At 59.1% G+C, this 57196-nt stretch carries 51 protein-coding genes and 3 tRNA genes (1 of these 54 cut by a window edge); 22 read left to right on the top strand and 32 right to left on the bottom strand.

Features of this window, described 5'->3' with window-relative positions:
* Nucleotides 1–208: the 3' portion of a hypothetical protein gene (locus HMPREF2692_RS00265; protein WP_061924188.1), read on the top strand. The gene continues 494 nt to the left of window position 1, outside the view; the window shows 208 of its 702 coding nt (coding positions 495–702); its start codon lies off the left edge, out of view; it ends in the stop codon at nt 206–208.
* A 20-nt stretch (nt 209–228) separates the two neighbouring features.
* Here HMPREF2692_RS00265 and HMPREF2692_RS00260 read toward each other — a convergent pair whose 3' ends face one another.
* Complete coding sequence (locus HMPREF2692_RS00260; protein ID WP_061924191.1) at nt 229–852, bottom strand: mycothiol-dependent nitroreductase Rv2466c family protein; 624 nt, start codon at nt 850–852, stop codon at nt 229–231.
* A gap of 107 nt (nt 853–959) precedes the next feature.
* Here HMPREF2692_RS00260 and pepN point away from each other — a divergent pair, with 107 nt between their 5' ends.
* A complete protein-coding gene (pepN, locus tag HMPREF2692_RS00255; RefSeq protein ID WP_062043525.1) occupies nt 960–3515 on the top strand; it encodes an aminopeptidase N in 2556 nt (851 codons plus the stop codon).
* Nucleotides 3516–3527: 12 nt separating this feature from the next.
* On the opposite strand, the gene HMPREF2692_RS00250 is transcribed toward pepN, so the two are convergent.
* The 7 genes from HMPREF2692_RS00250 to HMPREF2692_RS00220 all read right to left on the bottom strand — a co-directional run bounded on the left by HMPREF2692_RS00250 (nt 3528) and on the right by HMPREF2692_RS00220 (nt 11658).
* Nucleotides 3528–4283, bottom strand: coding sequence for a GntR family transcriptional regulator (locus tag HMPREF2692_RS00250; RefSeq protein WP_235591074.1), 756 nt, complete (start codon nt 4281–4283; stop codon nt 3528–3530).
* Between the two features lie 154 nt (nt 4284–4437).
* Complete coding sequence (locus HMPREF2692_RS00245; protein WP_061924200.1) at nt 4438–5139, bottom strand: SDR family oxidoreductase; 702 nt, start codon at nt 5137–5139, stop codon at nt 4438–4440.
* Nucleotides 5140–5189: 50 nt separating this feature from the next.
* Nucleotides 5190–6416, bottom strand: coding sequence for an alkylhydroperoxidase domain protein (locus tag HMPREF2692_RS00240; protein ID WP_061924203.1), 1227 nt, complete (start codon nt 6414–6416; stop codon nt 5190–5192).
* 79 nt (nt 6417–6495) lie between these two features.
* Nucleotides 6496–8166 carry a dipeptide ABC transporter ATP-binding protein gene (locus HMPREF2692_RS00235; RefSeq protein ID WP_061924205.1) on the bottom strand — a complete coding sequence of 557 codons (1671 nt, stop codon included), beginning with the start codon at nt 8164–8166 and terminating at the stop codon, nt 6496–6498.
* A gap of 7 nt (nt 8167–8173) precedes the next feature.
* Nucleotides 8174–9049 carry an ABC transporter permease gene (locus tag HMPREF2692_RS00230; protein ID WP_062043519.1) on the bottom strand — a complete coding sequence of 292 codons (876 nt, stop codon included), beginning with the start codon at nt 9047–9049 and terminating at the stop codon, nt 8174–8176.
* Nucleotides 9046–10026, bottom strand: a complete 981-nt coding sequence (locus HMPREF2692_RS00225; RefSeq protein WP_061924211.1) for an ABC transporter permease — start codon at nt 10024–10026, stop codon at nt 9046–9048. The genes HMPREF2692_RS00230 and HMPREF2692_RS00225 overlap by 4 nt, the downstream gene beginning before the upstream one ends.
* A complete protein-coding gene (locus tag HMPREF2692_RS00220) occupies nt 10027–11658 on the bottom strand; it encodes a TIGR04028 family ABC transporter substrate-binding protein (protein WP_070822375.1) in 1632 nt (543 codons plus the stop codon). It abuts the gene before it with no gap.
* 149 nt (nt 11659–11807) lie between these two features.
* Between HMPREF2692_RS00220 and HMPREF2692_RS00215 the strand changes: the two genes are divergently transcribed.
* The gene (locus HMPREF2692_RS00215; protein ID WP_062043511.1) at nt 11808–13715 is read left to right on the top strand and encodes an FAD/NAD(P)-binding protein; all 1908 of its coding nucleotides are present in this window, start codon (nt 11808–11810) and stop codon (nt 13713–13715) included.
* A gap of 164 nt (nt 13716–13879) precedes the next feature.
* On the opposite strand, the gene HMPREF2692_RS00210 is transcribed toward HMPREF2692_RS00215, so the two are convergent.
* Nucleotides 13880–15031: a cystathionine gamma-synthase gene (locus HMPREF2692_RS00210; protein WP_062043506.1), complete on the bottom strand. Its 1152-nt coding sequence runs from the start codon at nt 15029–15031 to the stop codon at nt 13880–13882.
* A gap of 238 nt (nt 15032–15269) precedes the next feature.
* Between HMPREF2692_RS00210 and HMPREF2692_RS00205 the strand changes: the two genes are divergently transcribed.
* Together HMPREF2692_RS00205 and HMPREF2692_RS00200 are read left to right on the top strand one after the other, a co-directional pair.
* Nucleotides 15270–16310 carry a mechanosensitive ion channel family protein gene (locus HMPREF2692_RS00205; RefSeq protein ID WP_070822372.1) on the top strand — a complete coding sequence of 347 codons (1041 nt, stop codon included), beginning with the start codon at nt 15270–15272 and terminating at the stop codon, nt 16308–16310.
* Nucleotides 16311–16313: 3 nt separating this feature from the next.
* A complete protein-coding gene (locus HMPREF2692_RS00200) occupies nt 16314–16709 on the top strand; it encodes a globin (RefSeq protein ID WP_061924226.1) in 396 nt (131 codons plus the stop codon).
* A 3-nt stretch (nt 16710–16712) separates the two neighbouring features.
* On the opposite strand, the gene ald is transcribed toward HMPREF2692_RS00200, so the two are convergent.
* The 6 genes from ald to HMPREF2692_RS00170 all read right to left on the bottom strand — a co-directional run bounded on the left by ald (nt 16713) and on the right by HMPREF2692_RS00170 (nt 23892).
* A complete protein-coding gene (gene ald, locus HMPREF2692_RS00195; protein ID WP_061924230.1) occupies nt 16713–17804 on the bottom strand; it encodes an alanine dehydrogenase in 1092 nt (363 codons plus the stop codon).
* A gap of 116 nt (nt 17805–17920) precedes the next feature.
* Entirely contained in the window at nt 17921–18565 is a 645-nt protein-coding gene (locus HMPREF2692_RS00190; protein ID WP_061924233.1) for a DUF8185 domain-containing protein, read from the bottom strand.
* A 56-nt stretch (nt 18566–18621) separates the two neighbouring features.
* Nucleotides 18622–19050, bottom strand: a complete 429-nt coding sequence (locus HMPREF2692_RS00185; protein ID WP_061924236.1) for an acyl-CoA thioesterase — start codon at nt 19048–19050, stop codon at nt 18622–18624.
* 29 nt (nt 19051–19079) lie between these two features.
* Nucleotides 19080–20750 (bottom strand): energy-dependent translational throttle protein EttA, encoded by a 1671-nt coding sequence (gene ettA / locus HMPREF2692_RS00180; protein ID WP_061924239.1) that lies wholly within the window; start codon nt 20748–20750, stop codon nt 19080–19082.
* Between the two features lie 159 nt (nt 20751–20909).
* Complete coding sequence (locus HMPREF2692_RS00175; RefSeq protein WP_062043503.1) at nt 20910–21509, bottom strand: single-stranded DNA-binding protein; 600 nt, start codon at nt 21507–21509, stop codon at nt 20910–20912.
* 262 nt (nt 21510–21771) lie between these two features.
* Complete coding sequence (locus HMPREF2692_RS00170; RefSeq protein ID WP_070822370.1) at nt 21772–23892, bottom strand: bifunctional copper resistance protein CopD/cytochrome c oxidase assembly protein; 2121 nt, start codon at nt 23890–23892, stop codon at nt 21772–21774.
* Nucleotides 23893–23967: 75 nt separating this feature from the next.
* On the opposite strand from HMPREF2692_RS00170, the gene HMPREF2692_RS00165 reads away from it, so the two are divergent.
* From HMPREF2692_RS00165 to HMPREF2692_RS00155, 3 genes are all read left to right on the top strand, one after another.
* Nucleotides 23968–24933 carry a LysR family transcriptional regulator gene (locus tag HMPREF2692_RS00165; RefSeq protein WP_062043497.1) on the top strand — a complete coding sequence of 322 codons (966 nt, stop codon included), beginning with the start codon at nt 23968–23970 and terminating at the stop codon, nt 24931–24933.
* 56 nt (nt 24934–24989) lie between these two features.
* Nucleotides 24990–25063 (top strand) — tRNA-Arg (locus HMPREF2692_RS00160).
* Between the two features lie 102 nt (nt 25064–25165).
* The gene (locus HMPREF2692_RS00155; RefSeq protein WP_061924293.1) at nt 25166–25828 is read left to right on the top strand and encodes a hypothetical protein; all 663 of its coding nucleotides are present in this window, start codon (nt 25166–25168) and stop codon (nt 25826–25828) included.
* A gap of 3 nt (nt 25829–25831) precedes the next feature.
* On the opposite strand, the gene HMPREF2692_RS00150 is transcribed toward HMPREF2692_RS00155, so the two are convergent.
* Entirely contained in the window at nt 25832–26017 is a 186-nt protein-coding gene (locus HMPREF2692_RS00150; RefSeq protein WP_062043494.1) for a PspC domain-containing protein, read from the bottom strand.
* Nucleotides 26018–26163: 146 nt separating this feature from the next.
* On the opposite strand from HMPREF2692_RS00150, the gene cmrA reads away from it, so the two are divergent.
* A complete protein-coding gene (cmrA, locus tag HMPREF2692_RS00145) occupies nt 26164–26976 on the top strand; it encodes a mycolate reductase (RefSeq protein WP_062043491.1) in 813 nt (270 codons plus the stop codon).
* Nucleotides 26977–27016: 40 nt separating this feature from the next.
* Here the strand turns inward: cmrA and HMPREF2692_RS00140 are convergent, their stop codons facing one another.
* The gene (locus HMPREF2692_RS00140) at nt 27017–28528 is read right to left on the bottom strand and encodes an alanine/glycine:cation symporter family protein (RefSeq protein WP_070822368.1); all 1512 of its coding nucleotides are present in this window, start codon (nt 28526–28528) and stop codon (nt 27017–27019) included.
* A gap of 332 nt (nt 28529–28860) precedes the next feature.
* Between HMPREF2692_RS00140 and orn the strand changes: the two genes are divergently transcribed.
* From orn to crtI, 4 genes are all read left to right on the top strand, one after another.
* Nucleotides 28861–29493, top strand: coding sequence for an oligoribonuclease (orn, locus tag HMPREF2692_RS00135; RefSeq protein ID WP_062043487.1), 633 nt, complete (start codon nt 28861–28863; stop codon nt 29491–29493).
* A 50-nt stretch (nt 29494–29543) separates the two neighbouring features.
* Nucleotides 29544–29616 (top strand) — tRNA-His (locus tag HMPREF2692_RS00130).
* A gap of 92 nt (nt 29617–29708) precedes the next feature.
* A complete protein-coding gene (locus HMPREF2692_RS00125) occupies nt 29709–30605 on the top strand; it encodes a phytoene/squalene synthase family protein (protein WP_235591076.1) in 897 nt (298 codons plus the stop codon).
* Nucleotides 30605–32212: a phytoene desaturase family protein gene (gene crtI, locus HMPREF2692_RS00120; RefSeq protein WP_070822366.1), complete on the top strand. Its 1608-nt coding sequence runs from the start codon at nt 30605–30607 to the stop codon at nt 32210–32212. The genes HMPREF2692_RS00125 and crtI overlap by 1 nt, the downstream gene beginning before the upstream one ends.
* A 9-nt stretch (nt 32213–32221) precedes the next feature.
* Here crtI and HMPREF2692_RS00115 read toward each other — a convergent pair whose 3' ends face one another.
* Nucleotides 32222–33442 (bottom strand): L,D-transpeptidase, encoded by a 1221-nt coding sequence (locus HMPREF2692_RS00115; protein ID WP_070822364.1) that lies wholly within the window; start codon nt 33440–33442, stop codon nt 32222–32224.
* A gap of 285 nt (nt 33443–33727) precedes the next feature.
* On the opposite strand from HMPREF2692_RS00115, the gene HMPREF2692_RS00110 reads away from it, so the two are divergent.
* A tRNA-Lys gene (locus tag HMPREF2692_RS00110) sits at nt 33728–33800 on the top strand.
* Between the two features lie 369 nt (nt 33801–34169).
* Here HMPREF2692_RS00110 and HMPREF2692_RS00105 read toward each other — a convergent pair.
* On the bottom strand, nt 34170–35447 hold the full coding sequence (locus HMPREF2692_RS00105) for a glutaminase (RefSeq protein WP_061924324.1): 1278 nt from the start codon (nt 35445–35447) through the stop codon (nt 34170–34172).
* A gap of 35 nt (nt 35448–35482) precedes the next feature.
* On the opposite strand from HMPREF2692_RS00105, the gene HMPREF2692_RS00100 reads away from it, so the two are divergent.
* A complete protein-coding gene (locus tag HMPREF2692_RS00100) occupies nt 35483–36046 on the top strand; it encodes an isochorismatase family protein (RefSeq protein WP_070822397.1) in 564 nt (187 codons plus the stop codon).
* A 21-nt stretch (nt 36047–36067) separates the two neighbouring features.
* Here HMPREF2692_RS00100 and HMPREF2692_RS00095 read toward each other — a convergent pair whose 3' ends face one another.
* Nucleotides 36068–36346 (bottom strand): DUF3618 domain-containing protein, encoded by a 279-nt coding sequence (locus HMPREF2692_RS00095; protein WP_061924326.1) that lies wholly within the window; start codon nt 36344–36346, stop codon nt 36068–36070.
* Between the two features lie 118 nt (nt 36347–36464).
* On the opposite strand from HMPREF2692_RS00095, the gene bcp reads away from it, so the two are divergent.
* Both bcp and HMPREF2692_RS00085 read left to right on the top strand, forming a co-directional pair.
* Nucleotides 36465–36935: a thioredoxin-dependent thiol peroxidase gene (gene bcp, locus HMPREF2692_RS00090; RefSeq protein ID WP_070822395.1), complete on the top strand. Its 471-nt coding sequence runs from the start codon at nt 36465–36467 to the stop codon at nt 36933–36935.
* An 8-nt stretch (nt 36936–36943) separates the two neighbouring features.
* Nucleotides 36944–37576: a TetR/AcrR family transcriptional regulator gene (locus HMPREF2692_RS00085; RefSeq protein ID WP_062043479.1), complete on the top strand. Its 633-nt coding sequence runs from the start codon at nt 36944–36946 to the stop codon at nt 37574–37576.
* On the opposite strand, the gene HMPREF2692_RS00080 is transcribed toward HMPREF2692_RS00085, so the two are convergent.
* The 6 genes from HMPREF2692_RS00080 to HMPREF2692_RS00060 all read right to left on the bottom strand — a co-directional run bounded on the left by HMPREF2692_RS00080 (nt 37573) and on the right by HMPREF2692_RS00060 (nt 41439).
* A complete protein-coding gene (locus HMPREF2692_RS00080; protein WP_061924333.1) occupies nt 37573–38004 on the bottom strand; it encodes a holo-ACP synthase AcpS in 432 nt (143 codons plus the stop codon). The genes HMPREF2692_RS00085 and HMPREF2692_RS00080 overlap by 4 nt on opposite strands.
* 11 nt (nt 38005–38015) lie before the next feature.
* On the bottom strand, nt 38016–38780 hold the full coding sequence (locus HMPREF2692_RS00075) for an ATP-binding cassette domain-containing protein (RefSeq protein WP_061924336.1): 765 nt from the start codon (nt 38778–38780) through the stop codon (nt 38016–38018).
* 11 nt (nt 38781–38791) lie between these two features.
* Nucleotides 38792–39763: an ABC transporter permease gene (locus HMPREF2692_RS00070; RefSeq protein ID WP_201040752.1), complete on the bottom strand. Its 972-nt coding sequence runs from the start codon at nt 39761–39763 to the stop codon at nt 38792–38794.
* Between the two features lie 119 nt (nt 39764–39882).
* Nucleotides 39883–40875, bottom strand: a complete 993-nt coding sequence (locus HMPREF2692_RS00065) for a substrate-binding domain-containing protein (protein ID WP_061924340.1) — start codon at nt 40873–40875, stop codon at nt 39883–39885.
* A gap of 183 nt (nt 40876–41058) precedes the next feature.
* Nucleotides 41059–41214, bottom strand: coding sequence for a hypothetical protein (locus HMPREF2692_RS13055; RefSeq protein WP_158510293.1), 156 nt, complete (start codon nt 41212–41214; stop codon nt 41059–41061).
* A gap of 21 nt (nt 41215–41235) precedes the next feature.
* Nucleotides 41236–41439, bottom strand: coding sequence for a hypothetical protein (locus HMPREF2692_RS00060; protein ID WP_141741026.1), 204 nt, complete (start codon nt 41437–41439; stop codon nt 41236–41238).
* A gap of 37 nt (nt 41440–41476) precedes the next feature.
* On the opposite strand from HMPREF2692_RS00060, the gene HMPREF2692_RS00055 reads away from it, so the two are divergent.
* From HMPREF2692_RS00055 to HMPREF2692_RS00035, 5 genes are all read left to right on the top strand, one after another.
* Nucleotides 41477–42289 (top strand): HNH endonuclease family protein, encoded by an 813-nt coding sequence (locus tag HMPREF2692_RS00055; RefSeq protein WP_061924348.1) that lies wholly within the window; start codon nt 41477–41479, stop codon nt 42287–42289.
* Nucleotides 42290–42628: 339 nt separating this feature from the next.
* The gene (locus HMPREF2692_RS00050) at nt 42629–43612 is read left to right on the top strand and encodes an ABC transporter permease (RefSeq protein WP_070822362.1); all 984 of its coding nucleotides are present in this window, start codon (nt 42629–42631) and stop codon (nt 43610–43612) included.
* Entirely contained in the window at nt 43613–44719 is a 1107-nt protein-coding gene (locus HMPREF2692_RS00045; protein WP_070822360.1) for an ABC transporter permease, read from the top strand.
* Nucleotides 44716–46620 (top strand): ABC transporter ATP-binding protein, encoded by a 1905-nt coding sequence (locus HMPREF2692_RS00040; RefSeq protein WP_070822358.1) that lies wholly within the window; start codon nt 44716–44718, stop codon nt 46618–46620. Before HMPREF2692_RS00045 ends, HMPREF2692_RS00040 begins: the two co-directional genes overlap by 4 nt.
* Nucleotides 46621–46697: 77 nt before the next feature.
* A complete protein-coding gene (locus tag HMPREF2692_RS00035; RefSeq protein ID WP_061924361.1) occupies nt 46698–48371 on the top strand; it encodes an ABC transporter family substrate-binding protein in 1674 nt (557 codons plus the stop codon).
* A gap of 82 nt (nt 48372–48453) precedes the next feature.
* Here the strand turns inward: HMPREF2692_RS00035 and HMPREF2692_RS00030 are convergent, their stop codons facing one another.
* The 6 genes from HMPREF2692_RS00030 to HMPREF2692_RS00005 form a co-directional block, all read right to left on the bottom strand.
* On the bottom strand, nt 48454–49575 hold the full coding sequence (locus tag HMPREF2692_RS00030) for an SPFH domain-containing protein (protein WP_061924365.1): 1122 nt from the start codon (nt 49573–49575) through the stop codon (nt 48454–48456).
* A 252-nt stretch (nt 49576–49827) separates the two neighbouring features.
* Nucleotides 49828–51072, bottom strand: a complete 1245-nt coding sequence (locus HMPREF2692_RS00025; protein WP_061924368.1) for an alpha/beta fold hydrolase — start codon at nt 51070–51072, stop codon at nt 49828–49830.
* 68 nt (nt 51073–51140) lie between these two features.
* Complete coding sequence (gene pflA / locus HMPREF2692_RS00020; RefSeq protein ID WP_061924371.1) at nt 51141–52010, bottom strand: pyruvate formate-lyase-activating protein; 870 nt, start codon at nt 52008–52010, stop codon at nt 51141–51143.
* A gap of 3 nt (nt 52011–52013) precedes the next feature.
* Nucleotides 52014–52265 carry an autonomous glycyl radical cofactor GrcA2 gene (gene grcA2 / locus HMPREF2692_RS13465; RefSeq protein WP_061924374.1) on the bottom strand — a complete coding sequence of 84 codons (252 nt, stop codon included), beginning with the start codon at nt 52263–52265 and terminating at the stop codon, nt 52014–52016.
* Nucleotides 52266–52324: 59 nt separating this feature from the next.
* The gene (gene pflB / locus HMPREF2692_RS00010) at nt 52325–54415 is read right to left on the bottom strand and encodes a formate C-acetyltransferase (RefSeq protein WP_062043470.1); all 2091 of its coding nucleotides are present in this window, start codon (nt 54413–54415) and stop codon (nt 52325–52327) included.
* 500 nt (nt 54416–54915) lie between these two features.
* Nucleotides 54916–57078, bottom strand: a complete 2163-nt coding sequence (locus HMPREF2692_RS00005) for a LamG-like jellyroll fold domain-containing protein (protein WP_070822356.1) — start codon at nt 57076–57078, stop codon at nt 54916–54918.
* Nucleotides 57079–57196: the final 118 nt, after the last annotated feature.

The following is a 57196-nucleotide window of genomic DNA, read 5'->3' as shown; positions in this document are numbered from 1 at the left end:
GGTAACGGTCATCATCCTGCGCGCCGCACCAGTCATTCTCACCGTGGTTACCTGGGCCATCGCGCTTTCCACCCAAGACAAAAAGCCCCGGCGCCTGCTGATTGGCGCCGGAGCTTTGGCCCTGCTGAGCTTTTTCATCCCGTTTGTCACGGCATTTTCAGCAGTATTTGCTTTCGCGGCATGGGCTAACACCCGCGTCAAGCATTAAGTTCGGGGTGCTAGCCCAAGTTACTTCTGGCTCACCTGCGGCATTTCGGTGCGGGTGCGCTTTAGTTCAAAAAAGTATGGGTACTGCGCAAGGCGGACGGAAGCATCAAAGATTTCGCCGGCTTCCTCACCTTCTGGCACGCGGGTGATTACCGGGCCGAAGAATGCGGTATCGCCGAGCTTGACCACTGGGGTTCCTACTTCATCGCCGACCTCGTTGATGGCGGCATTGTGGAACTCGCGCAGCTTATCGTCAACGTCCTCTGTGTTTGCCACCTCGGCGTAATCTGCCGGCAAGCCGACCTCTTCCAGCGCCTGCGCAATGATTTCATCATAAGCGCCGAAGCCTTTCTTGCCGCCCTGCTCCTGGCCGTGGATGAAATTGCCCATCGCGGTGTAATAGGCATCGACCTTTTCAGGGGCCGCGACGGCGATCTTCGTGGCGACGCGGGCCGGGCCCCAATTTGCCTTCATCATTTCCATGTAATCCGGGTCCAAATCGCGGCCGTCGTTAAGCACGGAAAGCGACATTGGCACGAAGGTGACCTCGATATCGCGGACCTTTTCTACTTCCTTGATCCAACGGGAGGTGGCCCAAGCAAACGGGCAGCTGCAATCGAACCAAAACTTCACAGACTCAGCCATGTGGACTCCTTTTATACAAATTCATTGCTAACTGGCCCTTCCCACCCTACGGGCACGACTAGGGTGGATGCAGAAACTCAATTGCTACAAGGAGGAGTAATTAGCCTATGACCTCGATTAACCTCACTCGCGAAGAGGCCACGCGCCGCTCACAGATGATCGACGTTTCCCACTACGACGTCCACCTAGACCTTGTTGGTTCCAAAGTTAATTCCGAAACGCATTTCATCTCCACGACTACCGTGACCTTCCGCGCCAAGCAGGCTGGCTCCACGTTCATCGATCTGCGCGGCGAGGAACTGCTAGAGGTTCGCTTGAACGGCGCTCCCCTGCCCGCCAAGGCTTATGAGGCCGAGTACGGAATCCCGCTGTCCGGGCTGCAGGTAGCAGATTATGAGCTCAAGGTTGTAGCCAAGATTCCTTATTCTCACACCGGTGAGGGCCTGCACCGCTTCGTCGATCCAGCAGACAGCAAGGTTTACCTCTACACCCAGTTTGAAACTGCCGATGCCAAGCGCGTCTTCGCTTGCTTCGACCAGCCAAACATGAAGGCCACTTATTCGCTGGCTTTCGACGCCCCGGCAGACTGGACAATCATCACCAATGGCCCCACCACCGTCGCGCCAATCGAGGGCAAGGCTGATGCCCAAACCTGGTCCACGGAGATTGATTACCCGCTTTCTACCTACCTGATTGCCCTGTGCGCCGGCCCCTACTTCGAGGTCACCGATACCTGGAACGGCGAACTGACTGAGCACCCAGAAGGCAATGCCGCTGAGAAGGTTTCCGTCCCGCTGGGGGTCTACTGCCGCGCCTCCCTAGCAGAGCACCTCGACGCAGAGCGCATCCTTACTGAAACCAAGCAGGGCTTCGACTTCTACCACCGTAACTTCGGCTTTGCTTATCCCTTTGGCAAGTATGACCAGATCTTCGTGCCGGAGTTCAACGCCGGCGCTATGGAGAACGCTGGCTGCGTGACCATCCGCGACGAGTACGTCTTTAGCTCCAAGGCCACCCACTACAAGTACGAGCGCCGCGCTGACACCATTCTCCACGAGCTGGCGCATATGTGGTTTGGTGACTTGGTCACCATGGAATGGTGGGATGACCTGTGGCTCAACGAGTCCTTCGCCACCTGGTCCGCCGCCATCTCCCAGGCTGAGGAAACCCAGTACGACACCGCATGGGTCACCTTCGCCAACGTGGAAAAGTCCTGGGCTTATCAGCAGGATCAGCTGCCCACCACGCACCCGATTTCCACCGATGCCTCCGACATCGAGACCGTGGAGCAGAACTTCGACGGCATCACCTACGCTAAGGGCGCTTCCGTGCTCAAGCAGCTGCAGGCCTATGTGGGCCGCGAAAACTTCTTTGCCGGCGTGCGCCGCCATTTCAAGGCGCATGCTTTCTCTAATGCCACCTTCGACGATCTACTCGCTTCACTCGCCGAGTCCAGTGGCCGCGACTTAAGCTTCTGGGCTAAGCAGTGGCTCAAGACCACCGGCATCAACACGTTTGCAGTTGAGCTAGACACTGACGACGCCGGGGTCATCACCACCGCACAGCTGGTCCAGCGTGGCGAGACGCTGCGCACCCACCGCGCAGGCGTGGGCATCTACAACTTGGTAGACGGCAAGGCCGTTCGCACCGATCGCATCGAGATGGATATCGACGGCGAGTCCACCGATATTCCGCAGCTTGTAGGCCGCAAGGAACAAGACATTGACTTCCTGCTGCCAAACGACGATGATCTGACTTACGCGCTCATCGAGCTGGATTCCAAGTCGCTGGAATTCATGGTCGAAAACATCGACAAGTTCGCCGACCCAATGGCGCGCACTCTGTGCTGGTCCGCAGCATGGGAGATGACCCGCGGCGGCACCATGCGCGCCCGCGACTTCGTGGCGCTCGTAGCGCGCGGCGCGGCGGCAGAGACCGAGCTGGCGGTGCTCGAGCGCATCGTGCAGCAGGCGGCTTCGGCGCAATCCAACTACGCGGACCCAGCGTGGGCCAAGGAGTCGACGCTGCTTGCCGACGCCCTGCTCGCCGGCACGCAGGACGAAGACCCAGAGCGTTCCATCGTCTTCGCGCAGGCGCTGGCCAAGATTCGCCTGACCGAAGGCACCCGCGCCTTCCTGCAGGATGTTCTGGACTCCTCCGATGACGAGGGCCTGCGTTGGTACGCAATCGCAGCGCTGGCTGCCGACGGCGCGCTTGACAATGTCCCGGCTGCCATCGATGCGCAGTTGGCGCGCGATAACTCCGCGACCGGCCACCAAGCCGCAGTGCGTGCGCGCGCCGCGGTCAACACCGCGGAGAACAAGCGCGCGGTGTGGGAAGAAATTGTCGAGGGCAAGCTGACCAACCGCGAGCTGACTTCGAAGCTAGAGGGCCTTACCTACCCCGGCGCTGACGAGCTGTTGCCGACTTCCGAGTTCTTCGATGTGGCAGAAAAGATTTGGGCTTCCCAGTCCACCGAGATCGGACTGACCTCCGTGACTGGTCTGTTCCCTTCCTGGGCTATCTCGCAGCAGAGCTTGGATGAGGCTGATGCCTTCCTGCAGCGCGACCTAGCCGGCGGCCTGCGCCGTGCGGTTACCGAGCAGCGCGACCGTATGGCTCGTGCGCTGCGCAATCGTGCGGTAGATGCGCAGGAAGTATAAGAGGCACGCTAATTAGTCGAGGTGAGGGACCTGTCCGGGTGATGGGTCCTCGCCGACGATAACCTCCACGTTGGCGATATCGGAGCGCAAAGTTTCCTCACTTATCGCCATAACGGCGCCATCGGACTGCTTGATGACGCGGCTAAAGCGCAGCAATGGGTGCGAACGGCCCACGCCGAGCAGTTTTTGCTCCTCTGCTCGGGCGGTAGCGGCCACGATGCTCTCGCGCTTGTGCGCCATTTTTAGACCACAGCTTTCTAAGGTCTCCAGCAAAGGCTGGTGGAGATCGCGCTCATCAAGGTCCGGAACCAACTGCACAGGGATGGTGTACTTCGAGACGCTGATCGGGGCGTCATCCACGTAGTGCACGCCCTTGAGTTCCCACACGAGCGTGCCCTCTTCTACTCCGAAAGTCGCCGCCATATGGGAGAGCACTTCTGCCTTGTGCAACGCTACTACTTCAACGCGCGTCAGGAATCCACGATCCCGCAGCTGCAGCAGAATGCCTTCATGGCTAGTCAGGTTAAGTGTGGGCGGGATGGCGCGCACAAAGGTGCCACCGGTGCGGCCGCGTTTGCGATCAATTAAGCCCTCAATCTGCAAGATGTCCAACGCGTGGCGCACGGTCATGCGGGCAACGTTGTATTCCTGGACCAGTTCGCGTTCAGTGGGGAAACGCTCGCCTGGCTTGAGTTGCTGGGTTTCGATCTTGCAGCGCAGCGAATCCGCGATCACCAAATAGGCAGGGCGGCGGCTTGAAGTAGTCACAATTTCAGAAGTCTACAGCGCAGCCGAGCTTTCGCATCTCGAGCAGATGTGAATTAGGGCGAGGAAAGGCACCACCGTGGCGCACATCCCCCGCCCGAGCGTTAACTACAAATTTGCTTCGGTTTTAAACCAGTTTTCTAGCTAGTTCTTGCAACTATCCTTTGAGGTTCTTGCGTTGCGCAAGCTCCACGCGCGGGCGCACGCGGATCTCGGTGAGCTGGGTGGTAGAGCCTGCATCCACCGCAGCGCGGATTGCATTGGCCACCTCGACGGGCGCGATGACGTGCGCTGGGTCGTAGTCCTGCAGGCCCTGCAGCATTGGGGTATCGGTAGGGCCTGGGGCCACGGTGGAAACGCGGATACCGAGCTCGGAAAGGCGCAGGCCGTCGGCAAGCGCGTAAAGCGCATGCTTGGTCGCGGCATAGATGACATTGTCGCCGTAGCTGTGGATACCGGCACCAGAGTTGATGAAGACCACGAGGCCTTCCCCATCAGCCGCGCGCAACTGCGGCAGCAGGCGGCGGCTTAGTTCAGCGGGAACGTGGACGTTTAAGTCCATCTGTGCCTGCCAGTCCTGCGGGCGTGCGGACTCGACGGAGTGCTTATCGGCGCGAGCTGCCGCGTGTACCAGAACGTCGACGCGGTCGAGGGCCTGCAGCGGCTCTGGCAGCGCGGTTTCGGGGTCAAGAAGCTCCAGCAAGTCGAGCGCTACCGGGGTGATGTTCGCGGCTTCCGGCAGCTCCTCGGCGCGGCGGCCCAGCGCATAGACGTGATGGTCGCGCGCGAGGTCCTCAATGATCTCGCGGCCCATGCCGCCGGTAGCGCCGGTTACTACTGCGATCTTGGTATTTGCCATGATTTACTCGCCTTCCTAACTATGTTTGCGCTTATTTAGGTTTCCCGATTCTAGCGATAACGCTTCGGCACATCCGGCGCGCCGAGGGTAAGCATGAGGCGGTTGGCCCAGTTGAAGAAGGACGCAGAGTTGATGAGGTCAATGATTGCCAGGTCATCGAAGCCCACGCTGCGCAGCTTGGCCACGCATCCGGAGTTGAAGCTGAAGGGCGAACGCGTCAGCTCACGCGCGGCGTCGCGAATCACGCCCCATGCATCGCTTCCCAAATCGGCGTCGAGGCCTTCGAAAAGCAGCCTATCGATGGCCGCGGCATCGCCGCCCTCATCCTTGGAACGCTGCTGGTGCACCGAGGCGCAGAACTCGCAGCCGTTGAATCGGGAAACCACGGTGGCGGCCAGCTCGCGCTCGGCACGGCCCAAGCCGCCGTCGGTGTTGTAGAAGATATCCAAGTCCGTGAGCGTACGGGCCTTCAGCGCCGCAGCATCGCGGGCCAGCAGGCGGAAGTACTCGGAGTCGATGCGCTCCGGGCGGATGAGTGCATCGATCTGCTCTTGGGTGAACTCCTCCTTGGCCAACGGTGTAAGCCACGGCTTCCAGCCCAGCGAGTGGGCAACAAAGCCCTGCGGAGCGTGGGTCTCTGGGTTAAGCGTGTGCTCGTGCAGCTGCCAGCCTGGGTCGGAAGCGCCCTCAATACGGGTGGTCTCGGGGGCGGTGGATTCATCGCCGCCCAAGACCTTCAGCCCGTGGATGACGCGCAGCTGGAAGGAAAGGAATGCGATGAGCTGGGACAGGCTCACGATGTCATCCTCAGACCAACCGGCAGCCTGCAGGTGGCCGATGGCCTCGGCGGAAGCGTCCTTAGGGTGGAATGCCAAAAGATGTGCAAAATCGAAGGCCGCGGCCAAGCGCTCGTCTAGGCCGGCAATCTCACCGAAGGTGATAAAGCCTGCGCCCTCGCCCGAAATATCGGCCGGTGCGGCATAAGGACCAGAAGTAGTGCCGTGCTCAATGGCGGCCTGGACGGCGCCCTGCAGAGTCTCCGTGGCCTCATCAGCAAGCAGGTCCCCATAGAACTCGCCGGCGCTTTTAGCCTGGTAAATGCCGCTCAAGAAAGCCGCCACGGCATAGCGCTGCGCATAGCTAAAGGTGCCGGGCTCCTCTGGCTCCAGCAGGGCTTGGAAGGAAAGCTGCGCATTCGCCAAAGCATCGGGCCGGCGTGCGCGCAGCTGCACTAGCTCCGGGCTTGCCCCGGCTAGTTGGTTGATGATGTCTGCCATGAAACTTCCTTTCCTTGTTTTAAGGTTTTAGGCTCTTAAGGTTTTTAAGGCCTTACCCGCCGCGTAGGAGCGGCGGTGCTTACAGCCCTAGGTTTAAGTCCCCGGCGCGATAACGCTGGCCGGGGATGGCGTCGATTAGCGTGCGCGTGAACTCGGAGCGCGGGTTCGCAAATACCTCAGCGGTCCGGCCCGACTCTACCTGCTTGCCATGGGAGAGCACCGAGACCGTATCGGAGATCTGGTTGACCACGGCGAGGTCGTGGGAGATGAAGACATAGCTCAACTGCAGTTCATTTTGCAGCTGCGCCAGCAGGCGCAGGATCTGCGCCTGGACGGTCACGTCGAGGGCGGAGACTGCCTCGTCAAGCACCACCAACTCCGGTTCCACGATCATGGCGCGGGCAATGGCCACGCGCTGGCGCTGGCCGCCGGACAGCTCGCGCGGGCGGCGGTCATAGTGCTGTGGGTCGAGCGCGACGAGCTCCAGGAACTCCTGCGCGCGGGCCTTAGCCTTGGACTTGCTAGCGCCCGCGAGGTTGCGCAGCGGCTCAGCGATGGCGTTACCGATGCTCTGGCGTGGGTCCAGGGAGGAATACGGGTTCTGGTAAACGAGCTGGACGGACTTACGCGCCTCACGCAGCGCCTTGCCCTTCAGCTTGGTCAGCTCGGTGGTACTACCAGCTGCATCCAGCAGTTCGATAGAGCCCGAGGTCGGCGAATTGAACAAAGAAATGGAGCGTCCCGTGGTGGTTTTTCCGGAGCCAGACTCGCCCACCAGCGCGTGGGTGGTTCCTTTCGCCACGTCGAAACTCACGCCATCCAAAGCCACGAAGTCGCCGTAGCGCTGGGTGAGGTCGCGGACCTTGAGCACGGTTTCAGCAACGGGTTCCTTGCTGGCAGGCTGCGCCACGCGCGAAGAGTGCGGGGCCTCGGCTACAGAAAGCGACGGGGCGTCGGCAAGCAGGCGGCGTGAGTAGGCATGCTGCGGGTCGGTGAGCACGCGCGCGGCCTGCCCGGACTCGCGAACTTGGCCCTTTTCCATGACGACGATGCGGTTCGCGCGGTCACCTGCCACGGCGAGATCGTGGGTGATGAACAAGATGCCCACGCCGGTCTCCTGGCGCATTTCATCAAGCAGGTCCAAGATGACCTTCTGCACCGTCACGTCGAGTGCCGAAGTCGGCTCGTCGGCAATGATGAGTTCTGGCTCCAGTGCCACCGCCGCCGCGATGAGCACGCGCTGCTTCATGCCGCCGGAGAGTTCGTGCGGGTACTGGCTATAGCGGCGCGCAGGTTCGTCGATGCCCACTTTCTCCAGCAGCTTAATCGCGCGCTGCTGGCGGCTAGCGGCGCTGCCGATGCCGTGGATGGCCATGCCTTCCTCGATGGATGCACCAATGGTCTTGAGCGGATTCAGCGAGTTGTTGGGATCCTGCGGGATGAGCCCGATTGCGCGCCCGCGCAGCTTGCGCCACTGCGCATTGGTGTAATCGGTGACATTGGTGCCCTTGAAGGCGATCGTTCCGGCGTCGACCTGCGCGTTGGGCGCGAGTAGGCCGATGGCGGCCATGGCGGAGGTGGACTTGCCGGAGCCGGACTCACCCACGATGGCAGTGATCTCCCCTGGGTGGACTTCGAGGCTAACGCCCTGCACGGCTGGGACTTCGCCCGCGGCCGTGGTGTAGGAGACATTCAAGTCACGGATGGTAAGCAAAGGATTATTCTGTGCAGCCTTGTCTTTAACTGTCATTGTTTTTCTAAGCCTCCGCTCGGAAGTTCTGGGAAAGACGGTTGGCAGAGACCACTACGGCCACGATGGCCAGGCCCGGCAGGATGATGAGCCACCAAGCGGTGGCCATGAAATCGCGGCCTTCGGCGATGATGAGGCCCCACTCCGGGGTCGGGGCCGGAGCGCCGTAGCCCAAAAAGCCGAGGATGGAAAGCTGCAAGATTGCAGAACCAAACTGCAAAGTAGCCAGGGCGATGACCGGGGTCAGGGAGTTCGGCAAGATGTGGCGCGCCATGACCTGCATGGGGGTCGCGCCGGCGCCGTAGGCGGCCTCAATGTAGTCGGAGCCGGCCACGGACATCACCTGCGAGCGGGCCAGACGGGCGAAGGTGGCAATAGAGGTCGCACCCACCGCGACGGCGGCCTGCAGGGAACCAAACCCCAGCACGATGATGATGGACAGGGAAAGCAGGATGCCCGGGATGGAAAGTAACACGTCCACCACGCGCATGATGACCGCATCCACCCAGCCGCGCAGCGAGCCAGCCAGAAGGCCCAGTAGCGTGCCCACCATAAGGCCCACTGCCACGGCGATGAGCGCGCCAATGAGTGACTGACGCGCACCATAGACCACGCGGGCATACAGGTCGCGGCCTACCGCGTCGGTGCCGAACCAGTGCTCAGAGCTGGGGTGCAAAAGAGCGACGTCGGTGCCGGCATAAGGATCCGAGTTGGTGAAAAGGCCCGGCACCAAAGCCGCCAGGAAGGCCACCGCGAGGATCACCAGCGCGAGGATGGAGGCTGGGCTGGTCCACGGGTTGCGCTGTGCGCGCGAGACGTGGTGGCGGTTGCGGCGCAGCTGCGTGGGTTGCGCGTTTGTGTTATTCGAGGTTGGAACGCTCATGCGCGGGCTCTCTTCGCGGATTCGGTCGATCCTGCAGTAGCAGTAACGGGACGGCGCAGGCGCACGTCCAGCACTGGGTAGAGCAGATCCACCACGAGGTTGATGATGACGTAAGCGGTAGCCGCGATCAGAACCACGGCCAGCAGCACCGGCGTATCGCGGTTCGAGACCGCCTGGGCAGTCATATAGCCCAGGCCGTTGCGTCCGAAGACGGTCTCCGTCACCACGGCGCCGCCTACGAGCTCACCGAAGAGCAGGCCCGCCATAGTCAGTGCCGGAAGGAGGGAGTTGCGCAAGATGTTGCGCCAGAAGATCCACGACTCCGAGGCGCCGCGAGCGCGCACTGCCTGCACGAAAGGCATCGACTGAGTCTCGTCGATGGAGCGAATCAGCACCTGGATAAGTGGTGCGGCCATCGGCACCGACAGTGTCAAGGTCGGCAGGATAAGGCCCTCTACCCCGGAAGGCTCGATGATGCGCACCCAGCCCAGCTGGAAGGAAAAGACCTGGATGAGCAGGATGCCAATCCAGAAACCGGGCAGGGAGACCATGAAAGATGGCAGCCCGCGGAAGAAGGTCGCAATCGCGCCGAGGCCCGGCAAGGTAGCCAGGAAGGCCACGATGAGCGCCACGACGATGGCCAGGCCAATCGCGCACGCGGCGAGGATAAGGGTGTGCGGGAGGGCGTCGGCAATCAGCGTCGACACCGCCGCGCCCGTCTGCGTAGAGTTACCAAAATGGCCGGTGAAAAAGCCTGCGAGCCCGGTAAAGAACTGCACGAGCAGCGGCTTATCGACGCCCATTTCCTCCCGGATGGCGACAATCTCCGCCTCCGAAAGGCCCAGTGCTGGGTCGCCAAAGCGCGACATCACGGCGTCGGAAGGCAGCGCGGAAAGCAGGAAGAAGGCCACCGTGTATGTCACGAGCAGCACCACGAGTGCCTGCCCGATGCGGGCAGCTAATTGTCGAGCAGTCATTTACTTCTCCTCCTGATTCAAGCTGACCTCGTAGAACCACGGGCGAGCCACCGACTCGGTGTGGAAACCGGAAACCTGCGGCGATACCGCGTAGACCTGCGGCTCCTCGAAAAAGGGAATGACGTAGGCCTGTTCGGTGAGGTAATCCTGCACCTCTTCGACAGCCTTCTTGCGGTCTTCAGACTTGGGGCTGGAGGTCACCTTATCCAGCAGCTTTTCCAGCTTCGCGTCGATTGGCTTGCCGTCCTCGTCCTGGTTAAGCAGGGCGTCGCGGTTGTTCACCGAGTACATGGAGGAAATAACGTCATAGTCCGCGCGGCCGACCATGATGTGGTAGAGCTGCACCTTGTCGATGGACTTCGCATCTGCGTTCTGAGTTGCCTGGTCGCCAGGGTTAATCTCGATGGCGATGCCCAGTTTGCCCAGCTGATCTTGGACCATCGTCATGACTTCCTTGGAACGCGGCTGCGGCAGCGCGGTATTCGAGCGCAGCACCAGGCGCTTGCCGTCCTTGACGCGGATGCCATCGGGGCCGGGCTTCCATCCGGCTTCGTCAAGCAGGCGCTTCGATTCCTCCGGATCGAAGGTATAGGCCGCCGACTGATCCTTGAAACCCAAGCCGGTCTCGGCCACGGAAGACTTGGCCAGCGGGTAGGACTCGGAGAAGAGCACGCGGATAATTTCCTCGCGGTCGATGCCGTGAATGATGGCCTCGCGCACGCGCTTATCGCGCAGAAATCGGTGATTGAAGCGGAAGCCCAGCTGGTTGTTAATCGCATTGGTGCCGCGGGAGAAGATTTCTACACCCTTGTCTTCCAATAACGGCTCCTGCGGGGCAGAGATCTGGCGGGCGATGTCTGCCTGACCGGAGATGATGGCGCCCGTGCGCACGGATTCTTCGGCTGCCAGGATGTAATGCACGCCGTCGATGTCGGCGCGGCCCTGGTGCTCTACGGCCGGTGGCGCCCAGTCATAGTCCTCGCGGGTCTTAAGCACGAGGTCGGTGCCGATCTTCTCCTCGTCGACCACGAATGGCCCGGAACCCACGAACTTCTTTGCATTACCGGGGCCAAAGCCCTCGTTGTCCAGCTGCAGAGAGCTATCCGCGAGCAGGCCTGCATTATAGGAGGAAGTAGCCTGCAAAAAGCCCGGCGAAGGCTCGGAGAAGTAGAACTTCACAGTGTCTTCGTCGACTACTTCGCCGCGCTCATAATTGGCAATCTGCTCCGAGGCCGTCAGGGTACGCTCAGTATCGCCCAAGCCATAAAGATCGAAGTTGCGCACCACGTTTTCCGCGGTCAGCGGGCTGCCGTCGGAGTAAGTCACATCCGTGCGGATGTTAAATGTGTACTCGGTGGCGTCCTCGTTGACCTTCGGCATCTCCGTGGCTATCCATGGAGAAAGCTCGAAGGTCTCCGGGTCCTGGTACAGCAGACGGTCGGTGAGCTGATTGACCACGCCACCGTTGGGATAAAAGCCGGCCGCTGGCGGATACAGCGTGCGGAAGAACTGCGGTTCGAGATAGGTCAGGACGTTGTCTTCATCTCCAGAACCCGCGCCGGTCGATGTCGCGCATCCTGTGAGAAGTGCCGCGGCACCCACCACGCTGGCGATGGTGCGAATCAGTTTCACTTTCTAAAGCCTTCGAGTTTTAAAGAGGTTGCTATTGGCCATGTAAATTAACACAACATAGACATGTTAGTATTAATTCCATAGACAGTACGGTCTAGAAAAATTCTCAAAACGGCGAGCCTACAAGCTCGCCTCAAAGGATGAATTAAATGATTTCGCCAGATTCAACCCCCTCCATCGCCATCGTTGGCATGGGGCCTCGCGGCATCTCCGTGATAGAGCGGTTGGCCGCGCACCTCAATGCCCGCAGCGACTCTCCCGCCCTCGCGCTGCATCTCATCGACGACGCCCAGTTCGGCGCCGGCCGCATCTGGGACACCGAACAAACCCAGACGCTGTGCATGAATACCCTCGCCGGTGCCGTCACACTGTTCACCGAGCCTGGCTCCACCATGAGCGCCCCGGTTCTCGAGGGCCCCATTCAGTACGAGTGGATTCAGCTACTACGCGGCGAGCGCGAGGGCATCTCTCCAGAAAAGCAGGCGCTTTTCGACGCCCACCCCGTCACCATCGACGAGTCTTTCCGCACCGAAATTGAGTCCAGCCGCCCCGAGTCCAACCCTTCCCGCGCGCTCTATGGCGCTTATCTGCGCTGGGCTTTTGAGGTGGCATTGGCACAGTTGCCAGATACTGTCACCGTCTCAAATCACCCCTCCCGCGCGGTTGCTGTGCGCGAAGAAGGCACGCAGGACGTCATCGAGCTTGCCGACGGCTCTAGCGTCACCGCCGATTCCACCGTGCTGGCTTATGGCTGGCAGGTGCCGGGCCTTAACGACTCTGAGCAGCACCTTGCTGAGGCCACCGCCGCCTCCGACTCGCTTCACTGGGTACGCCCTAATAACCCGGTGGAACAGGACATTGCCGAAATCCCTGCCAGCCAAGACGTCTTGGTGCGCGGACTGGGCATGGGTTTCTTCGACATCATGGCGCTGCTGACCATCGACCGCGGCGGTGTCTTCCACGAAGACGCGTCCACTCGCTCCGGCCTGCGCTATGAGCCTTCCGGCAACGAGCCGCACCTCATCTCCTCCTCGGGCCGCGGCTACCCCTATATTCCCAAGTCTGACTATCACTCACTCCCACCGCGCGCAAAACTTATGCGCTTCCGCGAACAACTCGCGAAGGTAGAAGGCGGCGAAATCGATTTCGGCCGCGACCTACTCCCCCACATCGCTCGCGATGCTTATGCCGAGTACTACGAGACACAGGCCCGCGTTAACTCTGCGGCACTGCAGGTTCCGCTGAAAGAGATCGTCGCGCGCCTCGATGCGGCGAAACTTAATTCCCAAAACATCGTCGGCATCTCCCAGGAGCTCAATGCGGCACTCAAGGATGTTTCTGCCGAGCCGCTCGATCTCTCCCACTGGGTCAATCCGTTGGATGCTTTCACGGGTTCCACCGCAGAAGAGCTCACCGCGTATATCGCGGACAGCTTGGCGGGCGATATCATCGCCGCCGATGCCGCTCAGGATTCCCCGCTGAAGTCTGCGCTGTGGGCGGTTGCCTCCGCCCGCAAGCCCTCTGCCATCGCAGGCTCTGAGGGCCGCCTGGACTGGGAGTCACGCACCAGCAATTACAAAGAGTTCATGGCCTTTGGCCAGATGGTCGGCTCCGGCCCACCCCTGTTCCGCGTCCGCCAGCTGCTCGCTCTCGTGGACGCTGGCGTGGTCTCCTTCTTGGGCGGCCGCCCCGCACTGAGCTGGGACGACGAATTCACGCTGACTTCCGGCCCACGCTCTGCTTCGAGCCCGTGGCTGATTGATGCGTGGATGCACTCTCCCGACGTGCGTCGCCCAGCCGACCCGCTAGCGGTATCGCTTAAGGACCGCGTTCGCCCCTTCCTAGACCATGGCAACCCCACCGGCTCCCCAGAGACCACGTGGGAGCGCAAGGTGGTTCGCCCCGACGGCAGCGTCGACCCGCGCCTGCACGTCATCGGCATCCCTACCTACTCGCAATGGCCGGATACCACCATCTCCCCGATGCCTGGTACCGACCCGCTGATGCTGCAGGAGACCGACCGCACCGCCGGCTCGCTGTTGGCGGCACTTCGCTAGCGCGCCCCCTGCGCCCTGTCTATCCTCACCATTTACTCAAATACCCAGGGCTGGAAACCAAGACCTCCAGTTCGACTTCGCGGCTGATGAAAAATCCAACGAGGCTATCTAGGAGGTCTGGGTGCCCAGCCCTGGGTATCTGTTCGAGTAAGGCCGCCGCCTCCCTAACCCAACGTGTCCAATGCCTGCTCGAAGTCCGCAATAAGATCGGCGATATCCTCGATGCCGACCGAGATGCGCACCAAGTCCGCCGGCGGAACCAGCTCGGAGCCCGCGGCCGAAACATGGGTCATGTTCTGCGGATGCTCAATCAGCGATTCCACGCCGCCCAGCGACTCCGCGAGTGAGACCAGCTTCGTGTTCAGGCAAATCTGCTTTGCGTGCTCCTCGCTATGGAAGCGCGCCGACATCATGCCGCCGAAGCCGCGCATTTGCCGTGCAGCCAATTCATGTCCCGGATGCGTCGGCAGCCCCGGATACAGCACCTGTTTTACTTCGGGCCGCGATTCCAAGTATTCGGCTACTGCCTGCGCGTTTTCACAGTGCCTATCCATCCGCAGCCCCAGCGTCTTAATGCCGCGGGCGGTGAGATATGCATCGAAGGGCGAAGACACCGCACCGACATTGCCTTGGAAATACAACAAGTGCTTGTCCATCTCTGCGGAATTTGTCACCACCGCGCCGCCCAACACATCGGAATGGCCGCCCAAATACTTGGTGGTGGAATGCACCACGTGGTCCGCGCCCAGTTCAAGCGGATTCTGCAGGTATGGAGTGGCAAAGGTATTATCCACGACCACTTGGGAGCCGCTCTTGCACGCGGCAACTGCGGCGATGTCAGTGATATTCAGCGCCGGGTTGGTTGGGGTTTCCAGCCAAATCAGCTTGGTGTTTTCGCGGATGGCCCCAGCAACCGCCGCGGCGTCGGATGTATCTACGATGTCAAGCTCACTGCCCCACTGCCCATAGTCGTTGTTGAGCAGGCGATACATTCCGCCATAAGCATCATTCCCCAAGATAGCGTGGTCACCCGGGCGCAAGATAATGCGCAACAGCGTATCGATGGCCGCCATGCCAGATGAAAAAGCCCGCGCATATTGCGCATTCTCTAATGCGGCAAGCGTTAACTCGAGCGAGCGCACCGTGGGGTTAGCCACGCGCCCGTATTCATAGCCGCCGCGCAACTGCGCCAAACCATCTTGTTGAAAGGTGGTCGAGGCATAAATCGGTACGTTGATGCTGCCCATGTGGCTATCGGGCTGGTAGCCAGCATGGATGGAGCGAGAGTGGAATCCAGAAGCACGCTTAACAGTCATGTCTGAAAATTGTAGACAAAGCTGTCCACTTTGCCCGCGGATTACTTCTTTAAATTCATTGCAGCACTTAACGCGACACTGAGCTGGAACTTTAGGAAACGCCGAGCCCGTGGGCCATGCCCAACGATTTCCCTTTTACGTACCATATTGTGGTTGCGCGTAGCAGATTTGGCTAGCCCATCGTTGCTAGCCCCGTCACTGCACGCCTCTCGCACACTTTCCCCAAATAGAAAGCACTATGAGTCCTAATTTCGCACCGCATCTGACGCTCGCCCAAAGCGAGACCACTCCACAAGAGGCAGTAGATAACCTCACCGGCTTGTGGGAAAACGAAACCACCCAGGCATGGCTCGTGGATAAGCCCATCCGCGTGGCTATCATCCTTCTCATCGCGCTCGTCGGCCACTGGTTGCTACGCCGCCTCATCACGAAGCTGGCAGATAACAGCATCAAAAACGGCCGCCTGAAGTCCCAGATTCGCCCACGCCGCAAAGCTGCAAAACAGGAAACCGCACTGTCCAAATCCCACGAGGCGCGCCGCGTTTCCCGCCTGCAGACTTTGGCTAGCGTGGGCCGTTCCGCCGCGGGCATTTTCATCTGGGTCTGGGCCGTGCTCGCAATCCTGGACGAGGTCGGCGTCAACGTTGCCCCACTCGTAGCCTCCGCAGGTGTGGTCGGTGTTGCCCTTGGTTTCGGCGCTCAGTCACTGGTCAAGGACTTCCTCTCCGGCATCTTCATGTTGTTGGAGGATCAGTACGGCATCGGCGACACCATCGATTTGGGCAACGGTGTCTTCGGCGACGTTGAGTCGATTTCCCTGCGCATCACTACCGTGCGCGATATCGACGGCGCCCTGTGGTACGTCCGCAATGGCGAGATCCTGCAGGTGGCTAACCACTCCGACCACTACTCCGTGGCCCGCGTGCAGGTTCCGGTCGCGCTTTCCAACGACCCGGATAAGGCCTTTGACGTCATCTCCAAGACGGTTGAAGAAGCCGCGCTTGACGACGCCATCCGCGACGACCTCCTAGACAAGCCCGACGTCAATGGAATTTCCAGCCTCGAGGTCGACCATATGTCCTTCCGCGTCGTGGTCAAGACCTTGCCAGGAAAGCAGTGGGGCGTGCAGCGCAAACTGCAGTCGAAGATTCTCAACGCGATGCATGCCAACGACATCGATACCCCATACCCACAGGGCGTGGCCTTCTTTGACATGGACGAGGCTCCAGACGCACAGGTAGAAAGCCTCAGCCCTTCGACCCCAGGAAACGAGCCTTAAATCATGCCGTCTGAAAAGCAGCCAGCCAGCGTTTATGAGGCAATCGGCGGCATGGAGACCTTCGAAAAGTTGGTCCACGGTTTCTATGCCCAAGTCCGCAACGATGACGTCATCGGCCCGATGTACCCCGATGCCGATTGGGAGGGCGCTGAGGAGCGCCTCAAATGGTTCTTGGTTCAATACTGGGGCGGCCCGCAGCTTTTCAGCGAAAACCGCGGGCATCCGCGCCTGCGCATGCGCCATGCCCCGTATCCCGTGGACCAGAAAGCCCATGATCGCTGGTTAGAGCTCATGGGCAATTCCCTGGCGGAGATTGATGAGCAGACGATTCCGCCGGCCTATCGCCACATGATTTGGGATCACATGCAGCGCGTGGCGCAGATGCTCATCAATCGCTAGGGTTTAATCCTCCCAATTAAAGGCCCGACGCACCGGCTCAGAAATGAGCTTGCCGTCGCGGGTCATCACACCGCCGGACAAGCCTGGGAAGCGCTCGATGGCACCATCGACACCCTGCGCTGCGACTGCGCGAATATACGGCAGAGTTGCCGAGTTCAGCGCCCGCGCAGAGGTGTTGGCCACCGCGCCCGGCATGTTGGCCACGCAGTAGAACAAAGTGTCGTGAACCTTGAAAGTCGGCTCATCGTGCGAAGTCTTGCGCGAGTTCTCGAAGCAGCCACCTTGGTCAATCGCGACGTCGACAAGCACAGCTCCCGGCTTCATCTTCTTGACTGTTTCCTCGCGCACCAACTTCGGCGCAGCGGCGCCTGGCACAAGGACAGCGCCGATGACGAGATCGGCTTCTAAGAGCTCCGCCTCCAGGGTGGCTGGGTCAGAAATGAGCGTGCGGACGGTGCCCTGGTACTGCTCGTCAAAGCGCTGCAACACATGCGGATCCAGGTCCAGAACCGTCACCTCGGCGCGGAGGCCACGGGCCATCGCCACGGCCGAGGCACCGACCTGGCCACCGCCAATAACGACGACGCGGGCGGCCTGCGTGCCCGGAACACCCGACAACAGCACGCCGCGGCCGCCCTGCGTGGACAAGAGGTGATGCACGCCCTCCATCACCGCGAGACGTCCCGCCACCTGGGACATCGGAGTAAGAAGCGGCAAGGTGCCGTGGCGGTCGGTGACAGTCTCGTAGGCCACCGAAGTGGTCTTGGCTTCTACGAGGGCATCGGTAAGAGGCCGGTCCGCCGCCAGGTGCAGGTAGGTAAACACGATGAGGTCTGGGCGCAGGTAGCCATATTCGGAGGCCTGCGGCTCCTTGACCTTGACCACCATCTCCGCCTGCTCCCAAGTCTCTGCGGCGGTAGGCATGATGCGCGCACCGGCGTCCTCGTAATCGCTATCAGGGAAGGAAGCGCCCACGCCAGCGCCGGTTTCCACCAGCACCTCGTGCCCATCTTTTACGAGTGTTTGCACCGCAAGTGGGGTCAGAGCAACGCGGTTTTCGTTGTTCATAATTTCTTTAGGGACGCCAATGCGCATTCTAGAACTCCTTAAACAAGAAAATTTTGATGGATAAACTCCTCCCCAAAGAGTAACGCACAACACAAATGATTTCGAGTGTGATTTTTACCACGGAGCGGTGTTTTTGTAGCGAGTTAGAAGAGGGACAAGCGCGTCGAGCGATAAACGCTACCGAAGGGTGCGTCGACGCGTACCCACCGACCGAGGCCGGAGACACGCAGGTGGCGTGGGATATCCATGGGCGCAGCAAAACCGGGAATTAGGCCTAGGCTCGTGCAGGCAAAGATCATCCGCATGGGTATCTCAACCTCTTGCTCCGCACCACCGCTAACCGTGACCACGGTCTGGTTCAGCAAGCTGGCGGGCGGGCCCATTGGGCCAGAGAACTGGCGCGCTAACTGTTGGCCTTTATCCGAGAGCTCACGGACCACCTCGACGGGCAGGGTGTCGATAAGCTGAAAGCCCGTGGCTGGCGGCAGCGCACCGGGCCAAGAAGGATCGCGGGCTGGGCCTAAGTCCAGCGTCGCAGACTCAATCCCGGCGAGCACAAGCGCATCATGCAGGGTCTGCGCGGAAACCACTGCCCCATCGCGGGACACAACGGCCTCTATGCGGCGGGCGGCGACGACCTCGAACGGAGTGGTAACGAAAGCCTCGACGGTCTGGGCGTCGAATTGACGCAAGCGCACCACTGCCGAAGCATCCAACCCCACCGCACGTGCGAGAAGGGCCCGCAAACCAGGTCCACCACTTAATAATTCGAGTAATTCATGAACCATGGTCTGCGGGCCCTCCTAGACAAACTGCTCACGCATCGAGCCGGATTTGGCTCGCGCTATGCGTCCAGCTTAACCAAAGCATTCTCCGTGATGATTTTCTTTTCTTCCTCGGAGACGGGACGCGGCGCCTGCGTTACCTTATCGATGACCACCTGGGTGCAGGTGACCACGCAAGTTACGTTGCCAGCACCGTCTTTGATTTCCTGCCGGGTGGTAAACGAGGTATTGCCTAGGCGTACTACAGCAGTCTCTACGGTGACGGTGGAATTCTTTCCATCCCACTTCAGCGGGCGAACATAGTCGACGTCGAGATGACGCACGAACGCAATGAGTTCCAAACCCTGCTTGTAGAAATGGTCCATGGCAAATGCCAGGCGGGCCTCCTGCGCCAACTCGATATAGTTGGCGTTCATCATGTGGCCGTACATGTCGAAGTCCGACCACCGTACGCCTACAGAATGGGCGTGCACCTTTTCAGAAGACATTGATTCCTTTTACTAGCTAGTAGTCACTCTTATCGGGTCAGCTTGCGGTGGGTAACACGGCTCGGGCGAGCAGCGTCTTCACCGAGGCGCTCGATCTTGTTCTTTTCATAGTCACCGAAGTTGCCCTCGAACCAGAACCACTGGCCTTCTGCAACGTTGCCCTCCCACGCGAGGATGTGGGTACAGGTGCGGTCCAGGAACCAGCGGTCGTGGGAAATGACCACTGCACAGCCCGGGAACTTCTCTAGAGCGTTTTCCAGGGAGCCCAGGGTCTCGACGTCCAGGTCGTTGGTTGGCTCGTCGAGGAGGATCAGGTTACCGCCCTCTTTTAGGGTCAGCGCCAGGTTCAGGCGGTTGCGCTCACCACCGGAGAGCACCTTGGAAGGCTTCTGTTGGTCCGGGCCCTTGAAGCCGAATGCGGACAGGTATGCACGAGAAGGCATTTCGTTCTGGCCGACGTGGATGTAATCCAATCCGTCAGAAACGACCTCCCAGACGGTTGCCTCTGGGTCAATGTTCTCGCGGCCCTGGTCAACGTAGGACAGTTTGACGGTCTCGCCAACCTCGACGGTGCCCTCGTCCGGCTGCTCCAGGCCAACGATGGTCTTGAACAGGGTGGACTTACCGACGCCGTTCGGGCCGATGACGCCCACGATGCCGTTACGAGGCAGGGTGAAGGAGAGATCCTTGATCAGGGTGCGACCATCGAAGCCCTTGACCAGGTTCTTGACCTCAACGACCTTGTTGCCCAGGCGTGGAGGGGTAGGAATCTGGATTTCTTCGAAGTCGAGCTTGCGGTACTGCTCAGCCTCAGCAGCCATCTCCTCGTAGCGCTGGAGACGAGCCTTGTTCTTTGCCTGACGTGCCTTTGCGCCGGAACGAACCCAGGCGAGCTCTTCCTTCAGGCGCTTCTGCAGCTTCTTGTCCTTGGCGCCAGCAACCTCGAGACGCTCTGCCTTTTTCTCCAGGTAGGTGGAGTAGTTGCCCTCGTATGGATAGAGCTTGCCGCGGTCAACCTCACAGATCCAACCCGCGACGTGGTCGAGGAAGTAACGGTCGTGAGTAACGGCCAGAACGGCGCCCGGGTAGTCAGCAAGGTGCTTTTCCAGCCACTCCACGGACTCGGCGTCCAGGTGGTTGGTTGGCTCGTCGAGCAGCAACAGGTCAGGCTCTGAAAGCAGCAGCTTCGCCAGCGCAACGCGGCGACGCTCACCACCAGAAAGGTTGTTTACCGGGGCGTCAGAAGGCGGGCAGCGCAGTGCTTCCATCGCCTGCTCGATCTTGGAGTCGACCTCCCAGGCGTCGGCAGCGTCCAGCTCCTCCTGCAGCTTGCCCATTTCTTCCATGAGCTCGTCGGTGTAGTTGGTAGCCATCTCTTCCGCGATGGCCTCGAAGCGCTGCTTCTTCTCGAAGATGTCACCGAGGCCCTCTTCCACGTTGCCGCGGACGGTCTTTTCCTCGTTGAGCGGTGGCTCCTGCAAGAGGATGCCCACGGTCTTGCCCGGGTCGATGAATGCTTCACCATTGGAAGGCTGATCAATGCCGGCCATAATCTTCAGAATGGAGGACTTACCTGCACCATTCGGGCCGACGACGCCAATCTTGGCGCCTGGGTAGAAGGCCATCGTTACATTGTCGAGAATGAGCTTCTCGCCGACTGCCTTACGCACGTTTTTCATCGTGTAGATGAATTCGCCCATGTTTCACCCTTTGCTTGAACTTGGGAATGGTTTATAACACAACAAAGAGTACATGACATGGATGTACCTAGCGCCTCGGGCTGAGATTAACGTGGGATTTCAATCCCCCGCTTTGCACCTCCCCGAGGCGCCCAGGTCGCAGGCACCCACGAGGCGGTGTTAGCTGCCTACCGATTGTTCGGCGGGCGCCTCGGCCTCCTCGAGTGCCTCCTCGGCTGCATTCGCCTTACTATGCGCAGCTTGACGGCGGTCGGCTGCGGTGTCGTGCTTATCGTCATGGTCTTGGGCGCGGGCACCTGCGGCCATCGACGCCGTCCTGTCCACATCGACTTCCGGCATCGTCTCGCCCGAAGCAGGTGCCTCCAATCCGTCGGTTTCATAGACGCGCTCGAGCTTGCGGGAGGAGATAACGTAGCGGTTTAGGTCTAGGCCGACATAGAAAGCCTTGATAAAGGTGCGGAACTTATTCTGGCCATCGGGCGCCAGCCAGGAATCGGAGCAGACCGAGCCGACCACGATGACCGGCATTCCGCGGTGCAATGACTTCTTAACGTTGATCGCGAACTGACCCCACAGCTCCACGTCGATGTAGATGAGGTCGGTATCGCGCCACTCGCGGACTCCGTTGTCCGCGTTATCCACCGGGATGCGGCGGGAGGATGCCACGCGCAGGCGCGCCTTGTACATGTCGGTGTTGACTTTGATGAGCTCGGGTTCGTGCGTGAGATGGCCGGTGATGGTGATTGGTAGCTGAGACATGTGCTTTAGAAAATCCTTTGCTGAGCTAGCGAAACTTGTGAGTGCAGGTCTTCCTGCCTCGCGGTGTTTTAAGAAGGTCGTGTAAATACCTTCCTTGCTCGAATCATCGCTAGCGCCCTAGCACTGCCACAAGGGCCGATTTTCCTAGCTGTGGATAACTTATTGGAAGCGTCAACAAAAGTTAATCCCCTGCCCGAAACGGCAGGGGATCTATCCACAAAAAGAACTTCGCTCAGAAAAATAACCGGCTCTACTGCAACGATTACTGCTGCCGGAATCCAGTGGCGTCGCCCTCACTCATGCGGCGCAACATTTCGTTGTAATCCTCCAACTCCGCATCGCCGTCGACCTCTGCCTTTGCATCGTGGCGGCGAGCGGTAGCACGGTCATCGCGCAGCCAGTCCAAAAAGAGTTTGCCAAAGACGATGACCAACGGGAACTGGCCAAAGCCCCACGCGATGCCGCCGCCCACGCGCTGATCCTGCAGCAAGTCCGGGTGCCACGGCAGCCCCAGCGACTCATAAAACTCCACGCCGAGCACGCTCTGCAGCTGCATCAAGTAGACGCCGGCGAAAAGGTGCAGCGGCATCGAGAAGAACAACACCAGAAGGCGCAGGTTAGTCGGCGCGCGGAACGGCAACGGATCCGGGCCGATAACCTCCCAGTAATAGATATAGCCCGAGGCCAAGAAGACCCAGTTCATGATTACGTGGCCGGCATGCTCAGAAACCGCGAACTGATACAGCTCCGGATAAAGGTAGAGCACGTACAAAAAGGTCAGGAACTGAATCAGATTGACCGCCGGATGGGTAAGAAACTTCAAAAGCTTCGACTTAGTTACCGCCACCGCCAGGTCATGGACAGTGGGACGCCCCGGCGCGCCGGGCTCAAAGGCCTCCATCACCAAGGTCAGCGGTGCGCCGAGCACGAGGAAGAGCGGAACCGCCATGGAAAGGAGCATATGCCCCAGCATGTGCATGGAATAAAGCGCCGGGATATAAAGGCCGATGCCCGAGCTCATGATGAAGGTCAAGCCTAAGGCGCCCAGCATAAACCAGGTGGTTCGGACCCGCGACCAGTTAAGGCCGCGGCGGCGCAAGCGCAGCAGCGCGTAACCATAAGCGGCAGCAAGCACGAGCCCCAAAGTGCCAAACATGAGGTCGTAGCGGTACATGGTCCAGACATTGGTCACCGTCGGGGCGTCGAGAAGCTCGTAGCCCAAGAGCACCTGCATGTTGTTCAGGTTCGGATCGCGCGGCGGCGGGGGTGGCGTGCGGCCCATGGAAATAGCCACGCCCACGGTGGCGGCCATCACGAGGATCTCCACGAATGCGACGCGGCGGAAAAGCAGCGGACGGCTTTCCAGCTGCGGCATGGTGATCTGGCGATGCGCTAGTCCAAAGACGGCAAGCAGGACAGTAAGTACCGCCTTGGCGACGATGATGAGGCCATAGCGGGTGCTAAACAGGTCTGCTAGCTCAACGCGGATGAGCGCATTAATCACGCCAGAGGCGGCCATAGCCACGATGGAGATGAAAGCAACCACCGAGTAGCGGCGCACGGCCGTAGGCATGCCTGGCCCCAGACGGCGACTATGAGCTATAAGCCCCAGCAATCCGCCCACCCAAAGCACCATGAAGAAGAGGTGGAAAAGCAGGGAGTTCGTGCCGTAATCATGGTCGCCGCCGGAAGCAGAGTGACCTTCCATGCCGAGGGGCACAATCTGCATGAGTGCGAAGAAAAACGCAATGGGCTGCAGGGACCATGTCTTCGAAACCAGGCCCAGCACGCCGGCAACAACCGCGAGGGCGGCTGTGACCAACCAGGCCTGGGAGGTGGAAATGCTATCCATCGCCATGCTCATCAGCTGCGGGTTGAGGACTTTGAGGAAAGGCGTGCCCGTCAGATCGGACATAACCAGCGGCACTTCCAGCAGAGATACCACTGCCACGCCAAAAGCCGCCAGGGCGCCGGTGCGGGCGGTGATGTGTCCATCGACGCTTAAGCGCGACTCAATGAGACGATCATTGTCTTTCTTAGGAATTTGCGGCGCAACGAGAAACGCTGAAACCATGTACGAGCCCACCGACAGCGCCATTAAAATCCAGGCGACGCCGCGGAAAAATGGCAGGCCAAATGTGGTCAAACGCCCCGGATCGGGAATGCCCAATGCCGCGAGCGACTCCGCCAGAAAGAACAGGGAAATAACGCCAGCAACCAGCCCAGCAACGATAAGAGCCGCGAGATAGACCGTTGTAGCACCTTTGGCGACACGCTTTCCACCTTTGAAAACTGTGTTCTTGGAGGCAGCGCCCTGCGCCGGCGAATCCGTTGTCGAAGCCGCGCGAGCCGCTGAGCTGGCAGTTTCTTCCCGTTTTTCCATAGGCGCAGTCTACCGCCCAAACCGTCTTCTTACCTAAAACGAATAATCTTTTAAGTTCTGGCATAATTATTCGTTATGGATTCACGCCAGCTACTCTACTTTCGTTCCGTAGTGGACTACGGATCTTTCACTCATGCGGCTGAAGCTCTAGATATGACTCAGCCTTCTCTAAGTCTCTCTATTCGTAAGCTCGAAAAGGAGCTTGACGTTCAACTCCTGACCCGCGGCCGCGCCGGTGTTAAGACCACCGAAGCCGGCGACTACCTCTATTCCATCGCCGCGAAGATGGACACCCTGCTTAGCGACGCCGCACAGCGCATCACCGAGATCGCCAGCGGCGCCGCCGGCAGCGTCTCTATCGCGTCTGCGCCGGAGTTCAACTGGCTGTTTATGCCAGAGGTTCTTCACCGCATGGTGGATCGCGCCCCTGAGGTCAACATCTTCTTGGACGATCCAGAACCGACCATAACCCTGCGCCGCGTCCTCGAAGGCTCCATCGACCTAGGCCTGATGCCTTCGACTGACCCACACGCATTTGCCCAGCGTTACCACAACGAGCTGAACGTCCATGTAGCCAGCGAGATGGAATTCCGCGTCGCCGTACCGGATCGCCTCCAGCACCTGCCCAACCCTGTTTCCCTTCACGACATCGCGGAAGAAACGTGGATCCTGCCTCCACGCAACCCTGAATTCGTTGGCCTTCCAGAGCTGCTGGACCAGGTCTTTGCCAAGCACCCGGACGCCGTCCCTAACCGCGTCCAAGAAATCTCTACCCTCCAGACCGGCCTCCCACTGGTTTCCGGCGGCATCGGTGTGTGCCTTGTCCCGAGCTCGGCACAGGCGCTCAACCACCGCGGCATTCACCTCCGCGAGATTGCAGAAGGCATCCCACCGATGCAGTCCTTGCTCATCTACCGCCGTGAACGCGACCTTTCCCCTGCCGCCAACCAGCTGGTAGATCTCATCCTTTCCGTAGGCGGCGAGAGCGAAGAAACCCTTCTTCACAAGTCCGTCCACTCGGCAGAAGCGGACAAGGCCTAAGACGCTAAGCCCTACTTTTAGTACGCGAGGCTGGCTGGTCTAAGATGAAAGCCTAAGCCTCCATAGCTCAGCGGATTAGAGCAGTGGGTTTCTACCCCATGTGTCGCGGGTTCGAGTCCTGCTGGGGGCACCGCCGAAAAGGCCACTTCACTGGGAAGTTTCTTCCACAGATTGGTGGCCTTTTCTTTGGTTTTATCGGTCTGGCTTAGTAAGCGCGCCTAAAATGACAAGCATGGATATCACGCTGGCCACCTTCGTCACTGCCCCAGAAGAAGCGCTCATCGGCATGCGTTTTACCAACGCATGGGCGCCTTCGCCGGAATACGCACAATCGCGCAACTCGGTTCTGACCGGCCAGTATCCGCAGCGCGGCGCCACGACCCGCATCACCGATATCTTCCGCGAGGCCGGCTACCTCATCAGCGAGGACATCGACTCGGCCCCCGGTACTGCTGAGCAGCCCGTGTTCCGACTGCTCGAGGAGCCTGCGGAGCCGGCGCGGTTGCGCGACGTCGCCAAGCACAGCGTCCTTGCTGTGTGTTCCTTAAGCGGCGGGCCCTCGCCGATGTCGCTGTCGTGGCCGGGTGTTACTGATCAAAAGCTGGTGGAGCCGTGCCCAGAGCTAGTCTCCCCGATGGACCTGGCGCCGACGCTTGCTGCCATCGCGGGCCTTGATGTACGCCCGAATGCGCATCTTTCCTTCGACGGCCTCAACCTCGTTCCCGTCGTGCGCTACGGCGCTTCCGGGCACGCGGCGTTGTTCTTCGACAACGGAGTGCGCATGCAGGACGCGGTGCTTATCGACGACGTCGCCAGCCCCGCACACCACGCCGCCAGGCTCCGCGATGAATGGGAAACCTGGCATAGGTTCATGGGCTTTGGGCCACTGCAGTAGGGCTTAGCTACCTACCGGCATCACGACCCACAGGATGAGATAAGCCAGCACACCGGAAAAGCCTGCCAAAGTGGCAACAACGAAGAGGACGCGCACCAACGTGGGATCCAGATTGTAGGTCTGAGCAATGCCGCCACACACGCCTCCGATGTAGCAATCTGTGGTCGAGCGGGTCAAACGGTTATTCATGATTGTCCTTTCTTCTTGGTGTGTACCTTCCATTAAAGCCTCTCAGCAGGCCACACGCATCAGGTAAACCCCCGAGAATCACCCTGATGTTTTGCTTTCGTCTACGCTGGTTGAAAACTTCTTTTCGGCGAAAGGACACAATCACAATGGCTAAAAACGCAGGTCTTCCCGCACCCACCCGCAATTCCTATGCGCTGCTTACGGGCGCTAGCCAGGGCATCGGCGAGGCGATTGCGCGCGATCTCGCCGCCCGCGGTTATAACGTCATTTTGGTGGCGCGCCGCCAGGAAGTCCTCGAGCGCATCGCGGATGAGCTGAAGACGAAGCACGAGATCGATGCGATCGCTCTGGCCGCCGACTTAGCAAAGGAAGCCGACGTCGACCGCGTCATCGAGTTCATGGCTGGCAAAGAGATTTCCATCATCGTCAACTCCGCGGGCATCGCCAGCTTTGGCAAATTCATGGACCAGGACTGGGACTATGAGAACAAGCAATTCGATCTCAACGGCAAGGCCGTGCACCGCCTGACCCGCGCCGCTTTGGACCAGATGCTGCCGCGTCGCTCCGGCGCTATCTGCAACGTTGGTTCTGCAGCGGGCAACGTCTCGATTCCGAACAACGCCACCTATGTATTTACAAAGGCAGGCGTCAACGCTTTCACCGAGGCGTTGCACTACGAGCTCAAGGGCTCTGGCGTCAGCTGCACCTTGCTAGCCCCCGGCCCCGTGCGCGATGCCGTCATCCCGGAAGAGGAGCAGTCCATCGTAGATAAGGTAGTTCCTGACTTCCTGTGGACCACCTACGAGTCCTGCTCCGCAGAGACCCTAGTGGCTATGGCTCGCAACCAACGCCGCGTGGTACCAGGCCCGCTGTCGAAGGCCATGAATACGCTTGGCCAAATCATCCCTACCCCGATTGCCGCACCGCTCATCGGCAGCTTCTACTCAAAGATGGCCTAAGGCACTCCCACCCTTTCCGCGAGCCTGCTTTTGGTGTGCCTTACTCGGCTGCAGAGGAAGAGCGAGCGTTCTTGCGCTCTGCCCAGAAGTCGGCGTTCTTGATGCCCAGAGCTTCAGGGTCGAAGTCCGGATCCTTGCCAGCCTTCTTCTGCGCGCTGTAGTCCTTAAGGCACTTGAGTGCCGGGACCTGGAGGAAGAGGACGGCGATGATGTTAAGCCATGCGGTGGCGCCCACTCCGATGTCGCCCAATGCCCACGCGGAGCCCGGGGTGGTGGTGGCACCAATGATGACGGAGATGATGATGAGGACGCGCAGGACCCACACCAGCGCGCGCCGTGCGCCAGCATTCTTGATCCAGCGGTTGAAATAGGTGAGGTTAGTCTCTGCCATGTAGTAGTAAGCCAGAACGGTGGTGAAGGCGAAAAACGCGATAGCAATTGCCACGAAGGAAGCGCCGACACCGTTGAATACCGAGTCCATACCGGATTGAACGAAGCCTGGGCCGACCTCAACGCCGTCAGGCAGGGAGCCGGCGTAGCGAACGGCGCCGTCCTCGGACTCGCCTTCGAAGACCTTGTACATGTCAGTGGAGATGATGATGAAGGCGGTGGCCGAGCAGACGAAGAGGGTATCGACGTAGACGGCGAATGCTTGAACGAAGCCCTGCTTTGCTGGGTGGGAAACCTCAGCAGCTGCTGCCGACTGCGGGCCGGTGCCCTGGCCTGCCTCGTTGGAGTAGATACCGCGCTTTACGCCCCACATGATTGCAGAGCCCAGCATGCCCGCGAATCCTGCTTCCATGTCAAATGCAGACTTGAAGATGAGGCCAAAAACGTGTGGAATGTCGCCGAAGTTTATGAACAGGATGCTCAGCGCGATGATGATATAAGCGCCTGCCATGAATGGAACGATGAGCGAGGTGAAGTTAGCGATACGCTTGACGCCACCGATGATAATGAAGGCCAAGACGCCAGCCAAGATGACTGCGGACCAGGTGACGTTGACGCCCCAGGCGTTCTCCACTGCAGCGGCCACACCGTTGGCCTGGATGCCTGGGAGGAAGTAGCTGGTAGCCAGAATCATGGAGACAGCGAAGATGATGCCGTAGACCAGCATGAACGGGCCCACAGAGGTGTGGCGGTAAGCCTTTTCGATGTAGTACGCCGGGCCACCGCGGTACTCGCCAGTGTCCTGATCCTTTTCCTTGTAAACCTGGGCGAGAGTACATTCCACGAACGAGGTAGCGGACCCCAACAGCGACACCGCCCACATCCAGAAGACAGCACCTGGCCCACCGAAGGCGATCGCCGTGGCAACACCGGCAATGTTGCCGACGCCGACGCGACCGGCGAGGGAAATCATCAGGGACTGGAAGGAAGAAACACCGGAGTCTGACTTCTCGCCGTTCTTCAGCTGCGCAATCATGTCGGGAATACAGCGAATCTGCAATCCCTTGGTCACGAACGTGAAGTAGACACCGGCGCCCAAGCACAGGAACACGAGTGCTGGGGACCAAATGAGGGAGTTGAGAGCATCCAAGAACCCGGCCATATGAGGGAACCTACTTTCTAAAATTGTGAGCTCTAACATAAAAGGTGACATAAAGAATCATGCACTACTTCAATCAAACTTTGTGAGGATAATCACGAAAATGTTTTGGAAGAATCTAATTCTTCACATTACCTGTCGGTTGACCGAAATTTAATGCACAGCTCAAGGACCGTCAATACCGCTAAGACGAACCATTTAGAAAAACTGAACTATCTGCACCAAAACACCCCCTTTGCCTACCCCCGCCACACCTTCCACGCCGGTGGATTAAATCAGACGGTGGGAAGGGAGGCGTCGACAAGCGCGGCTCTAGGAAGACTAAGGTTAAACCCATGACTGACATCGCCCCGAAGAATGACCGACTCGTCTGGATTGACTTGGAGATGACCGGGCTCGACCCGAAGCGCCACGTCATCGTGGAGGTGGCCGCCATCATCACTGATGGCAACCTCAACGTCATTGGTGAGGGAATCGACCTAGTGGTCCATGCCACGGAAGCGGAGCTCGCTGAGATGGATGACTTTGTCACCAACATGCACGCCAACTCCGGCCTGGATAAGGAAATCCGCGAATCCACCACCACTCTGCGGGAAGCCGAAGATGCCGTCCTGGCGCTCATCGCTGAGCACTGCGACCCCGAGCATCCCGCCCCCCTGGCAGGCAACTCCATCGCCACCGACCGCACCTTCATTCGCGCCTACATGCCGCGCTTGGATGAAGCGCTGCACTACCGCATGATTGACGTTTCCACCATCAAGGAGCTCAGCCGCCGTTGGTTCCCGCGCGCCTATTACAACCAGCCAGACAAGGGCATGGCGCACCGCGCGCTTCAGGACATCATCGAGTCCATCCGCGAGTTGGACTACTACCGCCGCAGCGTCTTCCGCACCGACGAGGGCCCCTCTTCCGAGGAAGCAGCCGAAGCAAAAGCGTCAACTACCGCCGATTACCAGGCGTTTTTGTAATTTACGCAGCGTGAGTTAATCTTATCCGTGCTGCTTTTAAGGCAGCGATGGTGGCTGTAGTTCAGCTGGTAGAGCACCAGGTTGTGATCCTGGGTGTCGCGGGTTCGAGCCCCGTCAGCCACCCCGATGAGGGCCCTAACCTGTTATTTATTCAGGTTAGGGCCCTATACTTTTCTCGCGCTATTTTTTAGCCCCATGGATTAAGGTGGCCAATTGTGTTTGGGATTTCTCGCTTCCCCACTCAGCCTTTGCCACGCTATGACCAAAGTGCCCAAAGAGCCGCAGCACAAATCATCGCGGCCTATTCCACGAGCTTTTCCTTTGCCTCCGAGCTGCTCGCTCCCCGCACACGCACCGATATCCGCAATCTTTATGCCGTGGTTCGCATAGCGGATGAAATCGTCGACGGCGCCGCAACCGCCGCGGGCCTTAACACAACAGAAGTCGAACAGACCCTCAATGCATACGAAGAGGCGGTTCTGCGCGCGCCTTCGCAACGCTTTCACACTGATCCTGTTCTGCATGCCTATGGTATTTCCGCCAGACGCTGCGGGTTCAGAGATGAACACATCCGGGCCTTCTTCGCATCGATGCGCCGCGACCTTCACCAGTGCGATTACGCCGACGAGGAAGATCTCGAGGCCTATATCTACGGCTCCGCGGAGGTCATTGGGCTTTTGTGCCTGTCTGCTTTCTTGGTTGATCATCCAGTTTCTGGCCCCGAGCTGAGCCAGCTCGAGACGGGTGCACGGCGCCTCGGCGCCGCCTTTCAGAAGGTCAACTTTTTGCGCGACCTCGGCGCGGATACCGCACAACTTGGCCGCAGCTACTTCCCGCGAGCAGGCCACGGCGGATTGAGCACGCAGGACAAAGACCTGCTCATCGCCGATATCCGCAGCGATCTCGCCACTGCCCGCGCCGTTACCGGCAAGCTTCCATTCTCTGCGCGTGTAGGTGTCACCGCCGCCACTGACCTTTTCGAGGCTTTGACCAACGACCTTGCAGCACTGCCTGCCGACGCCGTCTTTTCCCAACGCACCCGCGTCAGCACCCCACGCAAGCTGTCACTTTTAACCCGCGCCACCTTGCGTTCTTTAAGAAAGAGCAACTGATGAAACTGCCCCGACTTTCCACCATCCGCGCCAGCGGGCAGCCCGAGACCGTCATCGTCATCGGGGCAGGCGTCGCCGGCCTTGCCACCGCAGCGTTGCTTGCGCGCGATGGCAAGAAGGTCACCGTGGTGGACAAACTAGAAGAAGTGGGCGGCCGCGCGGGCAGCCTGACAGAAGCGGGCTTTCGTTGGGATACGGGCCCATCCTGGTACCTGATGCCAGAGGCATTCGACCACTTCTTTGAGCTCTGCGGCACGTCCACGCAGGCAGAGCTCGAGCTTATCGATCTCAGCCCCGCCTACCGCGTCTACAACGACGATGGTGACTTCCTCGACGTCGAGACCGGCGTTGAGAAAGCCGCCAAACTCTTCGAGTCCATCGAGCCCGGCGCCGGCGCCCGCATCCGCGCCTACCTCGCCCAGGCCAGCGACATCTACAACGTGGCACTATCGAAGTTCCTCTACACCACTTTCAGCAGTCCCCGCGAGCTTTTAGGCTCCACGGTTCGCTCCCGGCTAGGTATGCTGGCGCAGCTACTTGTCCGGACCCTGGACAAACATGTGGCGAAATCCTTTAGCGATTACCGGCTACGCCAGGTGCTCAGCTATCCGGCGGTGTTCTTATCCAGCGAACCCGCGGCGGCGCCGGCGTTGTACTCGCTGATGAGCCACACGGACTTGGTCGAGGGCGTGCGCTACCCGCTGGGTGGCTTCGATGCGGTGGTGCGCGCCATCGCCAAGCAGGCCCAGCTCGCCGGCGTGCAGTTCCGCTTGGGCGCGGAGGTCACCAGCATCCTCACAGCGGGCGCCTCCCCGCGCGCGACGGGCGTGCGCATCACCGACGCCTCTGGCACGCAAAAGCTGCTTGCCGACGCCGTGGTTTCCGCCGCCGATCTTCACCACACCGAGAACACGCTCCTCCCACAACGCCTGCGCACCTACCCGGAAAAGTACTTTGCTGGGCGCGATGCGGGGCTTGGAACCGTGCTGGTGCTGCTCGGAGTGAAGGGCAAGCTTCCGGAGCTTTCACACCACACGTTGTTGTTTAGCAAGGACTGGGCGCCGGACTTCCGCGCGGTCTATCACGGCCCTGAGCCAGCCCGTCCGCTGGACTGTTCGCACTCCATCTACATCTCCAAGACTTCGGCAACGGACCCCGATGTGGCGCCGGAAGGTCACGAGAATCTCTTCGTGCTCGTGCCAGTGCCGGCTGATTCCGCGCTGGGACACGGCAACGCCTACCGCGATAGTCCTTCTGCCCACGTGGAGGCCATTGCTGACGCTGCCGTAAAGCAGATTGGGGATTGGGCCGGTATCGCAGACTTGGAAGAACGCATCGTAATCCGCCGCACGCTGGGCCCAGCGGATTTCGCAGAACGCTATCACGCGTGGCGCGGCGGCTCGATCGGCCCGGCGCACACGCTAGCGCAGTCTGCGTTCCTGCGCGGAAAGAACATCTCTTCCAAGGTTGCCGGGCTTTACTATGCTGGTGCCACGACAGTGCCCGGAGTGGGCGTGCCGATGTGCCTAATTTCCGCCGAGAACGTGCTCAAACGCATGCACGGCGACGCCACGGCGTCACCGCTGAGCTCCTTTTATCCTGCTTGAAGCTCTGCTTTAAGCGTTCGCGTTGGTATTGCCCTTGGACCAAGTCTCCCAGTCCATGTTCCAATCGCCCAAACCATCGAATGGGTTGAGCTGCGCACCGCCAGTGTTGAAGACGCGGACGATGTCGCCGCGCTTGACCACAGACTGGAACCACTGCGCGGCCTCCGGGGAGAGGTTGATGCAGCCGTGGGACTGGTTGTAGACGCCCTGTGCGCCGATGGACCACGGTGCGGAGTGAACGTAGATGCCGGAGTAGGACATCTGCGTAGCGTAATTGACGGAGGTGCGGTAGCCGCCGGCGTCGACAGTCAGGCCAAAGGTGCTGGAGTCCATGACCAACGACTCGTACTCATCGCCGATGATGTAGCGGCCATTCGGAGTATCCCACTGGCCATCGGTGCCCAGGGAAACCGGAATCTCGCGCAGCAGTTGGCCGTTCTCAAATACCTTCATAGTCTTGGTGGCGTTGTCCACCAGGGAAATCACACGGTCACCGATGGTGAAGTTGGTGGAAGCGTCCTCGCCGCCATAGATGCCGCCGCCCAAGTTGCGGCCGTAGAGATCAACGTTGACCTCAACCTTGGTGCCTGGCTGCCAGTAATCCTTCGGACGCCAGCGCACTTCCTGGTCATTGATCCAGTAGAAGGCGCCTTCAACCTCTGGGGTGGTCTTGACGGTGATTGCTTCCTCGGCAGCCTTGCGGTCGGTGACGTAGTTGCCAAAGCGCACGCCGATGACCTGACCAACGCCCACTTCGGCGCCCGGAATCGGGGAAAGCGCAACCTCAGAGACACCCGCCGCCTGCGGGGTGCTGAAGGTGATGGTCTTTTCGTTTCCATCAACGTCGGCGGCTTTGATTGTGTAGGTGTGGTTATAGCCCAGAACCTCATCGGTGGACCAGGTCTTCGCGTCAGAGGAAAGCTTTTCCGCAACCTCAACGCCAAGCTCATTGGTCATGGTGACGGACTTCAGCTTACCCTCGGTCTTTACCGTGACGAGCTCGGAAGGATCGACGTCTTTCGCACCGTTTTTAACGGAGAACTGCAGATCCTTTGCCTTTGGCGCTTGCGATTGCTCTGCACCACCCTGACTGCCATCAGCGGACGCGGCTTGTTCAGCGGCATTATCTTGAGCGGAAGAATCAATGGTGCACGCTGCCGCAACAGTGGCTGTTAGGGCTACAGCGGTAGTGGCAAGGACACGACGAGCGAGAGGGAGGGAATTAAACACTTGGGCCCTTTAAAATTTGTGCATATAAGACGGTCAGAATTTCTCAATTAGCGTATATCGCACACCTTCAAAACACCACACGGCGCTTCACGCGTTAATCAATTGTTATAAGAAGAACACCCCTTCCCCGCCCGCCTTCTTCGACGGCGAATCTGGAAGCCCCATAAACCATCATAAAACACCCTAAAAACACACAATGGCCTGGCGATTTTACAGTTTTGAATAGTGGGTGTTAAAGTTATTTCTCGTTGCACGGCAGGCAAACAAACCAGCCAGACAACATAGGCGCCATTAGCTCAATTGGCAGAGCAACTGACTCTTAATCAGTGGGTTCGGGGTTCAAGTCCCTGATGGCGCACAACACAGAATCTCGCGGTTTCCTTTCACGGAGGCCGCGAGATTTTTTATTCCGCCACCTCAGCCGAGGCACCGCAGCCCCGCCAGCAAACAGTTATATCAGCAGAAGCGGCGCGATTTTACCTTTTTAGAAACGGCTCGATTCGCCCCACGGAAAGCGCCCTTAATCTTCGCCGGAATCGGCCACCCGCCTGGACTCCAAAAGCCGGCAACCTAGATGGTGAGGTCGATTTTCCAAATGGTGAGGAAAGGATGGTGAGGTCAGCCGTCACCAGCCCCACCAGTTAACACGCGCCCCATTGACTGCGGGGCGACCTCACCATTTGCCACTGCGGGCGCAGGAGGAGGCAGCACCACGCCACAGAAAGCGTTAGATTGGCTCGCCCGCAATCTGATAGTCCTCCGGGTCGCCAACTGGAACCTCGGTGCCGTCGGACATCTTGAGGTCCTCGAGCTCGTGGTCTGGGTCCACCAGCTCGATATCGAAGCCCGACTCGCGGATGCGGCGCAGGCCCTCCTTCAACATGCGGCGCCCCATGCGGTTAGTCGCGGTGACGTTGGAAAGCTCCAAGACCACCTTGGCGGTGCTCAGGTCATAGCGCTCCAACTCGTGCAGGACGGTTTCCGCGGCGTTGAAGTTGAGCACGCCCTGCAGGTAGATAACCGTCGCGGTATCTTCGTCCACGATGCGGCGGATTGGCTGCACGCCATAGCGCTCCTCAGTGGACATCAGGTGCAACCCCATGTCCTTAGACAAAAGCTTGAAGGCTTCCACACCGCGCACGGAATTGCCCTCCTCATTCAGACGCGGCGAGAAGGTAGCCACACCCAGCTGGCCCGGCAGCGTACCCAGTAGGCCACCTGCCACGCCCGACTTCGCCGGAATGCCGACCTCCGCCATCCAGCGACCCGCGCCGTCGTACATACCTGCCGAGCTCATCAGCGCCAGCGTGAGGCGGCAAACGTCGGCATCTAGGATCTTGTCATCGGTTATCGGTTGACGGCCGCCGTTAGCCAGCGTCGCAGACATCACCGCGAGGTCTTTGACTGTCACGCGGATAGAGCACTGCCGGGTGTAAGTCAGCACCGCATCGTGGGCTTCATCCTCAATAATGTTGTAATTGCGCAGCATGTGCGCGAGCGCGAGGTTGCGTTCCGCGTTTTCAAGCTCAGAGCCGGAAACGCTTTCGTCAATATGCAGCTCATGACCCGCCAGGCGAGACATGTAGCTGCGGATACGCTCAACACGTTCATCGACGCCCGAGTCCACGCCGTTGATGAGCTGCGTGACCGCAATTGCGCCCGCGTTGATCATCGGGTTGACCGGGCGGTGGTCGTCGCGGTTCAAAGACAACTCATTGAAGGCCTCACCGGAAGGCTCCATTCCCACAATCGAGCGCACCGCTTCCAGCCCCAGCTCCTGCAATGCAAGCGCATACACAAAAGGCTTAGAGATGGACTGCATGGTGAACTCGATATCTGCATCACCTGCCCAATAGACATGGCCAGTGGTGGTGCACATCGCCGCGCCCAGGTAATCCGGGTTCGCAACCGCAAGCTCTGGAATATAGTCCGCTACTTTTCCGCGTTTATCATCACGGACATGGTCAAGGATTTCCCGTAAGTAAAAAGGAATTGGTGTTTTCATCTCGCTCTAGCTTACGGATGACTATGCTAGCCCGCATGAACAGCACTCCTCAGGTTCTTGTGATTGTGGACGTACAAAATGACTTCTGCCCCGGCGGCGCCCTCGCAACAAGTCGCGGCGATGCGGTAGCCCGCGACATCGCAAAGCTTGTGCGTGAAACGCCGTATGACATCGTCGTGGCTACGCAGGATTGGCACATCGAGCCGGAGGGGCACTTTGCCACCGAGCCGGATTTCATCGATACCTGGCCGGTGCATTGCGTTGCAGGCAGCCAGGGTGCGGCCATGCACGCTGCGCTTGCCGACGCCCCCATCGACGCCTACTTCCACAAAGGCGCCTACACCGCTGCCTACTCCGGCTTTGAGGCCGAGTGCACCGACGACGGAGCAAGCCTCGCGCAGTGGCTGCGCGACCGTGGCGCAAAGAGCCTCGACATCGTGGGGATTGCCACCGATCACTGCGTGCGCGCCACCGCTCTCGATGCATTAAAAGAGGGCTTTGGCGTCAACGTTCTCGAAAATTACTGCGCGCCGGTGAGCGAAGAGCGCGCAAAAAAGACCTTTGCCGAACTGCTAGAGGCAGGGGCAAAGGTCAGCTAAAGCGGTTAAATCCGCGCCGAGTTAGCGGCGCTCAGCGAGCAGGCGCTGCAGTTCCTTCAGGTCGTTCTTGCGACGCTTGGAACGGAATACAGAAAAAGCGATAAGGCCAGCTACTGCTGCGCCAACGCCGGCGAGTGCCATCTGTACGTTGCGGTCCTGCAGCTTCTCGGTTGCGGCGCCCTTTGCGTCATCAACCAAGTTCTGCGGCTTGCTGCGATCCGCGAGCTCGTCGAGGGTGCTAGCCAGCTGGCGGCGGGTGCGCTCGATGTCGCGCTGAATGTCGTTAATGTCGCGTGCCACGTTGTAACTCCTGAATTTGTTTTCGCATTAATGGCGTTAATGGCTCAGCTTCCACCGAGTCAATCAAAGAATAAGTCTACAGTGTTTGCCCGCCGGTGTGCACGGTATGGTTGAGGGCATGACTGAAGCAAAGCGTTTGGAAATCGGAGATACCGCCCCCACCTTTACTTTGAGCGATGACGAAGGCAACTCCGTCAGCCTTAGCGATTACGCAGGAAAGCGCGTGCTTGTGTACTTCTACCCGCGCGCCAATACCCCGGGTTGTACCAAGGAGGCTTGTGACTTCCGGGATGCTCTCGAGCAGCTCAATGGTCTCGACATTGCCGTCGTTGGCATCTCCCCTGATAAGCCGGAGGCCTTGGCCAAGTTCCGCGCAGACCACGAGCTGAACTTCCCGCTGCTTTCAGATCCTGACAAAAAGGTCATGAGCGCATACGGCGCATTTGGTGAGAAGAAGAACTACGGCAAGGTAGTCCAGGGCGTTATCCGCTCCACCTTCTTGGTCGAGGCCGATGGCACCATCGTCCAGGCACTCTACAACGTCAAGGCCACCGGCCACGTGGCTCGCGTGATGAAGGGTCTTTCCTAAACAAACAGATGAGCACTAAGCAGGACACAGAGCTGCTGGTTCCCCGCCGGCGTCCCGCCCAAGCACGCAGCCGCGAGAAGTTCAATCGAATCCTCAAGGCTGCGCGAAGCGTGCTTGTCGACGTCGGCTTTGAGTCCTTCACCTTCGACGAAGTCTCCCGGCGCGCCGAGGTTCCCATCGGCACGCTGTATCAGTTCTTCGCCAATAAATACGTGCTCATCTGCGAACTAGACCGCCAAGATACCGCGGGCAACCTGGAGGAAATCCGCCGCTTCTCCGAGCATGTCCCGGCCCTGCAGTGGCCGGATTTCTTGGACGAGTTCATCGACCATCTGTCCCGTATGTGGCGTGAGGATCCTTCGCGCCGGGCAGTCTGGCATGCGGTGCAATCCACCCCTGCCACCCGCGCTACCGCCGCCGATACCGAGCTGCAGATGCTCAAGCCCTTGGCGGATATCTTGGAGCCGCTTGCCCAGCAGATGAGCTATGACGAACGCATCGAGCTTTCTGGGTTCTTGGTGCACACGGTGGTCTCCATGCTCAATTACGCGACTTCAGGGGAGCCGGAGAGCTTTGATGACGTCGTGCGCGAAATCAAGCGCATGCTCATCGCCTATCTCTTCGCTGTAGCGACGAGCTAACCAGCTGAAGCAATCTGCAGCAGCACCGTCGCAGTGGCGTAATCACCATCGTGGCTAATGCTCAGCGAGGTGAAAAACTGGCCCAGGCTGGCTGCGGCGCGCTCGCGGATTGCGCCTTTAAGCGAGATAGCTACCCTGCCCCAGGCATCGGGCTGGACCTCAATTTCTGCCCAACGCACCTCATCTTCCGCAAGCACCGGCGGGCGCCCATAGAGGGCCTGCGACCACGCTTTGATGAAGGCTTCCTTTGCCGCCCAGCGTCCGGCCAAATGCTCAGCGCGGCGCTGTGGACTCGGCTTCGTCGCTGCCACGCGCAACTCCGTGGGGCTAAAGACGCCCTCGAAGCGAGTGCCTGGCAGCTCCAGCTGCTGGGCAAACTCGGAGATACAAACGAGGTCCGTGCCCACGGCGAAGGTTGCTTGGCTCATGGCCGCTTATTCTAGCTGGCCAACTCCGCCTTGAGGGTTTCCATCTCTGCGCCACCGGCCATCCACTTCGTCAGCTCTTCGACGCTCGCGTCGGCCTTGTCAGCGTTCAGTGCCACCTCGCCAAGGTTCAAGACCACGAAGCGATCTCCCACCAGGTAAGCGTGCTGCGGGTTGTGGGTAATAAAGACCACGCCCATGCCGCGCTGCTTGGCCGCCGCGATAAAGCGCAGCACCATGCCTGATTGCTTGACGCCTAGTGCCGCAGTCGGCTCGTCCAGCACGATGTAGCGCGCGCCGAAGTAGATGGCGCGGGCAATCGCGACCACCTGGCGCTGCCCGCCGGAAAGCGCCTCCAACTCGACGTCGATGTCGGGCAGCTCCACGCCCATCTGCGCCAGCTGCTCGCGGGCGATGGCGCGCATCTTATTCTCCTGCAGGCCGCCGAAACGGCCCGTGAGCTCTTGGCCTAAGAAGAAGTTACGCCAAACCGAAAGCTGCGGCACGAGTGCCAAGTCTTGATAGACGGTGGCAATGCCCGCGTCCAACGCGTCGCGGGGGTTAGAGAAGGTGGTGGGCGCGTCGTCGACAAGCAGCTGCCCGCCTGTTGGAGTGTTCAGGCCGGACAAAATTTTTATCAGCGTGGACTTGCCGGCGCCGTTATCGCCCAGCACGCACGTGACCGTGCCAGGGACCAGTTTCATGGAAATCCCGCGCAGCGCCTGAAAATTGCCGAATGTTTGCTCAATCTCACGCAGCTCAATAGCTGTAGTAGTCATGATGGTCTGCCCTACTTTCGCTTGTTGAAATTAGCCACGGAACTATTGGTCAGCACCGCAAACAGCAACATGGCGCCGAGGAAGAACTTGAACCAGTCCGGGTTCCAGCCGGCATACACGATGCCTTGGTTGGTCATGCCGAAAATGACTGCACCAATAGCGGTGCCCACGGCCGTACCGCGCCCGCCAGTCATGGAGCAGCCGCCGATGACGGCCGCGATGATGTAGAGGAACTCGTTACCAATGCCTTGGCCCGCCTGGATGGAGTCAAAGGCAAAGAGGGTATGCATGCCGACGAACCATGCGGCGAAGCCGACGAGCATAAACAAAATCACCTTCACGCGGCGCACCGGAACGCCTACCGCGCGCGCTGCTTCTGCATCGCCGCCGACGGCAAAGACCCAGTTACCAAAGCGGGTCTTGTACAGCACGAAGGAGGCCAGCGCCACGAAGAAAATCCACCACAAGACGGTGGCACGAATGCTGAGTGTACCGATGTGGATGGTCCCGGCGAATATGGTCTGCGCTGTGGGAAAGCCCTCCATATCCGCAATGGACGGGGTGGCAACCTGGCCGGTAATCAGCTTCGTCACTGCGAGGTTTAAGCCTTGCAACATTAGGAAAGCAGCGAGAGTGATAAGGAAGGAATCAATCTTCGTGTGCACCACAAGCAGGCCATTTAAGGCACCGATGGAAAGCGCGACCAGCAGCGAGAGCCCCGCGCCTACCCAGGAGTTTAGGTGCAGGTTGTAGTTGAGCATGGTGGCCACCAGCGCCGCAGTGGTTACGGCAACGCCGGACGATAAGTCAAACTCGTTACCAATCATCAAAAGACCCACGGCGAGCGCGACGATGCCGAGCGTGGAGCTGGCATAGAGCACCGTGGAGAAGGCCTCCATCGAGCGGAACGAGGGCGCGACTGCCATAAACAGCGCGAAGATGACGAGCGCGCCGAGCACGCTGGCCAGCTCGGGGCGGCGCATGATTCTCGTACCCAGGCTGCGCTTGTGCAGCCTTCCATCCGCGCTTGGCGACGCCGTATTTTCCTCACCCTTTGCCGCATCTTTAGCCGCGGTGTTTGCTACTTGCGTGGTCCGAACTGTCATCGCAGGCCTTCCTTCGCAGATTCAGAAATCACGTCGACGTTGTTCTCGTCAACGAAGGATGGGCCGGTATAGACCGGGCGTCCACCGCCGACGGTCGAACCATTGCGGTGCGCAAGCCACAGCGCATCAACTGCGAGGTAGCCCTGCATATAAGGCTGCTGATCCACGGCCCAGGCGACGTCGCCTTGGGCGATGGCGTCGACAAGCTCAGCGTTGGTATCGAAGGTGGCGACCTTGGCGGATGCACCGGCGTCGGCAATAGCGTCGACCGCGCGAAGCGCGACGGGCGCCTGGAGCGCCATGACCCAATCGATGGACTTATCCTGAGCGAGCTTCGCGTTCAGCGTGGACTGCGCGGCGGTGAGATCCTGACCGTTGACGTAGAGCAGTTCCACCTTGCTGCCCTGCCCCTTCTTGAGACCCGCGCAGCGGTCCTCCTGGGACTTGTTGCCTTGCTCGTGGATAACGCACAGCGTGTGCTTCGCGCCCTGGGATTTCAGGCGCTCGCCCGCCTTGTTGCCAGCAACCTTTTCTTCTTGACCAAAGAAGGCGCTCATGCCGTACTTTTGATACTCATCCATGCCGGCGTTCAGGCCGACGGTGGGAATTCCAGCCTCGGAAGCTTTCTTGGCCACTGGGCCGATGGCGCCCGCGTTCGGCATGGTTACGGCGATGCCGTCGACGCCGGAATCGATGGCGGATTGGACGAGGTTAGCCTGGTTCGGTGCCTGCGGGTCGGAGGAGTAGCGCAGCTCGATGTTGTCTTTCTTGGCAGCGTCCTCGGCGCCCTTGCGGACCAAGTCCCAGTAGGTATCACCGGGGGCGCCGTGGGAGATCATCGACACCACGATGCGCTCGGTGTCCACTCCCCCGGCGAGGCCGCCTTCTTCGTCAGCACGCGGGGCACCACCAGTAGCCGAACATCCCCCAAGTGCGACTACCAAAGCCACAGTTCCCACAATCTTGTTTGCTTTAACGTTGAACTTCACTCTTGCATAGTGCCCCACCGCAAGCAGCTACTCAAACCCCATGACCTGCATCTTTATCGTTTCAGACGGAACACGCTGGCACTTTCGCGGCGAATTTCACCCCCGTTTTGCGCGAACGACACACAAGAAGAGGGCTACCCCACAAGCTGGGGTGCCCTCCCTAAACCGCGGTCCTAAAGGTTTTTATCCTTTCCCAGGGCTAAGCACACCAACCTGGGCGGCGGCGAGATCGTCTGCGAGTGGCTCGAGGACCTCTTCCGCCTGCAGATTGGGAAGCCAGGCATAGCCCTGGCCTGAAAATGACAGCGCGAAGGGTTCGCCGTCTAGGTGGTTGACCAAGCGTTCGCCTGTGAAATGCGGCTAGAAATCACCCAAGAACTGGGAAACTAGCTCTTCAGCACGCTTTAGTTCCACGCGCGATTGGCCCCGGCGCACGCCTTCCCCGGCAGGACCTTCGGGCTCTACCTCTGCATAAATCTCGCATGCACTCGCCGGAACCACAAGCGCACTGCGGACAATCCCGCGCTGTTGCGTGTATTCATCAAAGAACCTATCGATACTCATTACCGGCGCCAGTCTAGCCGCTAAAATCATCCCCATCATGGCAGCCCGCTCCCCTTTTCGCCCGTACTACATAGTCGGCATCCTCAACCTCATCGTCGTAGCTCTCGTCATCTTTGGCGCAACTCTCGACGCCCCGACTTCGTCCACCTCAGCGACTGCGCCCACAACCACTGCAAACGATAGTCTGGACAATATACCCAACAACCCCACGGCACCGGCTCCAGCAACAGCTTCAGACGCAGCTTCGGCAGCACCCGAACCCCCTGCGACACCTGCACCAAATCCAGCATCAGAACAGCTCAACGCTCTGCCGGTTAAGGGCCGCGCGCCAAAGACTGACTACGAACGTGAGCAGTTCGGGCAGGCGTGGTCTGACGATGTCACAGTGGAATTTGGCCACAACGGCTGCGATACGCGAAACGACATTCTGCGCCGTGACCTCGTAGATATCACGCTCAAAGAAAACACTCATGACTGCGTGGTCCTGACAGGTACGCTGCACGATCCCTATTCCGACACTGAGATCAGCTTCCAGCGCGGGCAAGGCACCTCCGAGTTGGTACAGATTGATCACATCGTGCCGCTTGCCGACGCCTGGCAAAAAGGCGCCCAAGAATGGTCACCAGAAAAGCGCCGCGACTTTGCCAACGACCCGCGCAACCTCCTCGCGGTCGACGGCCCACTTAATCAGCAGAAATCCGCAGGCGACGCAGCAACCTGGCTGCCGCCAAGCAAGGAATACCGCTGCACCTACGCGCAGAAAATCATTGAAGTTAAAGCTATCTACGGACTGTGGGTAACACAGGCCGAACATGACGCCCTAGCTAGCCAGCTAGCTACCTGCCCTTGAGCTACCCCCACATTCTACCTGCCATGAATCTGCATATTTTGTGCATAGTTTGACCCTAAAATAGGGCACACCTTTTAGACAATAAGCCTGTATGCCGCGGGAAACGTGAGCACCCAAGCAAAGCAACGGCCGATATCATGCCCTGGAATAAATACAATCCGGGGCTAATAAGTTTTACCCCCAAACTTTAAAAAATTGGGCAAATAGGCGGCCAACCCTTTTCCAATTTCCTAGTATCAACGTCAGCGAAATTGATAGTCAAGTCACATTTTCTCCCATATGTGTCGAGGGACTCAAAGACGCAACTCTCAACTGTCGACTCTGCGAACGGAAAACCCGATGTTCAAATACATCCTGAAGAAGACCGCTAGCTGGTTGCTAGTTATCTTCCTCGCGACCAACATCGCTTACCTTCTCGCGGCCACATTCCTTGATCCGCGTTCCAATTACATTGGCCGTAACCCGCCTCTTCGGCCAGAAGAAATCTCCAATATCCTCCAGCCATTGGGCCTCGACCCAGAAACACCCCTCCTCGAGCGCTGGTGGAACTGGTTTAGTGGGATTTTGTTCCACTGGGACTGGGGCAGCTCCCCTTTGGGAGACCCAGTCAGCGCCCAAATCGGCCACCGTGCGCTCGTGTCTGCCCAGCTTCTCCTCCTAGCAACCGTGCTTTCTGTTGTCATCGGTGTTGCTTTGGGCGTCTACACCGCTGCGCGCCAGTACAAGGCTGCCGACCGCGTATGGCAGGGCATATCCATCATCACGATGAACACCCACGTCGTTGTCGCTTCTATCTTGGTGGTCGCAGGTGGCCTGTGGCTAAACCGTGTGACTGGGCACCGCATCGTCTACGTCACTGGCTCTGCTAATCCGGACACCACTGGTTTTATCCCCAAGCTGATCGACTACGCCCAGCACCTCATCCTGCCCACCATCGCCCTGGTCGTCATCAGCTACGCCGGCTACCACATGATGCAGCGCACTCTCCTGCTGGACAACCTCAATGCCGACTACGTTCGCACTGCCTGCGCGAAAGGGCTAACCCGTGCTCAAGCCATCCGCAAGCACGCACTAAGAACCTCGATCATCCCGGTGGCAACGTCAGTTGCTTTCTCTGTGCCTGGAATCTTCACTGGCGCGATCATGACCGAGCAGATCTTCGCGTGGAAAGGCATGGGCCAGTACTTCATCGAAACCATCAGCCGCAACGACGTCAACGGCACCACCGCGGTCGCCGCCTTCGGCGCAGTGATGATTGCATTCTCTGCAATTCTTGCTGACCTCGTCGTTGTAGCACTCGACCCACGAGTGAGGGTGAGCTAAATGTCCCCAGAGAAAAAGTCCACGACTCCTCGCGCTTCGGCACGCCACCCAGAACGCCATCGCCGCAACGACCTCGCTATCGACTCCGCGGCGGATAACCTCGGTGTTCGCCCACACACCGCCACGGCCGACTTCAGCATGGCCTCGGAGCCAAGCGCCCAATCTGCACTGGCTTCCGGTGTTGACGTCGATGACGCCCAACGCCGCCAATTCACAGGCAACGACGGAGACGAAAAGGAAGAGGTATTCCGCGGCACGTCGAAGCTGAAGCTGTACACGCGGCGCTTCTTCCGCAACAAGTTCGCTTTAATCGGCGCAATCATCTTCCTGCTTCTAACCTTGCTGTCTCTTTTCGGCGGCCTTGTTGCCAAGTGGCCTTTCGACGAGCCTGACTTCTTGAACCTCGCCACAGGGCCTTCGCCGGAGCACTGGTTTGGCACCACCGATTCCGGCAACGACCTCTTCGCCCAAACCGTGCACGGTCTGGGCCGATCGCTCATCATCGCGTTGGTCGTCTCCATTGCCACGACCGTCCTTTCGGCACTCATCGGCGCGGCCGCAGCCATGTACGGCGGACACATCGAAAAGGCGATTCTGGCTATTATCCACTTCTTGCTCGCCATCCCGACCTTCCTGCTCATCGCCCTCGTGGTGGCAGACTCCGGCGGCGACTGGAAGCTGCTCATCGTGGTCCTCATCGCCTTTGGCTGGATGTACCCCGCCCGTGTTATTTGGGTGATGGCGCTGTCCGTGCGCGAAAACGACTACGTGCGAGCGGCCGACTACATGGGCGTATCGCGCTTTCGCACCATCGTTCGCCACATCGTGCCCAACATCGGATCGCTGCTCATCATCCAGTTCGCACTGGGCGTCGTGAGCACCGTCATGTCAGAAACAGCACTGTCCTTCTTGGGTTTGGGCGTGAAGCTTCCCGACGTCTCTTTGGGCACGCTGCTTTCCGTCGGCGCCAACGCCGTCGAATCTTCGCCTTGGCAGTTCTACTTCCCAGCGGGCGTGCTGACCCTACTCACTGTGTCCATGGCATTCATCGCGGATGGCCTGCGCGATGCCATTGACCCCAACTCGAACTCCGGAGGCCGAGCATGACAACGCCTACTACCCCATTGCTGCAAGTCCGCGACCTCGCCGTCACCTTCCCTTCTGAGGCAGGTTCGGTCCACGCCGTGCGTGGCGTCAACTTCGATCTTCTGCCTGGCCGCACCCTCGCCATTGTCGGTGAGTCCGGCTCCGGCAAATCTGTGACCTCCATGGCGGTGATGGGCTTGCTGCCTGAATACGCCAAGGTGGAAGGCTCCGTAAAATTCAAGGGTACTGAGCTCATCGGAATGTCCGACAAAAAGATGTCCGAAATCCGTGGCCAAGACATCGCCATGATTTTCCAGGATCCACTCTCTTCGCTGACTCCCGTCTTTTCCATCGGTGACCAGCTCAAGGAAGCCATCCAGATTCACCGCTCACTATCGGATAAGGAAGCCGAGCAAGAGGCCATCCGCCTTCTGGATTTGGTGGGTATCCCTGAGCCTGAAAAGCGCATCAAGTCCTTCCCGCATGAATTCTCCGGCGGTATGCGCCAGCGCGTGGTCATCGCTATCGCGATGGCCAACAACCCCAAAGTCATCATCGCCGACGAGCCAACCACCGCTCTCGACGTCACCATCCAAGCGCAGATTCTTGAGGTGCTCAAGGTCGCCCAACGCGAAACCGGAGCAGCGGTCATCATGATTACCCACGACATGGGCGTTGTGGCGGGCACTGCTGACGATGTCCTCGTAATGTACGCTGGCCGCGCCGTCGAATATGGCGACGTAGACACCATCTTTACCAACCCCAAGATGCCTTACACAGTGGGACTACTCGGTTCTACCCCGCGCGTGGACAAGTCAAGCGACGAGCCGCTGGTGCCCATCAACGGCACCCCGCCGCGCCTAATCGAGATTGTGCCGGAATGCTCGTTTGCTGCCCGCTGCCCCGTGGCACAGGAAGGCTGCTGGAAGCAGGAGCCTGAATTGCGCGCGCTTGACGACGCCCCGCAGCACGCCGCTGCTTGCCTGCGTTCCGATGAGATCAATCAGGGCAGCATCGGTGGCGAGCGAATGTACCCGCTGCCACAGATTTCCCCCGATGCCCTAGGCGATACCCCGTATGACGAGCGCCCCGTGACCCTAGAGGTAGAAAACCTCGTCAAGGAATTCCCGCTCATCAAGGGCGCCATCCTCAAGCGTCGCGTGGGCACCGTGCATGCGGTCAACAACATCAGCTTCACAGTGCACCAGGGCGAGTGCTTCGCCATCGTGGGCGAATCCGGTTCCGGCAAGACCACCACCCTGCTGGAAATCATGGATCTTAACCCACCTAAGGGTTCCACCATCGTTGTTAACGGCACCGACACCTCCGGTCTTAGCAGCTCAGCTCGCCGCAGCCTGCGTAAAGACATCCAGATCGTCTTCCAGGACCCAATGAGCTCGCTGAACCCGCGCATGACAATCCGCGAGATCATCGCGGAACCACTGGAATCGTTGGGTTACGAAGGCGACGTCGGCAAGCGTGTGAGCGAGCTAATGAAGCTCGTCGGCTTGGAATCTCATCAAGTAGACCGCTTCCCGGGGCACTTCTCTGGCGGTCAGCGTCAGCGCATCGGCCTGGCCCGCGCACTGGCTACAAGCCCGTCAATCATCGTCCTCGACGAGCCTGTTTCTGCTCTGGACGTGTCCATCCAGGCCGGCATCATCAATCTGCTGCATGACCTGAAGAACCGCCTGGGCATCTCCCTGGTCTTCGTAGCTCACGACCTATCCGTGGTGCGCAATCTTTCCGACAAAGTCGCCGTCATGTACAAGGGCGACTTCGTGGAATACGGCGCCACCGACAAGGTCTTCGATAACCCGCAGCACGCATATACCAAGGCGCTGCTGTCCGCTATCCCTATCCCGGATCCTGCCGTGGAACGCAACCGCAAGCGGGTGATCTACGAGGAACATGCCTCCTAGAAACCCCACGCTCGACCTAAAACTTAATATTTCATCTCTTTGTAATTCCTCCCCCTCTCACAAGGAAGATTCGAACCATGAACCTTAAGCTCCGTAATGCTACTTTGGCGGTCATCACTGCCTCCGCTCTCGTCATCTCCGGCTGCTCTAGCAGCGATTCAGGCTCCTCGGGCGAAGCCATCGACGTCAAGCTCAACGGTTCCTACAACCCAAAGGACCGCTCCGAGCTGAAGGAAGGCGGCGAACTACGCCTGGCACTGGATGAGATTTCCCAGCAGGAAAACCCATTCCAGGCTGACGGCACCCGGTATACCAGCGATGTGTGGAAGTACTACAACCCGCAAATCGGGCTTTTCGACGGCTCCGGTGAGTTCCACCCCAACAACGACTACATCACCGACATCAAAGAAGAGGAGAAGGACGGCAAGACCGTCATCACCTACACCATCCATGACAAGGCCCAGTACAACGACGGCACGCCGATTGACTGGAAGTCCTTCGAGCACACCTGGAAGTACAACAACGGCGAGGACGAGTCCCTCAATGTCTCCAGCACCGAAGGTTACGAGCTCATCGAATCTGTGACCAAGGGCAAGACCGACAAGCAAGCTGTGGTCACCTACAAGCATGCATACCCATGGTGGCAGGGCCTGTTCAACTTCTTGCTTCCTCCGCAGGTCGACTCCGCAGAGAAGTTCAACAAGGCATACCTGGGCAAGCTGCGCCCAGAGTGGGGTGCTGGCCCGTTCAAGGTCGACAACGTCGACTTCGTCGGTGGCACGGTTTCCTTCGTGCCAAACGAAAAGTGGTGGGGTGACAAGCCATTCCTGGACAAAGTCACCTACCGCCAGATGGAAGACCAAGCTTCCATCAATGCCTTCAAGGCAGGCGAAATCGACGCCACCGGCGTGGGCAATAAGGATCGCCTAGCTGCGGTTAAGGACATGAATGACATTGAGATCCGCACCGCAATGATGCCTTCTAACTCCCTGATTGTTTTGAACTCTGGCAACGAGATGCTGAAGGACATCAAGGTCCGCGAGGCAGTGTTGACCGGCATCGATCGCTCCCAGTTGGCAGCCATTCGCTTCAACGGTCTCAACGGTTACAAGGAAGAGCTGCCGGGCTCCCTCAACCTCTATCAGACCCAGAAGGGCTACGAGGACAACGTTGGTGCCGTCGTGAAGTTCGACGCCGAAAAGGCCAAGTCGCTGCTGGAAGAAGCCGGCTGGAAGGAAGGAGCCGACGGAATCCGCGAGAAGAGCGGCAAGAAGCTCTCGCTGCGCTATACCCTGCTAGGTGACAGCGTCATTAGCAAAGCAATGGCCACCGCAACGCAGAAGATGCTCAAGGACATCGGAATCGATCTGAAGGTCGAAGAGCGTCCTTCCTCCGACTTCTCGGAGATCGCCACCAAGAAGGATTTCGATATCTTCCCGATGGGGTTCACCGCCGGCGATCCATTCGGCATCGCGTACTTTGGTCAGGTCTACCGCTCCGACTCCGAGCTGAACAAGTCCGGCACCGGTACCCCGGAGATGGATAAGAAGATCGAAGAGCTGGCCAAGATCGCAGATCCTGACGAGCAGATCAAGAAGGGCAACGAGCTGGAGCGTGAGGCTCTGTCCACCTATGGCATCATGCCTATCTACAACGGCCCGGCCATGGTCGCTACCAGCCCGAAGCTAGCTAACTTCGGTGCTGCTTCCTTCGCTGTACTCGAGGTCGAAGACATCGGCTACACCGAGTAAAGCCTCAGCCGCAAACAAAGCTGGCTCCACTCGTTGACAATGAGTCATTGAGTGGAGCCAGCTTTTTGTTTTAGTAATCGCCCTAGTTATCGCCCTTGAGCTGGTCACGCAGCTCGTCGAAATACTGGCGTGCCGTCTGCGGTGTATTGCTCTGTGGTGCACCGCCGGAGTACGGCGGCTGCTCAATAGCTTGCGCGCTCTGTTGGGCTTGCTGCTGCGCCTCGCGCGCCGCCTGCTGCGCGCGCTGCGCCTTCTGCGCACGCAGCTGCTCCAAGCGCTCGCGCTGCTCGCGGTCGAGCCCACCAGAGGCTTCGTTGTTAATAGCCTGAGTCGACAGCAGTACGTCGCGCATGCCGCCGAAGAGATCCTGCATGCCGCCTGGGTTGGACGGCATGTAAAGGACGTTAGTGTGAGAACGGTCGGCGACGTCGACCATCGCGTCCAGGTACTGGGAAACCAGCATCAGGGTCTCTGGGTTTTCCTGAACGCCAGCCGCACGCAGCATCTCGTACTGCTGCGCGATACCCTCGACAATTTCCTTACGCTGCTCAGCCACACCGCGACCCTGCAGCTTCTTTGCCTCAGCGGCGCCCTCGGCTTCTTTAACCACGCGAATCTTCTCCGCCTCAGCCTGTGCGATAGCCGCCTCGCGCTCACGCTGCGCAGCGTTAATGGAATTCATCGACTCGCGCACGCGGGTATCCGGACGAATATCGGTAACCAGGGTGTTTACGAAGTGCCAGCCATATGCAGCCATGTTATCGCGCAAAGAAATTGCGACGTTCTGCGCGATGGTGTCCTTGGATGAGAAGGAATCATCCAAGTCCATATTGGCAACCGAGGAACGAACGTTATCCTGCACGTAGGCCACGATCTGCTGTTCGTGGTTGGAGAGCATGTAGTAGGCCTCGCGCTCGCGGCCTTGAACAACCTCGTATTGAACGGCGACCGGAATCTGAACGAAGACGTTGTCCTTGGTCTTGGTCTCCACCATGACATCGAGCTGGCGCACCTGCAGGCTGATCTTGTCGCGCACGCGATCAACCCACGGCAGCTTGAAGTGCAGGCCAGCGTGCGCCACGGTGACGAACTTGCCTAGGCGCTCCACGATGGCCGCCTCTCGCGTGCGGACAATGAAATAACCATCAAAAATGGTCAAAACAATCGCCAGCAGAACAACGCCAACAACAATCATTCCGATCATTGGTTCTTCCTCTCGTTCAATTCCTCATTCAATTCTTGATTTACTCCTCACCTTTCCACACCTTGAATAAGTGCGCGAGTAGAAAAGAAGAAACTTAATGAAACTGCTACCGAATAAGACAAGGGGCTATGCAGCGAGCGCCAAGTCCGCCGTCTGCTTTCCGTCTTCCACTCTATGCAGCGTCGTGCCGACACCGCCAGGCGCAGGAACTGATCGACGACCGACCGGGGCCGGCCGACGCAAACGGACGTTCTAGTGGTCATCAACCAAGTGGAAAAGGTCGCCCAGAATGCCCTCGCCGTCGTGGCTGATTCCGTTGTGTTGGAACTTGTTAGTCACCATTGGGCGCAGGTCACGGTAGGCGCTAGCGGTCTGCATCGCCTCTTCGAAGGGCACGAAGATGTCATCCAGATAGACAGCTGCGGCGGCCTGCACCTCAGCGTTGCCCAATACCGCGGCGTCGTAAGGCGCAGCATCCCACTCAAACTGCGCCAACGCTTCTGCCGAATCCTTGAACGCATGCAGCGCCGGATCCTCATCGAACTGCCACGGGAAGATGTGCTCGCCTGTCAGCCACGTGCCTGACTCGGCAAACTCCGGGAACTCCTCGCGCACGCGGTGCGCCGCCCAGCCCGTGACGTGCTGGCCGCCCACACTGCCATAAATGGATTCGTGGATGGCCGCATACAATGGCCCACCCTGGAAGCTCACGCGAGCACCAACCTCGTGGAGGAAATCGGAGCGCAAGTGCTTCTCCCCACCCACGGTGCGGAAAGGCTCCTCAAGCAGGTAGCCCAGGGAATCGAATCCGGAGCCGCGGCCCAGCTCGATGCCGATGGTGCGGAAGCGAAGCGAGCTCAAGCGCTCCCCAGTAGGCAAAACCTCCTGCGAGTTGTCCAGGTGATCGATGATTTCCGCGATGCGCTGCTGCGCGAAAGGTACGTAGTCGAAGAAGCGCTGTTGGCGCACTTTGAGCTTGGTGAACGTGGAACGGTAAAGATCGTCTGCGCCCTTGTCCAAGGTCGGTAGGCCGCCGGTCAGGAAGGCCTTGTCCACTGACTCGGGGAACAAGGAGACATAGCTCGTGATGCAGAATCCGCCAAAGGACTGGCCGAACAAAGACCACTTGTCGATGCCAAGGTACTCACGCAGCCGCTCCGCATCGCGCACGATGTTGTCCTGGCGCAGTAGTTTAAGGCGATCGACGCTTAAGTCGGCGGCGTCGGAAAGCTCATCAATGCGATAGCTGCGCCCCGTGCCACGCTGGTCCATCAAGATCCAGCGAAACCGCTCCAAGCCCTTCCCAATAACGCCCGTCGGCCCCAGTGGACGCGGGGCTGGGAAGCCTGGCCCGCCCTGGTTATAGAGAATGGCGGGCTTATCCGGGTCACCGATTTCGCGGGCATAGAGCTCAAACGTGCCCTGTTGCGGGTCGTTGTAGTCCCAAGGGACGGAAAGTGTGTGCTCTTTTACTGGATATCCGAAACGGCGAGTCATGGATAAAAGTTTAGCGCTGTACCAAACGGCACAGCGCTAAAAACTTTTCTTATTCAGGGAACACTCGTTTAGTAAACGGTGAAGCCCTTGTCGCGGAAGACGTCACGAATTGCTTCGATATCCTCCGGCTTTGGCGGCTTCGTATCCTCAAGGGTGTACGGATAGCCCAGTTCATGCCACTTATCAGCACCCATGTTGTGGAACGGAAGCACCTCGATACGCTCGACGTTGTTGCTCCAACGCCCCACGATCTTGGCGACGTTTCGCACATTTTCCGGGGAATCCGTCAGGCCTGGAACCACCACGAAGCGGATCCACACCGGCTTACCCATCGCCGACAGTCGGTCACCGAAATCGATGGTTGGCTGCAGCTCGCGGCGAGTGACCTTTTTGTAGGTTTCTTCGTCGCCAGACTTGACGTCGAGAAGCACAAGATCGATGTTTTCCAGGTCTTCGTCCCGCAGGCGCGTACCCAAAAAGCCCGAGGTATCGATGGTGGTATGGATACCCGCATCGTGGACTTCCTTGAGCACGCGGCGCGTGAACGCAATCTGGAACAACGGCTCGCCACCTGAGATGGTCAGACCGCCACCGGAAGTCTTGAAGATGGGCTTGTAGCGCTTGATGCGCTTGACGACGTCCTCGATGCGCTCGAGGGTGCCCACCTTCATCTCCATGGTGTCTGGGTTGTGGCAATACTGACAGCGCAGTGGGCAACCGGACATGAACATCGTCATGCGGGTACCTGGACCATCGACGGAGGTCACCAGCTCCCAGGAGTGCACCAAGGCGATATCGCCAGTACGGCGTGCCTCCATGAGCTCCGGGCGCTTGATCTCGTCGAGGGAGTTATCGGTACCTAGGCCGGCGGCCGCACCGCGCACCTTCTCGCCCGCTTGGGGGTCGAGGTGCACGACTCCAGTAATGCCATCAGCCATTTTTTATGAACCCTGGTGGAAGGTACGGGAGATAACGTCGAGCTGCTGCTCCTTAGTCAGCTTGACGAAGTTAACTGCGTAGCCAGAAACACGGACGGTCAGGTTCGGGTACTTCTCTGGGTGCTCGACAGCGTCCTCGAGGGTTGCCTTGTCCAGAACGTTGATGTTTGCGTGGTACAGGCCCGCGTTCATCTGGTGCTCGTCGCGGTTAGCCTTCATGTCTGCCAAGCGCTCGTCGAAAGTTGGGGTTGCCATGGTGATACTCCTTGAAGTGAGTTGAGGTTGAATGGGGGAAACTTGATTGCCGGGGTGGCTTACTCGGACTCCATGATGAAGCCTGCGTCCAGCACGCCCACCAGGTTGTCGATGCGCTCCTCCGGAGTGCGGCCGAGACCAGACGGGGTGATGGTGTTGGTCAGCGAGATGCCGTCCAACGCATCCTTGTAGTCCAGCTTGCCCACCGACAGCATGGAAGCGACCATGCCGTGGCTGTCAGCGCCGTTCTCTGGGTTTGCGCCCGGCGCGAACGGGGTGCCTGCCTTGTGGCCGGATGGGAAAGCACCGGTTGCCTTGCCGTAGACCACGTTGGAGGTAATGGTCAGAACGGACTGGGTTGGAATTGCGTTGCGGTACATCGGGATGGCCTTAATCTTATCCATCACGGTGTGGACGATGGTTGCGGCGATGTCGTCGGCGCGGTCATCATCGTTGCCGTAGAACGGGAAGTCGCCCTCGGTCTTGTAGTCAACGATGAGGCCGGACTCGTCACGGACCGGGTACACCTTGGCGTACTTGATGGCGGACAGGGAGTCAGCCACGATGGACAGGCCAGCGATGCCGCAGCCCATGGAGCGAACGATGTTGGAATCGTGCAGCGCCATCTCGACTGCCTCGTAAGCGTACCTATCGTGGCAGTAGTGGATGATGTTCAGAGCCTCGACGTAGGTGCCGACTACCCAGTCGAGCATCTCCTCGTACTTCTTCCAAACCTCGTCGAAGTCGAGCGGGCCGTCGCCCTGGATAGCGTCGTAGCCCTCAACAACCTGCTTGCCGGTAACCTCGTCGCGGCCGCCGTTGATGGCGTAGAGCAGGGCCTTTGCAGCGTTGACGCGAGCGCCGAAGAACTGCATCTGCTTGCCAACTTCCATCGGGGAAACACAGCAAGCAATCGCTGCGTCGTCGCCCCACTGCTCACGAATCTGCCTATCAGACTCGTACTGAATGGAAGAAGTGGTGATCGAGATGTGAGCACAGAACTTCTTGTAGCCCTCTGGCAGTGCTGGGTCCCAGAAAATGGTGATGTTTGGCTCTGGTGACGGGCCAAGGTTGACCAGGGTCTGCAGCAGACGGAAGGAGGTCTTGGTGACCATGTGGCGGCCGTCATTGCCGAAACCAGCGTCAGACCAAGTTGCCCAGTATGGGTCGCCGGAGAAGATCTGGTCGTAGTCCTCGGTGCGCAGGAAGCGAACGATGCGCAGCTTCAGAACGAGATGGTCGATGATTTCCTGTGCGTCCTCTTCGGTGATGATACCGGCTGCGAGGTCGCGCTCGAAGTAGCAGTCGAAGAATGCAGACAGGCGGCCGATGGACATTGCGGCGCCGTCCTGGGACTTGATGGAAGCCAAGTAGCCGAAGTAGGTCCACTGAACAGCTTCGTGAGCAGTCTTTGCAGGACCGGAGATGTCGAAGCCGTAGGACTGAGCCATGGCCTTGAGCTTCTTCAGAGCCTTGATCTGCTCTGCATGCTCCTCGCGGTAGCGTGCCCAGTGTTCGCTGAATCCGAGCTCGCCGACCTCATGCTTCTTAGCGTCCTTCTCGGCAATCAGGTAGTCGACACCGTAGAGAGCCACGCGGCGGTAGTCACCGATGATGCGGCCGCGACCGTATGCGTCAGGCAGACCGGTGATGATGTGTGATGATCGAGCCGCACGAATACGTGGGGTGTAGATATCGAAGACGGCGTCGTTGTGGGTCTTGCGGTAGCGGGTGAAGATCTTCTTGATGTCTTCCTCCGGCTCCTTGCCTGCCTCACGGATGGCCTGCTCAACCATGCGCCAGCCGCCGTTTGGCATCATGGCACGCTTGAGCGGAGTGTCGGTCTGCAAGCCGACGATGACGTCGTCATCCTCAGAGATGTAGCCGGCCGGGAAAGCATCGATGTCGGTTGGGGTGTGGGTGTCGACATCGAAAATGCGCTTTTGGCGCTCTACTGACAGGTAGTCCTTTTCGAGGGTGTCCCACGTGCGCTGGGTCTTTTCGGTTGGGCCCGCGAGGAAGGAAGCGTCTCCATCGTACGGAGTGTAGTTGCGCTGGATGAAGTCCCGGACGTTGATGCCTTCAGTCCATGGACCAGGCTCGAATCCTTTCCAGGCTTCAAACTGCAGCGGTTGCGTTGCGGTGGTCACGATTGTGACTCCCTTCTTGTTTGACACATTTCATTCAAGTGATTCGGGGCGCCTTGCCGCTGTTTCCTGTCACTGTGTTCCGTACGTTTCCTAGCGGAAACTTTGGTCTCACCCTTAAGCGACGAGCGCCTCTTGTCTCCAATTTTAGGAGCCGTGACTGCACCCTCCTACTTGAGCAATTGTGCAACAGAGCACATCCGCGTTTATTCGATGCCCACGCAGGTCATCAATTTCATAAAAGACGGACATACCGTTTAGATCGGGGGTAAATTGCCCCCGATCGTAAGCTTCCCCACAACGCATTGATAGCTTTTTTATCAGCAATTTCCGAATTACCTGCCGATCGGAAGAAAACCATTGTTGCGAATTTCTATAGCTAAACACCAGCTCAGATTCTTAATGCACATAGTGTTCATTTACTTCAGTAACAGGATAAATCGGGCACAAAATCACATTCTGCGCCCGATTGTTTCCACTTCCGATCGCGATTTTCGCAAGCTTTAGAAAGGCAAGCGTGGCAGCGGAATTCCCAGTGTTCGGCTCAAGAAATTCGCCAGCGCAAAGCCTCCACCGACTACCGCCAAAAGGCCCACCAACACCGCGGCTAGGACGCCGCCGCTACTCGACGCCCCGCTCGACAGGCCCGCCGTAGAGCCAGTGGAAGACCCGGCTGCCGATCCCGAAGCCGATCCCGAAGCCGACCCGGTAGTAGATGCACCAGCATCATGATCCCGAGCAGTTAGCCACTGTTCCTTATCCAGCACGCCGCTGCTCAGACGGGTCTCGCCGATCCAGCCGTACCACGGGTCTTGTGGGTGGCCTTCTCCGCGGCCTGCGCCCATTACCCACTGCAGGTCACGCGGCAACAGCCCCTCCGCTCCCTTGGCATTACGCAAAATCGGCGCACCGTTGATGAACATCTCCACGGTGTCCTTTTCTGGGTCGTTGACCACAGCAATGTGCATCCACTCGTCCTTCGGCACCTCGTGCGACCACACAGTCGAGCCGCTTCCTTCTTCCGGCTCTGCCCACCAGCGCAACTCCCGCAGGTTCGACACACCGAACATCACGGTGGGATCAGTATCCGTCGAGCCCGGTACCAACTTGGAAATCTGCGAATCCCGCGAAATCGCACTGCCCCAGCCATGCTTTTCGCCATCAAAGTCCTCCGGCAGCTTCACAAAAGACTCAAAGGTATAGCCCGAATCGGAATCAAAGCGATTAATAGCTGCATCCTTGGCCGACTTAAACTCCGCAGTCGTAGGTTTGCCGGCCGGGTCAGCCCAATAAAGCGAGCCGCTATCCGACGACAATGGGTGATGGTCCGAGCTATACGTCACCCGGTCTGCGCCAACGACGCCGCCTTCACGATGCAAGTCACCCTCACCCGCAATATCCGGAATGATGGTGCCAGCGCCGGCAGGTGCGCCGTCGTTAAGCGCTGCACCTTCCTTGTCCATTGCCTCACCTGGACGCCAATGGAAGACAGTGTTGTCATTTTTCACAAAGTCATCCGGACCCTGCGGAAGCTCATCGGCCTTAATTTCGTATGGCCGATAACCGGCAGACACGATATCGCGCGCCTCCTGCGCCAAATCGCCATTGTTTTCATCACCGACCTGGAACTGCGGGTCAAAATCAGCGAAGCGTTCCGCGAAATTGAACGGAATCTTGTAACTATCGCCCTTGCCCTCCAAAATCAGCTCATCGAATTGCGTGAGTTCTTCCTGGGGCTTCTGCGCGACCCATGGCGAAAGCGCTGCCATCTCGAGTTCGTTGCCGGTGAGATCAAACTCAAGGACGCCCAAAAGGCCGTTTCCGCCCTGATAGGCCATCTGATAATCCTGCAAGATAGCTACAACATCGTGTCCGTAGTCGTTCTTGTCCACTCGGTAGCCTGCGCCATGGTGATGACCACCCATGGTGAGGAAAATCTGGTCGTTTTTACTGATGAAATCGTCCCACAAGTGCTTGCCATAATCGTCTGAATAGAAAACCTCACCGGAGCCATCAATGCTCAAGACCTCATGGGTAGTCAGGATTACCGGAAGGTCAGGGTGTTCATCGATAGCCTGCTGCGCCCAATCCAGCACCTCGTTGTTGGCGCGCCATGCAAGGGCCAAGACCAAATACTCTTGGCCTTCGGCTTCAAAAATGTGGTACTCGGAATCAGAATCGACCCCAGTGAAGCGTTCCTGGAACGTCGAGTTGGCCTCCTTGGCGCGGTCAGCCCCAAACCACTGGTTGAAAGGCTGGTAGGAAGCATCGCCGGTCAAGTCGTGATTGCCAGGAAGGATGGAGTAGTTAAGATCCGACTGGTCGAGCGTACGCATCGCCTCGTCGGCGACCTTCCACTCCCCTTCCACATCAGACTGGTCCACGACATCGCCCAAGTGAGTAGCAAACTGCATATTTAGGGCGTCTTTGTTTTCCGCAAGCCATTCGGTTTGCGCCCGATAAGGCTCACTTCCGTAGCGCTCCTGCGCGAGGTTGCCAGTCTCAGGGGTGGAATAGCGAGAGTAGAACTGCGTATCGGGAAGCACGCCGAGTGTAAAGCGTGAGCCTTCCGAAGCAGACTGCGCCAGCGCATGTGGGGCAACGAGGCTGCTTGCGCACAGCGAAGAGATAACAAGAATGCCGATTTTACGATGCGAGAGGACCATGAATTTTCTCCGTTTGAGATTCCGGGGGACCTCAAGAGCCTAAGAAACTTAGGTTGCGAAAGTATTACCTTCACGTGAAATGTTGGGCTAAGTAGCAAAAAGTGTGTCTGATTCCAAG

Source organism: Corynebacterium sp. HMSC036D03 (genome assembly GCF_001836185.1).
Taxonomy (GTDB): domain Bacteria; phylum Actinomycetota; class Actinomycetes; order Mycobacteriales; family Mycobacteriaceae; genus Corynebacterium; species Corynebacterium simulans.
The sequence above is the reverse complement of the archived record's forward strand: the minus strand, read 5'-3'. Positions and strand labels throughout refer to the sequence as shown.

Bases quoted from the DNA above. Each gene is read 5' to 3' on its own strand.
- HMPREF2692_RS00100 (WP_070822397.1), top strand. From the start codon at position 35,483: ATGAACAGCACTCCTCAGGTTCTTGTGATTGTGGACGTACAAAATGAC.
- cmrA (WP_062043491.1), top strand. From the start codon at position 26,164: ATGGCTAAAAACGCAGGTCTTCCCGCACCCACCCGCAATTCCTATGCG.
- orn (WP_062043487.1), top strand. From the start codon at position 28,861: ATGACTGACATCGCCCCGAAGAATGACCGACTCGTCTGGATTGACTTG.
- HMPREF2692_RS00140 (WP_070822368.1), bottom strand. From the start codon at position 28,528: ATGGCCGGGTTCTTGGATGCTCTCAACTCCCTCATTTGGTCCCCAGCA.
- HMPREF2692_RS00190 (WP_061924233.1), bottom strand. From the start codon at position 18,565: ATGGTTCATGAATTACTCGAATTATTAAGTGGTGGACCTGGTTTGCGG.
- bcp (WP_070822395.1), top strand. From the start codon at position 36,465: ATGACTGAAGCAAAGCGTTTGGAAATCGGAGATACCGCCCCCACCTTT.
- pepN (WP_062043525.1), top strand. From the start codon at position 960: ATGACCTCGATTAACCTCACTCGCGAAGAGGCCACGCGCCGCTCACAG.
- HMPREF2692_RS00185 (WP_061924236.1), bottom strand. From the start codon at position 19,050: ATGTCTTCTGAAAAGGTGCACGCCCATTCTGTAGGCGTACGGTGGTCG.
- HMPREF2692_RS00045 (WP_070822360.1), top strand. From the start codon at position 43,613: ATGTCCCCAGAGAAAAAGTCCACGACTCCTCGCGCTTCGGCACGCCAC.
- HMPREF2692_RS00030 (WP_061924365.1), bottom strand. From the start codon at position 49,575: ATGATCGGAATGATTGTTGTTGGCGTTGTTCTGCTGGCGATTGTTTTG.
- HMPREF2692_RS00175 (WP_062043503.1), bottom strand. From the start codon at position 21,509: ATGTCTCAGCTACCAATCACCATCACCGGCCATCTCACGCACGAACCC.
- HMPREF2692_RS00075 (WP_061924336.1), bottom strand. From the start codon at position 38,780: ATGACTACTACAGCTATTGAGCTGCGTGAGATTGAGCAAACATTCGGC.
- grcA2 (WP_061924374.1), bottom strand. From the start codon at position 52,265: ATGGCAACCCCAACTTTCGACGAGCGCTTGGCAGACATGAAGGCTAAC.
- HMPREF2692_RS00025 (WP_061924368.1), bottom strand. From the start codon at position 51,072: ATGACTCGCCGTTTCGGATATCCAGTAAAAGAGCACACACTTTCCGTC.
- crtI (WP_070822366.1), top strand. From the start codon at position 30,605: ATGAAACTGCCCCGACTTTCCACCATCCGCGCCAGCGGGCAGCCCGAG.
- HMPREF2692_RS00230 (WP_062043519.1), bottom strand. From the start codon at position 9,049: ATGAGCGTTCCAACCTCGAATAACACAAACGCGCAACCCACGCAGCTG.
- HMPREF2692_RS00200 (WP_061924226.1), top strand. From the start codon at position 16,314: ATGCCGTCTGAAAAGCAGCCAGCCAGCGTTTATGAGGCAATCGGCGGC.
- HMPREF2692_RS00085 (WP_062043479.1), top strand. From the start codon at position 36,944: ATGAGCACTAAGCAGGACACAGAGCTGCTGGTTCCCCGCCGGCGTCCC.
- HMPREF2692_RS00050 (WP_070822362.1), top strand. From the start codon at position 42,629: ATGTTCAAATACATCCTGAAGAAGACCGCTAGCTGGTTGCTAGTTATC.
- HMPREF2692_RS00260 (WP_061924191.1), bottom strand. From the start codon at position 852: ATGGCTGAGTCTGTGAAGTTTTGGTTCGATTGCAGCTGCCCGTTTGCT.
- HMPREF2692_RS00035 (WP_061924361.1), top strand. From the start codon at position 46,698: ATGAACCTTAAGCTCCGTAATGCTACTTTGGCGGTCATCACTGCCTCC.
- HMPREF2692_RS00235 (WP_061924205.1), bottom strand. From the start codon at position 8,166: ATGACAGTTAAAGACAAGGCTGCACAGAATAATCCTTTGCTTACCATC.
- HMPREF2692_RS00240 (WP_061924203.1), bottom strand. From the start codon at position 6,416: ATGGCAGACATCATCAACCAACTAGCCGGGGCAAGCCCGGAGCTAGTG.
- HMPREF2692_RS00210 (WP_062043506.1), bottom strand. From the start codon at position 15,031: ATGACTGTTAAGCGTGCTTCTGGATTCCACTCTCGCTCCATCCATGCT.
- HMPREF2692_RS00005 (WP_070822356.1), bottom strand. From the start codon at position 57,078: ATGGTCCTCTCGCATCGTAAAATCGGCATTCTTGTTATCTCTTCGCTG.
- pflA (WP_061924371.1), bottom strand. From the start codon at position 52,010: ATGGCTGATGGCATTACTGGAGTCGTGCACCTCGACCCCCAAGCGGGC.
- HMPREF2692_RS00150 (WP_062043494.1), bottom strand. From the start codon at position 26,017: ATGAATAACCGTTTGACCCGCTCGACCACAGATTGCTACATCGGAGGC.
- HMPREF2692_RS00060 (WP_141741026.1), bottom strand. From the start codon at position 41,439: ATGAGTATCGATAGGTTCTTTGATGAATACACGCAACAGCGCGGGATT.
- HMPREF2692_RS00105 (WP_061924324.1), bottom strand. From the start codon at position 35,447: ATGAAAACACCAATTCCTTTTTACTTACGGGAAATCCTTGACCATGTC.
- HMPREF2692_RS00165 (WP_062043497.1), top strand. From the start codon at position 23,968: ATGGATTCACGCCAGCTACTCTACTTTCGTTCCGTAGTGGACTACGGA.
- HMPREF2692_RS00070 (WP_201040752.1), bottom strand. From the start codon at position 39,763: ATGCGCCGCCCCGAGCTGGCCAGCGTGCTCGGCGCGCTCGTCATCTTC.
- HMPREF2692_RS00215 (WP_062043511.1), top strand. From the start codon at position 11,808: ATGATTTCGCCAGATTCAACCCCCTCCATCGCCATCGTTGGCATGGGG.
- HMPREF2692_RS00170 (WP_070822370.1), bottom strand. From the start codon at position 23,892: ATGGAAAAACGGGAAGAAACTGCCAGCTCAGCGGCTCGCGCGGCTTCG.
- HMPREF2692_RS00225 (WP_061924211.1), bottom strand. From the start codon at position 10,026: ATGACTGCTCGACAATTAGCTGCCCGCATCGGGCAGGCACTCGTGGTG.
- HMPREF2692_RS00040 (WP_070822358.1), top strand. From the start codon at position 44,716: ATGACAACGCCTACTACCCCATTGCTGCAAGTCCGCGACCTCGCCGTC.
- ald (WP_061924230.1), bottom strand. From the start codon at position 17,804: ATGCGCATTGGCGTCCCTAAAGAAATTATGAACAACGAAAACCGCGTT.
- HMPREF2692_RS00080 (WP_061924333.1), bottom strand. From the start codon at position 38,004: ATGAGCCAAGCAACCTTCGCCGTGGGCACGGACCTCGTTTGTATCTCC.
- HMPREF2692_RS00055 (WP_061924348.1), top strand. From the start codon at position 41,477: ATGGCAGCCCGCTCCCCTTTTCGCCCGTACTACATAGTCGGCATCCTC.
- HMPREF2692_RS00245 (WP_061924200.1), bottom strand. From the start codon at position 5,139: ATGGCAAATACCAAGATCGCAGTAGTAACCGGCGCTACCGGCGGCATG.
- HMPREF2692_RS00155 (WP_061924293.1), top strand. From the start codon at position 25,166: ATGGATATCACGCTGGCCACCTTCGTCACTGCCCCAGAAGAAGCGCTC.
- ettA (WP_061924239.1), bottom strand. From the start codon at position 20,750: ATGGGCGAATTCATCTACACGATGAAAAACGTGCGTAAGGCAGTCGGC.
- HMPREF2692_RS00205 (WP_070822372.1), top strand. From the start codon at position 15,270: ATGAGTCCTAATTTCGCACCGCATCTGACGCTCGCCCAAAGCGAGACC.